The sequence below is a fragment of the Bradyrhizobium sp. WYCCWR15520 genome (assembly GCF_056174665.1).
This window is the reverse complement of the sequence record NZ_JBWBWM010000046.1, coordinates 1-47500: the sequence shown is the minus strand read 5'-3', so window position 1 is coordinate 47500 and position 47500 is coordinate 1. Positions and strand designations below refer to the sequence as shown.

The window sequence follows — 47500 nt, the reverse complement described above, 5'->3', positions numbered from 1 at the left end:
CCCACGTCCACTACGAAATCCTGGTCAACGGCCGCTTCGTCGATCCAATGCGCGTCAAGCTGCCGCGCGGCCGCTCGCTCGAAGGCTCAATGCTGGCGAATTTCGAAAAAGAGCGCGACCGGCTCGACACCCAGATGAACAATCGCGGCAGCTCGGCGCGGGTTTCGGAGGCCACCGGCACCACGCCGCAGACGCGCCAGGTCAGCCGTTGAAGTCAGCCGCTGAGCCTTCGATAACATCTTGAAGATCCGATAGGGATACTCACGCCACGCCGAGTGTCGGATCGAAGGCAGCGGTCACGCGAGCAACCGACAGTGTCATTTGCCAGACCGCTCGCTGCCTCCCGGCGGACCGGCGTCGGTGCAAGCGGGGTGATCTATTTCTCGTCGGATATCGGGAACGCAATTTACAAGGTCGCGAAAAATAGCCGCCGCGGCCTGAGGCTGGCGGAACTCTGTCCGCGGTCTCCGGTTGATGTGCAGGACAAAGCCGCCGGCCCGCCGCGGCCGGTGATGCATGGCCCGAGTGATGGAGGTCGTCATGCAGTTGACGCGTGAGGACGTTGCCAGGGTGGTCGGCGCCGCCGACGATGTGACCATCGCCCAGATCATTGGAACTGGCGCCACCGTGGACGAACTTGCCGAGGCCCAGGCCTGGCTCGCCAATGACGAGCCAATGATGAACGCCGGCAAGCCGCTGGCAACGGGCCGCGTGCGCGAACTCGTCGACATCCTCTCGGAGCTTGATCCAAGTGAGGATGACGACGAACGCGTTGGCAGCAGCCCGGCGCCCGAGCAAGCCTGACCCAACAATCTGGCGGGTGGATGCCTCCCGCATCTAGCGGGATGCATCCTCGCTTTCATGCCTGGCTCAGTTCAGCTTGCGCTTCGGCACCGGCGTCTCGAACTGCGCGATCTCGGCGGTTTGGGCTGCCTTGCCGTTGAAGGTCAACACATTGCCCTCGCTCGAAATCACGACGCGGTCGCCGTCGGCGACATCGCCTGAGAGGATCATCTCGGCCAGCGGGTCCTGCAGGCTGCGCTGGATCACCCGTTTCAGGGGTCTTGCGCCGTAAGCCGGATCCCAGCCCTTGGCGGCCAACCAGTCGCGGGCGGCCTCATCGAGCGTCAGCGTGATCTTGCGATCCTCCAGCAACCTCTGAAGACGAGCGAACTGGATCTCGACGATCCGGCCCATCTCGCTCTTCTGCAGGCGGTGGAACAGGATGATCTCGTCGACGCGGTTGAGGAATTCGGGCCGGAAGTGCACCCGCACCATCCCCATCACCTGCTCGCGCACCGCCGAGGTATCCTCGCCTTCCGGCTGGTTCACCAAAAACTCCGAACCGAGGTTCGAGGTCATGATGATCAGCGTGTTGCGGAAGTCGACGGTACGGCCCTGGCCGTCGGTCAGACGGCCGTCGTCGAGCACCTGCAAGAGCACGTTGAAGACGTCGGGATGCGCCTTCTCGATCTCGTCGAACAGCACCACCTGATAGGGCCGCCGCCGCACTGCTTCGGTGAGCGCGCCGCCCTCGTCATAGCCGACATAGCCGGGAGGCGCGCCGATCAGCCGCGACACCGAGTGCTTTTCCATGTACTCGGACATGTCGAGGCGGACCATCGCGGTCTCGTCGTTGAACAGGTACTCTGCCAGCGCTTTCGTCAGCTCGGTCTTGCCGACACCGGTGGGCCCTAAGAACATGAACGAGCCCATCGGACGGTTCGGGTCCTGCAAGCCCGCGCGCGAACGGCGCACGGCGGTTGCAACCGCGCGCACGGCTTCGGCCTGGCCGACGACGCGCTTGCCGAGCGCGTTCTCCATCTTCAGGAGCTTGTCCTTTTCGCCTTCCAGCATCTTGTCGACGGGAACGCCGGTCCAGCGCGACACCACCTGCGCGATGTGGTTGGCGGTCACCGCCTCCTCCATCATCTCGCCGGCGTCTTCATTGTCCTCGATGGTTTCGAGCCGCTTCTCCAGTTCCGGAATCTTGCCATAGGCAAGCTCGCCCGCGCGCTGGAATTCGCCGCGGCGTTGCGCGTTGGCGAGTTCAATGCGTAAGGCATCAAGCTCACTCTTGATCTTCTGCGCGTCGGAGAGCTTGTTCTTCTCCGCACTCCAGCGCGCCGTCAGCGCCGACGATTTTTCCTCCAGATCCGCCAGTTCCTTTTCCAGCGACTGCAGGCGGCTCTTGGAGCCGATATCGGTTTCCTTCTTCAGCGCCTCCTGCTCGATCTTCAATCGGATGATTTCCCGATCCATCAAATCGAGCTCTTCCGGCTTGGAATCGACCTGCATCTTCAGCCGCGCCGCGGCCTCGTCCATCAGGTCGATCGCCTTGTCGGGCAGGAAACGGTCCGTGATGTAGCGGTTCGAAAGCGTGGTCGCCGCAACAAGCGCAGAGTCGGTGATGCGGACGCCGTGGTGCTGCTCGTATTTGTCCTTCAGGCCGCGCAGGATCGAGATGGTGTCCTCGACCGTGGGCTCGGAGACGAACACCGGCTGAAAGCGCCGTGCCAGCGCCGCGTCCTTTTCGACATGCTTGCGGTATTCGTCGAGCGTAGTGGCGCCGATGCAGTGCAGCTCGCCGCGCGCCAGCGCAGGCTTGAGCAGATTGGACGCGTCCATCGCGCCGTCCGCCTTGCCGGCGCCGACCAGCGTGTGCATCTCGTCGATGAACAGGATGATCGAGCCTTCGGCCGCGGTGACTTCCTGCAGCACGGCCTTCAACCGCTCCTCGAACTCGCCGCGGTACTTGGCGCCCGCGATCAGCGCACCCATGTCGAGCGAGAGCAGCTTCTTGTCCTGCAGGCTCTCCGGCACGTCGCCATTGAGGATACGCAGCGCCAGCCCCTCGACGATCGCGGTCTTGCCGACGCCGGGCTCGCCGATCAGCACGGGATTGTTCTTGGTGCGGCGGGACAGCACCTGGATGGTGCGGCGGATTTCCTCGTCGCGGCCGATTACCGGATCGAGCTTGCCGTCGCGCGCGGCCTGCGTGAGATCGCGGGCATATTTCTTCAGCGCGTCATAGGCGTTTTCCGCCGTCGCGCTGTCGGCGCTGCGGCCCTTGCGCAACGCTTCGATCGCCGCATTGAGGCTTTGCGGCGTGACGCCGCCCTTGTTCAGAATGTTGCCGGCCTCGCCGTTCTTCTCCAGCGTCAAGCCCAGCAGCAACCGCTCGACCGTGACAAAGCTGTCGCCGGCCTTCTCGGCGGCCTTTTCCGCGGCGTCGAAGGCGCGCGCCATGTCGGGGGCAAGGTAGATCTGCCCGGCGCCGCTGCCCGAAACCTTTGGCAGCTTCTTCAGCGCGTCCTCCGTCGCCTTGAGGATGGCGCGGGAGTTCCCGCCGGCGCGATCGATCAGACCCGCGGCCAGCCCCTCGCTATCATCAAGCAGAACTTTGAGAACGTGCAGCGACGAGAACTGCTGGTGCCCGTCGCGCATGGCGAGCGACTGCGCAGACTGGACAAAGCCGCGCGCCCGCTCGGTGTATTTTTCAATATTCATGGTTTTACTTCCCTCGGCCTACCGCCCTCACCCCTGAGGCATGATTGCGGCATCTTCATTGGGGTATCCGCGAACCGCGTTGACATTCCTCAACCGGCCGCGGGTCGTCGCCCGCTTTTCAGGCTTGACGCAAATGTGGGCACGACCGGGCAAAACGGAAGAGCCGCGGCCATAAATTCGGAGTTGTGGCGCGAGCCGGAGAAATCCCTTAATAAGCCGCATGGACGCGACCTCCCCTGCCCGGATCACCGGGATTTTCCGTTACCCCGTCAAAGGCCTGACCCCGGAGCAGCTCAGCCGCGCCGAGCTGAAGCCCGGACAGACCTTGCTGGCCGATCGCCGCTACGCCATCGAGAACGGCCCTTCCGGGTTCGACCCGGCCGAGCCGAAATGGCTGCCGAAGCCGCACTTCCTGATGCTGATGCGGGATGAATGGCTGGCCGGCCTGCACACCCATTTCGACGATGCGAGCCAAGTCCTCTCGATTCGCCAAAATGGCGAGATCGCAGCCCAGGGCAACCTGGCGACGGCCGAGGGCCGGCGAACCATCGAGAATTTTTTCGCGACCGCCTTCGCCGGTCAGATCAAGGGGCCGCCGAAAGTGCTGGAGAGTCCCGGCCACAGCTTTTCGGACGTCGCCCGCAAGGTCGTTTCCATCATCAACCTCGCCAGCGTCCGCGCCATCGAGGATATTGTCGGCGCACCGGTCCATCCGCTTCGCTTCCGCGGCAATCTCTACGTCGACGGCTGGCCGGCCTGGCACGAATTCGACCTGCTCGACCGCACGCTTGCGATTGGCGATGTCAGGCTGAAGGTGGTGAAGCGCATCGTCCGCTGCGCCGCCATCAATGTCGATCCCGATACGGCCCAGCGCGACCTCGCGATTCCGCCGGCGTTGCAGCGCCGGCTCGGCCATGCCGATTGCGGGATCTATGCCGAGGTGATCACCGGCGGCACCATCAGTGCCGGCGATACGATCGCGGCGGAGCAGGTCGAGTTGTTGTGACGTGGATTTGGGCGGCATTGTCCGTCCTGCGATTTCTGTCGTCATTGCGAGCGAAGCGAAGCAATCCATTCGTCCGCATGCGTGGTGACAATGGATTGCTTCGCTGCGCTCGCAATGACGTGGATATGACTTCGCCTTCTCGCGACGCACCGCGCCCGAGGTTTGCATGAACCATCTCCTCCCCTCGACAACGAGGGTGCAGGGAATGCCGGGTGCTGGCTAGCACCCGCGGTCTCGTGTGCAATGTGTGCAGAAGATGCGCACACGAGCATACAGGTACAGCCGAAGCAGTCCGGCATTCCCTGCGCAATGGGTTGACGGCTTATGCCGTGGTCTCCCCGGAGCCGAATTCCTCTGGCCTCCGTCGCTGTCGGATTAGTGGTTATCGAAACCCGGTTGGGTTTCACAAACCTCCGTCAGCTTGGCACCAGCCACGGGTGTCAGGACCACACGGTTTTGCCGTACGCAACCCGTCTTCGCCAAGAGGCTTCGCCGGGCTTGGTACCCGCCCGACGAGCGTTAGCGAAGGCGGAAATCAGCGCCGTCATCTTGCACGCCGTGAGCCGCTCACGAGTTGACCTCGCCCTGCAGCCACCTTGCGCGCCGACACTGCTTGCGTCCACCGCATCCCGTCCCGCGTTCGTGACGACCGCGATACGCCCCTCTTGCCGGGACGAGACGCGCGAAAATTGCCGCTGATTTGGGGTGAAAAGGAAGCGGTATATTTTTGCGCGGACGACTGGACGACCCAAATCAGTTTGAATCTGCTTCAAAAATTAGATTTTACGCGCAACGGGTTTCGGCTCGCAGCGATCCGAAAAGTTCGACAGAGCTATTCCGCGGGCGCGAGGCGTGCGCTCGCGCGGGTTGCGGCGGTCTCGCGCACGCGGATGCGGGCGCGGCGCTTGCGCCACCAGATCACGACGCCGGTCACCGACAGTGCCGCGACCACCAGCCCCATGATCGAGATCAGGATGCGGCCGGGCAATCCAACGATCCGGCCGGAATGCAGCGGGAATTGCGCCTGCACGAAGATATCGGCGGCGGTGCCGACCCACGGCAGTCTCTGGCCGATCGGGCGGCCGTCCTCGCTGTCGTAATAGAGCTGCGCCGGGCCGACGCCGCCGGCGCCATGATCGTCGCCGGGGTGAAAGAAGGCTGCGGCATAGACGCCATGGGCCGGGCCATAATTGATCGAGCCGACGGGCGTGGTCCATCCGCGGCTCTTGCCGTCGGCCGCCGCGCGGGCCGCAATATCCGCAAACGTGACCTTGGGTTCGATCGGGTCGTCGAGATGCCGGTACGGACGCTGCTCGTAGGGCGTCGGGGTGTAGTTCGACACCGTCTTCATCAGCGGCGAAAACACCTCGAAATACAGGTTAAGCGAAAACGCCGTGAAGGCGATGACGAACAGCAGCGCCCATGTCCACAGGCTGAAAGCGCGGTGGATGTCGAAATTGATTCGATAGGCGCTGCCCGAGGTCTTGATCTTCCAGGCCGGCGTCCAGCGCGCCCAGAAGCCGCGGCCGAGTTGGCGCTCTACGGCCGGCGCCCGCTCCGCTTTGGCGCGGCGTCGGGACGGCAGCGTCAGATAGAAACCGACGAAACAGTCGATGGTCCAGATGATCGCGATGACGCCAAGCACGCGCATGCCCCAGCGATCGCTGCCCCAAAACTCCGGAATGTGCATGGTGTAATGCAGCTTGTAGAGGAATGAGACGAAGTTGGCGCGCGTCACCGGCCACACCGCGCCCCAGTAGCGCCGCCCGAGCTCCGCGCCGGTGTTGGGATCGAGGAAGATCTGGTTGTAATCCAGCGTGAAGCGCTTGCCGGTGGCGGGATCGATCCGCGGCAGCACGAAGAACCACAGCGAATGACCCTTCTCCGGCGTCATGAACATGTGGACGACGCGCGCGCGCGGATCGCGCTGCTCGATCAGCTTGACCAACTCGACGGAGGGAATGGCGGGACCGCTGCTGGTTACGTCGAACAGATCCTGGTTCAGTGCATCGTCGATCGCGTGATCCCAGGAGATGATCGCGCCAGTGACGCCTGAAAAGAACAGAAAGCCGGCGGTGAAAAGACCGGCCCAGCGATGCAGCCGCCCGAAGATCGATTTCATGGCTTGCGCCCGTGCTGTTGGTGCCTCAGTGAAACATCATCACCTCCGGTCGATCGACCGGCGGTGATGTAACCGTTGCGCATGTGCCAGCCGACCTACCATCGATAGGTCAGCTTCGCGATCGCCTTGCGGCCTTCGGCATAGAAGCAACTGGTGTAGCCGTAGCAGGCTGCGACATAGCGGGTGTCGGCGACGTTGGTGACGTTCAGCGCCAAGCGATAATTGCCCTTGGTGTAGGCCAGCAGCGCGTCGAACGCGGTCGAGGCCGGCACCTTGAAGGTGTTGGCGTCGTCGCCGAAGGTCGAGCCGACATAACGGACGCCGCCGCCGGCCTGCACGCCAGCGAGCGCGCCGCTCTGCAGTGTATAATCGCTCCACAGCGCGAACCGGTTGAGCGGCACGGTGGTCGGCGCCTTGCCGACGTTGACGGGATCCTGCGTGACCACGGCGTCGATGTAGGAGTAGGCGCCACGGACGTTGAAACCTTCCGTCAGCGTGGCCGTGCCTTCGAGTTCGATGCCGCGCGAGTTCACCTGCCCCCTCTGCTCGGCAGTGTATGTCGGAGGCGCGAAGGTGACGACATTGGACCGCGTCAGATCGAAGGCCGCCAGTGTGATCAATGCATTGATCCCGACCGGCTGATATTTCACGCCGACTTCATACTGGACGCCGGTTTCCGGCTTCAGCAGCTCGCCCGCGGCGTTGGTGTTGAGTACCGGCAGGAATGATTCGGCGTAGCTGAAATATGGCGCGACGCCGTTGTCGAAATTGTACATCACCGCTGCGCGACGGGTGAATGCCGAAGCGTCGGCGGTGGCGGAAGACCGAAGGAGAAAGTCGTTGAGGTCGGTCGTGGCGAAGTCCTGCCGGGCGCCAAGCAGGAACGAGAGCCGGCCGAGCTTGATCTGATCCTGCGCGTAGAAACCAATCTGCGACTGCTTGATGTTCAGGTCGTCAGAAGGGCCGAGGTTGGTCCAGGTGTTGGTGTAGACAGGCGCAAACACGTTGATCTTGCCGGTGCTATACGTTGAAGCTGTGTCCCGGAACGACGTGTTGCGGTAGTCGATGCCGAACAACGTAGTGTGGCTCAGGATGCCGGTAACAAACTTGCCCTGGAGCTGGTTATCGACGGCGAACGAGTTGATGGTTGACGCGCCGCCGGAACCGGCGCGTGACATCAGACCTGCCGCTTCGTCGGCCGCCGAGAGGTAGCCCAGACCGTAGAAGCTCTGCTGTTCGTTGTGCATCCACGCATAACGCAGGTTCTGCCGGAACGTGAGTGCCTCGTTGAGGTCATGCGAAAGCAAGTATCCGGCTGTGGCCAGTTCGGTATCGAACCGGTTGAAATTGGGTTCGCCGCCGAAAAACGTGTTCGGGATAATGCGGCCGTTGTTCGGAAATACCGTGCCGGAGGGCGGAAGGAACTGCAGACCCCAGCCCGCAGTGTCCTTTTGATAATTGGCCAGCAGCGTGATGGTGGTGGCGTCGTTCGGCTTGAACGTCACCGCGGGCGCGATGAAGACGCGGTTGTCCTTGGTGAAATCGACCTGGGTTTCGCCGTCGCGGACGACGCCCGTCAGCCGCCACAATACGGTGCCTTCCTTGTTGGCGGGGCCGCCGACGTCAAACTGCCCCTGGTAGCGATTGAAGCTTCCGCCCGACACCGACACTTCGCCAAACTGGTAGGCCGTGGGCAGCTTGCTGACATAATTGAGAATGCCGCCGGTGCCGCTGCCGCCATACATTACCGAGGATGGACCCTTCAGCACTTCCAGGCGCTCGGCGCCGTAGGGTTCCAGACCGAGGAAGTGCACATAGCGGCTGCTTGGCAGCCGGAGGCCATCGAGATAGAGGCCGGGCATGGTCATGTCGAAACCGCGGATCTGCAACCCGCCGAAGCGGGTATCCGATCCGCCGTTAACGTCCCCGCTGACGCCTGCCGTGTAGCGCAGCGCGGCGCCGACCGATTCCGCACCCTGGTTCTTGATCTGATCGGTGGTGACGACGGAAATCGACTGTGGGGTTTCGATGATCGGCGTGTCGGTCTTGGTCCCTGTTCCGCTGCGGGTCGCGACGAAGCCGCGCACCGGACCATTGGCGCGTTCGCCGGCACCGGGACCCGATGCGGCCGCAGCGGGCACCGCTTGCGGCGAGCGGGCTGCACGAGCTGCGCGCGCGCCGCGCGTGGTCGAAGCGCGGCGGGATGGCTGGGCCGCAACCTGACGAGCGCGTTGCTGCGGCGCGTCCACGGTGACCGGTGGCAGCGCCGACTGCGCCAGTGCGGTTCTGGGCGGTAGGAGAAGGGTTAATCCGCTGACTGCCCCGAGGCAGATCATTCGCATGAGTTGAAGTCGAGTGGCGGAAAGCGAATCGAATCCTGTTGGTGTCACCCTGAAATTGCCCCGAGGTCTGCCGGCTTGGCCGGTATGATTTTTTGATGCCCCGCTCTAACGCAAGCATCTTCGGAGTTCGATGGGTGGTTGCTAGAATCTCTCCAGACTGCCCAGCCGATAGAAATACTTGGAAACAGTTCCACCGCAGCGGATCATGTTGCGAACAGCAGCACGCGTGCAGCGGTCAAGCGATGACACTTCGTGCCAAGCACGGCGCGAGGCCGGGCATTTTGCTGCAGTTTCAGATTCCAAGTGCGACGAGGCCACTACAAACGACAATCAAACTCACGATGATAACGGCAAGGAAACTGGATGAAGCAAGATCTTCGCGCATGACGGCACCTTCAAATATCTCCAGCGGGCGAACCTTGACGCCCCAAAATTTTGAAACACACGACGCTCGCATCGCTGCTCACAAGTCAGGGTGATAATGACGCCTCAATAGCCACCCATGGTTTTGGGTTGAAGACCATTAAACCATCGGTTCGTTTCAGCATGTCTTCGTCGACCTACGAAAACGACTTCGTCGGCGCGGTTCCATCGTTACATGCCGAGCTGCGCATGAAGCATCCTCACGAAACCGAGAGGTCGGCGCGCCAGGACGCGCCTCGACCATCCCTCGCTCAAACGAGACAAAGCCTCCGTGAGGTGGCGCACTTCACATGCAGCGGCCGCGCGCCGGAACTACTTGCGATCGGAGTATGAGAGAAACTGTAGCCGCATGAGCGCAGCGAGATGCGGGCCGCTCTCACATCCACTCGGCCGACGGGCCCTTAGCGGACGTTAAGGTGACTTCGGCCGAAGACCGCCAATGACTCCAAGCAGACAACGCCGGTGTTCTTGCCATATAGTTCAGCACTCAGACGAGCGGGATGTCTGTTCGGAGGATTGAGGTCATGCGCAAAACACCGGGATCGTTACTCCTGGCTATCGCTGCCGTGCTTTTCAGCCCGCAGGTGCGGGCGCAACAGGTTGCGGCCGAAACGCCGCAGTCAATGCTGTCGGCTCAGATTCGTACGCAGGGGTTCACCTGCGACAAAGCGCTCGGCGCCACGAGGGACAGAAAGCGCTCACAGCCGGACCGCGCCGTCTGGGTCCTCAAATGCAGCAACGCGACATACCGCGTCACTCGCGCCCCCGATATGGCGGCGAAGGTCGAACCGCTCCCATGAGCGAATGATCTTCGCTCATGGGCGATGGTGGGCACGGCGCTCGCGCGCCTTTGCCCAGCGTACGGTTTGTCGCAATCCGTCTCAGCTCGTCGGCATGACGTAGGCGTAGATCCGGCCGCGTGAGACCGGGGCTTCGCGGACGCGATTGCCGTTGTTGCCGGAGATCATGATCGGATTGCCCTTGGCGTCGACGCCGGTGATGATGCCGACATGACCGCCGCGGCGGCCGCGCGTCATCACCGCGATGGCGCCGACCTGCGGGCCGGAAACGCGCTGGCCGTATTTCGCGAACGAACTCGCCATGTCGGAGCCGGTGCCGCGATAGCCGGAGTGCTGCAGGACCATGTTCATGAAGCGCGCGCACCACAGGCTGCCGCGCCCGGTCGGGTTGCCGCCGAGATATTTGCGCGCTTCGGCGACGACGTTCGACGAGGTGTAGCCCGAGGCCATCGCGCCGCCGGTGGGCGTCACCGTGGCATTCGAAGCGACGCCTGCATCCGCTGCGACGTTTGCGTTCGCGGCGACGCTCGCATTGGCGTCGGCAAGGCCGCGCGTCTGCATGCGCGCGACGGCGCGATCCCAGCGTGACGTGCGCTCGGCATGTTGGAGCCGGGCGCCACGGCGGCCGGTGCGGACGTTGCGCGATGCGTCAGCGTTGGCGTAACCGAAGCCGCCGGGTGCGACCATCTGAGGGGTGCCCGTGTAGCTCGGGTTGAAATCCGAAAAGCTGCCGGCCTGCGTCTGTGCGACTTGGCGCTCCCAGCGCGACATCCTGAGAGCATGGCGATGGTGGCGATAGGCGTAGTGATGCTTGGCATGATGGCCGGCGTGATAGGCCCGGGCGTGCCGCCCTGCGCCGTGGTGAGGTCTTGCCGAAGCCGGAGTGACAAATACGACGATAGAAGCCGAACACAATGCCAGCGCGATGAAACGAAGCGACCGGCGAAACGCAAACAACTGACGCATACTTAGTCCTCTGTAGAACTCCCACTTCCCCTTTGCGTTCGCCTACGAACGAACGCGGGCGGCGTTTTGCGTTGCGGGATGTGACGAGAGGAAGATTTCATGTGGCGGCGCGGAAACGATTCCGGGGTAATTCCGCGAAGATTCGATGGCGAAAATGGAACGATTCCGCCGCATTGCAGCCCCGAGAATTAATTGCAATTTTGCCTGCTCGTCACGCAACGAAGTTACGAAAAAAAGAGAAAATCGAGAGGAATCAGAAATGCCTTACGCCGTCGCCAGGGACAACGTTCGTCTGCACTATGAAGAGGCCGGAAGCGGGACGCCGATCATCTTCCTGCACGAGTTCGCGGCCGACCACACCAACTGGGAGCCGCAGATGCGCTATTTCTCGCGCGGCCATCGCTGCATCGCCTATTCGGCGCGCGGCTATACGCCTTCCGACGTGCCGCCATCGGCCGACGTCTATACCTACGAGCATTTTTACACCGATGCTCTCGCCGTGCTCGATCACCTCGGCATCGCAAGCGCCCATTTCGTCGGCCTGTCGATGGGCTCCTATTCCTCGCTACAGGTCGGCCTCAACGCGCCGGAGCGCGCACTGTCGATGACGCTCGCTGCGGTCGGCGCAGGATCGGGTTTGGAAAATCTCGACGCGTTCCGCGCGCAATGTGTCGCCAATGCCGAGCAGTATGAGACGATCGGTTCGGTCGAGGTCGCCAAGGTGACGCGGGAGGCGCCGAGCCGGATTCCGTTTCTGCTGAAGGACCCGCGCGGCCACGCCGATTTCTACGCCGCGCTGGCCCGGCACGATGCCAGAGGCTCGGCCAACACCATGCGCAGCTTTCAAGGCAAGCGCCCGTCGATCTACACCATGACGGAGGCGATCCGGCGCGTGCCGACGCCGGCGCTCATTCTCTGCGGTGACGAGGACGACAATTGCATCGGACCGAGCCTGTTTTTAAAGCAGCATCTGCCGGCGGCGGGGCTTTCGTTCTTTCCGAAGTCCGGCCACGTGCTGAATCTGGAAGAGCCGGCGCTGTTTAATGAGATGGTGGAGCGGTTCATCGCGCTGGTGGAGGCCGGCCGATGGCCGGTGCGGGATCCGAGGTCGCTGGTGGCGGCGGTGGTTTAGGTTTAGCCGCAGCGGAGATGCGCCCCCTCTCCCGCTTGCGGGGGAGGGTTGGGGTGGGGGTGCCTCCGCGAGTCACACTGTTCGAGTGGAGAGAGCCGCCCACCATTCGCTTAGTCGACGCACTCGATCCAGTGAGAAAAGGTTGTCCATTCGACGAGCACGTTATGCGGAAGCACCCCCACCCCGGCCCTCCCCCGCAAGCGGGAGAGGGAGTGGACCGCCGCCGCGGCATGCTTTCTCTACTTCGCGCTTCCGCCCCTGCTCAGCAAAAACACGCCCTGCTCGCCGAACATGTTCCAGACCCACCAGGGCAGGTTCAGCGGCACCGGGCGGCCATAGAGATCGAGCGCCACCGCGCGCTCCATCTTGACGTTGATCTCGTCGCACAGCTGGACGAAATCCTTGATGGTGCAGAAATGGATGTTCGGCGTGTCGTACCAGGTGGCGGGGAGATGTTCGGTGCGCGGCATGTGGCCGCCGACGAGCAGTTGCAGCCGCATCTTCCAGAAGCCGAAATTCGGGAACGACACGACCGCGCGCCGGCCGATGCGCAACAGATTCTCCAGCACGGTCTTCGGCTGCCGCGTCGCCTGCAGCGTCTGCGACAGGATCACGTAGTCGAAAGCATCGTCGGGATAATTGACGAGATCGGTATCGGCGTCGCCCTGCACCACGGCCAGCCCCCTGGCGACGCAGCGGTTGACGCCCTCGCGCGACAGCTCGATGCCGCGGCCATCGATGCCGCGGCTCTCCAGCAGTTGCAAGAGTTCGCCGTCGCCGCAGCCGACGTCGAGCACTTTTGAGCCGGCCGAAATCATTTCGGCGACGAGCAGATGATCGGTGCGATGCTTGCCGGTGCGATCGGGAGCGATGCCGCCGAGCGGCAAGGCCTGTTCCTGCAACGCCATGTCAGCCTCCCGTAACGTCAAGGCCGCGCGCCTTGCCCGCGGATTCCAGGAAGGCGCGGGAAATGTCGAAGAACTCGGGCACGTCGAGCAGGAAGGCGTCGTGGCCGCGGTCGGTCTCGATCTCGGCAAACGACACCCGCGCGCTCGATGCGTTCAGCGCATGCACCAGCGCGCGCGATTCCGAGGTCGGGAACAGCCAGTCGGAAGTGAATGACACCACGCAGAAGCGGGTCTTGATGCCGCGAAACGCCTGCGCCAGCACGCCGTTGTGGTCGGCGGCGATATCGAAATAGTCCATCGCCCGCGTCAGATAGAGGTAGCTGTTGGCGTCGAAACGCTCGACAAAGGACGATCCCTGATAACGCAGATAGCTTTCGACCTGGAAATCCGCGTCGAACGAAAACGTCGGCAGCTCGCGGTCCTGCATCCGCCGTCCGAACTTGCGATGCAGCGCCGCGTCGGAGAGATAGGTGATGTGCCCTGCCATCCGCGCCACCGCCAGCCCGCGATGCGGATGGGTGTTGCGTTCGAAATAGCGCCCATGGTGCCAGTCCGGGTCAGCCATCACGGCCTGCCGGCCGAGTTCGTGAAACGCGATGTTCTGCGCCGAATGGCGCGTGCTGCACGCCACCGGCAGCGCCGAAAACACCCGCTCCGGATAGGCGGCGGTCCATTGCAGCACCTGCATGCCGCCCATCGATCCGCCGATCACGCAGAGCAGTGTCTCGATGCCCAGCCGGTCGAGCAGCAAGGCCTGCGCGCGGACCATGTCGGGGATGGTGATGATCGGGAAATCCAGCCCCCAGGCTTTGCCGGTCGCCGGATTGGTCGAGGCCGGACCGGTCGATCCCATGCAGCCGCCGATCACGTTCGAACAGATGATGAAGTACTTGTCGGTATCGAGCGGACGGCCGGGGCCGACCATGATTTCCCACCAGCCGGCCTTGCCGGTCAGGGGATGCACATTGGCGACATGCTGATCCAGCGTCAGCGCGTGGCAGATCAGGATCGCGTTGGAGCGATCGGCGTTCAGCTCGCCATAGGTCTGATACGCGATCTGGAACGGCGCGAGATCAATGCCGCAATCGAGCTTTAGCGGCTGCTCGACGCCGAACTTCGCCACCGTCGAAGTCGGATGATCGGCCTCGTGGGCGCGGTCCTCGCTGTGAATCGACGGACTGGATACCGACTGCAAATTTGTCATCGACGACCAACCTCCTTGCGGAGGCTCCAGACAGAAGTCAGGCCATAAAAAACCCGGCCTGAACGAAAGGTTCGGCCGGGATCAACTCTGTCCCCGGCCTGTTTAGCGAGTTGTTTAACGTGGCTGCAAGCCGGCCGGCTCAAATGACCACGGAATGGAACAAAGCTAGTCCGAAGCAGGTCCCCCGTCAAGGCAGCGCATGGTTAACCCTGCGAGGATCATGGCGGATCTGACGTTTCTCTTTGCTTTCAGCGGCCGTCTTTTCTAATCAATGGCCATGATTGCCGGTGATTTCGGATCGATCCGGCCCTGAAGGTTTCTGAGATGTCCAAAGCTCCCCCGGCTCCGCCCTCGCTGCAGGAATTGCGCAAGGAGATCGACGCGATCGACGAGCAGGTCCATCGCCTGCTGATGGCGCGCGGCGACATTATCGACCGGCTGATCCAGGTGAAGCAGACCCAGGAAGTCGGCTCGGCATTTCGCCCGGCGCGCGAGGCCAGCATGATGCGCGAGCTCGTCCGGCGCCATCGCGGCATCCTGCCGCTCGACACCATCGAAAGTATCTGGCGCGTCATCATCTCGACCTTCACTTACGTCCAGGCGCCGTTCTCGGTGCATGCGGACGTCTCGGTCGGCGAGCCCGCGATGCGGGACTCGGCACGCTTTCACTTCGGCTTCGTGGTGCCCTATGTCGGCCATTTCAGCGCGCAGGCCGCCGTCGAGGCGGTGGCGAAATCGAAGGGCGATCTGGCGCTGGTCTCGGCGGTGTCGAGCCGCACGCCGTGGTGGAATGCGCTGGAAGCCGATGGCGCGCCGAAGATCATCGCCCGGCTGCCGTTCCTCGAACGCGCCGATCATCCGGCGGCGCTGCCCGTGTTCGTGATCTCGCGGGTCGCCGACGACGCCATGGTGACGGAAGTCGAGATGTGGAGCGTCCGCGTCTCGGGGTGGAACGCCGATGTCGCCCGTGCGCTGGCCCCGCTCGCCGAAATCGTCGCCGTGCCCGATACCGCCTTCGACGGCGCGGCGCTTCTGGTCTCGGACGCAGGCACCGGCTTCGAAAAGATCAAAGCCGCCCTGATCCAGGCCGGGGCCTCGGTGCGTTCTTCGGCCCTCGTCGGCAGCCACGCAACACGCTATACGGTGCCCCCGAACGGGTCTGCGAAGCCTTAAACGCTGCCTGCCATTTCCGGAGTTGAAGATGAACCGCCCCGTGCCGAATCCCGGCATTCTCGATATTGCGCCCTACACGCCCGGCAAGACGCCGGTGCCCGAGCCGGGCCGCAAGGTGTTCAAGCTGTCGGCCAACGAGACCCCGTTCGGGCCGTCGCCGAAGGCGATAGCCGTCTACAAGGACGCCGCCGGGCATCTGGAAGACTATCCGGAAGGAACCTCAAAGGTGCTGCGCGAGGCGATCGGTCGCGCCTACGGTCTCGATCCCAGCCGCATCATCTGCGGCGCCGGCTCGGACGAAATCCTCAATCTTCTGGCGCACACCTATCTCAGCCATGGCGATGAGGCGATCTCGACCGCCCACGGCTTCCTGGTCTACCCGATCGCCACGATGGCGAACGGCGCCAAGAACGTGGTGGCGCCGGAGACCAACTTCACCGCCGACGTCGACGCCATTCTTGCGCGCGTGACGCCGAAGACCAAACTGGTCTGGCTCGCCAACCCGAACAACCCGACCGGCACCTATGTACCCTTCGACGAGGTCAAGCGGCTGCGCGCCGGTCTGCCGCCGCATGTGCTGCTGGTGCTCGATGCTGCGTACGCCGACTACGTGTCGCGTAACGACTACGAGCTAGGGCTGGAGCTGGTGGCGACCACCGAAAATACCGTGATGACACACACCTTCTCCAAGATTCACGGGCTCGCGGCTCTGCGGATCGGCTGGATGTTCGGCCCGGCCAACATCGTCGATGCCGTCAACCGGATCCGCGGGCCCTTCAACGTCTCGACGCCGGCGATGCTGGCGGCGGTGGCCGCGATCGAGGACACCGCGCATGTCCAGATGTCGAAGGCCTTTACCGAGCAATGGCGCAACTGGCTGACCGAGGAGATTGGCAAGCTCGGCTTGAAGGTGACGCCCAGCGTCGCGAACTTCGTGCTGATCCATTTCCCGACCGAGAAAGGCAAGACCTCGACTGAAGCGGATGCGTTTCTCACCAAACGCGGCCTGGTGCTGCGCGCGCTGAACAATTACGGCCTCCCGCACGCACTGCGCATGACCATCGGCACCGAGGAGGCCAACCGCCTCGTCGTCGAAGCCTTGCGCGACTTCGTGGCGGTCAAGTGAGCGCGGCGCCGATTTTCCGACGCGTCGCGCTGATCGGCTTCGGCCTGATCGGCGGCTCGATCGCGCGCGCTGTGCGGGCCCAGGGGCTTGCCAGCGAAATCGTCACCACGGCGCGCTCGGAGAAAACCCGCGCGCGGGTCACCGAGCTCGGTATCGTCGATCGCGTGCTGGAGACCAACGCGGAAGCCGTCGGGGACGCCGACCTCGTGATCCTCTGCATTCCCGTCGGCGCCTGCGGCCCGGTGGCGCAGGAGATCGCGCCGTTCCTCAAAGCGGGCGCGATCGTTTCCGACGTCGGCTCGGTCAAGGGCGCCATCGTCCGCGAAATGGCGCCACACCTGCCGGGCAACGTTCATTTCGTGCCGGCGCATCCGGTCGCCGGCACCGAACATTCGGGGCCCGACTCCGGCTTCGCCGAACTCTTCATCAACCGCTGGTGCATTCTAACCCCGCCCGACGGCGCCGATCCCATGGCGATCGAAACGCTGCGCGCGTTCTGGGCCGGCATGGGCGCCAAGGTCGAGATCATGACGCCTGATCATCACGACCTGGTGCTGGCGATCACCAGCCATCTGCCGCATCTGATCGCCTACACCATCGTCGGCACCGCGGACGAGCTGGCGCAGGTGACGTCGTCGGAGGTGATCAAGTTCTCCGCCGGCGGTTTTCGCGATTTCACCCGCATCGCAGCCTCTGACCCGACGATGTGGCGCGACGTGTTCCTGAACAACAAGGAAGCCGTGCTGGAAATGCTCGGCACCTTCAACGAGGACCTGTCGAAACTCACGCGTGCGATTCGCCGCAATGACGGAGAGGCGCTGTTCGAGCACTTCACCCGCACCCGTGCCATCCGCCGCGGCATCGTCGAGATCGGCCAGGATTCGGCGGCGCCCGACTTCGGCCGGCCGCATCCGCCGCTGGAGAAGAAGGGGGAGTGAGGAGACTCCGCTCTCTCATCCATCATTGCAAGCGCAGCGAAGCAATCCATACCTCCGCACGGGGAAAGATCGATTGCTTCGCTACGCTCGCAATAACGTGGAGAGATTCCCGCAAACAATAACGGCGATCAAAACAGCGGCGGCACCTGCCCCACTTTGAACGGCCCGAGAAACACCGCGCCGTCGGCGAAGCGCAGCGGGAAAGCTCGCGCCTTCTTGCCCTCCAGCTCCGTCTCCTTGCCGAGCGCGTTGATGCCGGCGGCGACACCTGCGTTGGCGTTCTGTTTGACGACCTTGCCAAGGCCAGGGATCGCCCGGTCGAGCGCGCCGAATAGATTGTTGAGGTCCTGCGTCTTGACGCCAGGTGCGACGCGATCGAGGGTTGCCTGCGGAACGCCCTCCTCCAGCATCTTTTCGATGCCAAGGGCCGGAATCACCTTCTCGATCCCCGCCACCGTCATCTGCAATTCGCCGTCGATCCGCCCCTGGGCATTGAGATTGAGCGTCCCGGCGGCGACCGAGATCAGATCGCCCTGCTGAATGCGCGACCGCACGATTTCGACATGGCCGCCCGCCGCCTGCAACTCCCTGAACCGCTCGGGCCACGGCTTCGGCGAAAAATCCTTCAACCCGGTGAGCTTGGCCTCGACGCCGGCATCGAACGGCGCAGCCAGCAGCGGGTGCAGCTCCTGCACGCTGCCGCTTGTTATTTGCAACGCGGTTTCGATCACGGGATGATCTTTCGTCGAGCCCTCGACGAAGCGCCCGTGCAACCCAGCTCGGCCGGCGCGAGCGAGCGGCGTCTGCACGGGACCGTTGATGCGATCGATCGAGGGATTGTCGAACACGATGGAGGCGCGTTGTGGAATATCCGGCAACCCGACTATGCTGCTCTGGCCGTTGGTCCAATTCACCTTCATCGACGGCGGCTGGCCGCGATCGGAAAGCGTCGCCGGCGCCTTGAATTCGGCGATCAGCAATTTCGGCTGATAGATCTGCGCGATAACCATGATTTCCCCGAGCCGCGCGGTGAACAGCGCCTGCGCTCCGGCGGTCTGCGAAACCAACGCAACGCTGGCGTCGTCGCAGCGGACTTCAAAGCGGAACGGGAAGCCGGCCACCGAACGCTTGCCGCATGCATAGACCCGTCCCGCCTTTGCCTCCTGCGCGGCCCATGCATCCGCGCGCACGCCGGCTTCGGAAGCGGCATAGAACCAGAACGCGCTCCACGCCGCGGCAACGACAAGGAGCAGTGCAGGCGCGATGAAGAGGCGCCACAGCGGGCGCCGGCGCGGCGCGGGGGTCATGTCAGGCATGCGGCGTCCTTTGGCTAGCGATTGAGGCGAATGTAAGCATCCGCTTCCCACAACAAAAGGCATTGAAATCACTTCGCTTTGCCGGTCGGTTCTGGTAGCGGTGCAAGGGCATGTCCGCGATCACACTCAACGATACGGAATTCTCGACAGGCGACCTCTGGGTGTTCGGTTACGGCTCTCTGATGTGGCGCCCGGGCTTCGACTTCATCGAACGGGTGCCGGCGCGGCTGATCGGGGAACACCGCGCGCTCTGCGTCTATTCCTTCGTCCATCGCGGCACGCCGGAAAAGCCGGGTCTCGTGCTCGGGCTCGACCGCGGCGGCGCCTGTCGCGGCATCGCTTTCCGGGTTGCAGAAAAGCACAGCACCGCGACCATCGCCTATTTGCGCGAACGCGAGCAGGTCACTTCGGTCTATCGCGAGGTGAAACGATCGGTGTGGCTGGAGAACGAGGCGCGCGAGCGCGTCAGCGCGCTGGTCTACGTGGTCGATCGCGGCCACGCGCAATATGCCGGTCGGCTGTCGCTCGCCGAGCAGTTGCGCCACGTGTTGCAGGGGCACGGCCAGTCCGGCGTCAACCGCGACTATGTTCTAGCCACCGTAAAGGCGATCGAGGCGGAAGGTTTCCGCGATTCCCAACTGCACCAGCTCGCGGCGATGCTTCACAACCAGCATCCGTTCCACCCTTCCGCCGAGGGCGCAGAAGACGCAGCCTCGCCCGGGGCGCACGGTTCCGCGACCGGCCATCCCCTGCGCCGTGTCTGAAATTGCTAACCGTTTCGCTTCTTGGTAGAATTTCGCGCTTCCGCTACAACCAGCAATATCCGTGATTCTCTGTCGAACCGTTTGTCAAAGGCCGCCGGAAATGACCGCAAGCCCGAAGAACATCACCTGGACTGCCCTGCTTGGCAGTGCGTTCTATTTGATTTCGATCGGCCCGAGCTTCGCCTATCTGGATCCGGGTTCCGGCAGCATGCTCCTGACCGCCATCCTCGGCGTGCTGGCCGCGACGACCTACACGTTGAAGGGCTACTTCCACAAGGCAACCACCCTGTTCCGCAGGAATCGACCCGAAGCCGGCGATGCTGCGGGGCGGACCAAGGATTGATCGCTTCATCCGTAGCCGGCGATGCGGCTTCGTGAAACGAGACTTTCTGAAACGAGACCTGGAGAGCTCGCTCTCGAACCGATGCAACGACCTGCCGCCGCGACCAATAGAATTCGAAGGACATGACCCCCGAGCACGGCTCATTTCGCGACGCGAGCAATCGAATTTTCTATCACGACGGCGCAGTGTTTCGGAGCCTGAGTGCGGAAGCAACCGCCAACTGGCATCAGCTCCGGCAAACGGAGTTCTTTCAGCGACTCGTGGAAAGCGGCGCGGTCATCGCCACCGAGACGGAAGACCGCCCGGAGATCATGGCGCAGCTCTCCGGCCGATGGGCCGGCGTCGTGCGGCACGAGCGGCTGGCGTTCATCTCGTATCCCTATGAGTGGCCGTTTTGGATGTTGAAGGATGCGGCGCTGCTGCATCTCGACGTGCTCTCGCAAGCGCTGGAGAACGGCTGGACGCTGAAGGACGGCTCCGCCTACAACATGCAGTGGCGCGGGCAGCAGCCTGTCTTCATCGACGTCTCGTCATTCGAGCCTTATCGTGACGGCGACTCCTGGACCGGATATCGCCAGTTCTGCATGATGTTCATCATCCCCCTGCTCCTCAAGGCGCATCGCGACATCCAGATTGCACATTTGCTGCGGAGCAATCTCGAAGGCGTCGATCCCGAGGAGGCGCTTAAATTCATCTCATGGCGCGACATTTGCCGGCGCGGCGTCTTTACCCATCTCTACCTGCATGCACGCCTGCAGGCCCACGCCAAGCGGGCCGAAGCGCGGACGTCGTCCACGAACACCGCGCCGGCAAGATGGCCGGTCCGGCAGACGTGCGAGATGACGCTGCGCATGGTCCAATCGATCAGGCGGATGGTGGCGAAGCTCGACCGCAGCAGCGGCGAGACCGCGTGGTCGGCCTATGAGACGACCCATTCCTACGACGACGCATCGCTTGCCGAGAAGCAGGGCTTCGTCGAACGGCACGTCCGCGGCAAGCGATGGCGGATGGTCTACGATCTCGGCAGCAACACGGGAACGTTCGCGCGGCTGTGCAGCGGCCATGCAGATCACGTCGTCGCCGTCGATGAGGACGAGCTTGCGATCGACACGCTCTACCGCCGCCTGAAGGCGGAACGGCCGGGCAATATCACGCCGCTGGTGATGCCGCTGAACAACGTATCGCCGAACCAGGGCTGGCGGGGCCGGGAAAGGAAATCGTTCGACAGCCGCGGCAAGCCCGACCTGATCCTGTGCCTGGCGCTGATCCATCACATGGTGGTCTCGGCGAATATTCCGATGCAGGACTTTCTACAGTGGATCCGCAACTTCGATGCGGCGGTCGTGCTGGAATTCGTGGGACCTGAGGACGAGATGACGTTGCGCCTGACGAAGAACAAGAAAGAGGCGCATCCCGACTATACGCAGGACCAGTTCGAATCCATCGCCGCATCGATGTTCGACATCGCCGATGCGGCGCCGCTCAAGCAAGGCCGCAGGCAGATCTATCTGCTTCAACCGAAACCGGCACCGGTTCCATCCCCGAGCGCGGCATGAGCGTGACGGCAACCGAAAGCGCTTTCCCGGCGCGTGCGCAAAACGCGTTCCTGCTGCATCTCGCGCTGTCGGCCGTTGCCATCGCGCAGCCGTTCTATTCCGTCACCGGGCGGACCCTGAATTTTTTCGTCGCCTGGAGAATGAGCAGCGTCGAGTTTACGCTCTGCATACTGCTCATCTACATCGTGCCGGCGCTTGTCACCTGGCTATTGGTCCGGCTCGGCAACCGCTTGCACCGGAATCTCGGCAGCGCGCTGTTGTTTCTGGCTCTCTGCTTCTACATCTCGCTGACTTTGCTGATGGCGGCGCGCCAGTTGGTGCACAGCCTGCCGTTCACGGCTCGCAGCGAGATGCCCCTCTGGATATACGCCCTGCTGCTGATCGTATCGGCCAGTCTCGCGGCGCTCGTGTTTACGAAGCCGAAAATTCAGGGATTTGTCAGGTTCTTTGCCGTGACGACGGTCATCTTCCCCGCCGCCGTGCTGCTCCATGCCCATGGCATGGGTGTGATCCGGTTTTCCGAAGTGCCGCCGGCCAAAAAGATCGAAGCCGCCGACCGGCCCAACGTCATCCTGATCGTCTACGACGAACTGCCGCTAACCACGATCCTGGACGCAGACGGCCTGATCGATCGAAACAAATTTCCGAACTTCTACCAATTCGCCCGCGGCGCGACATGGTTTGCCAACGCGCGTTCCGCGTCGGGACATACCGAGGCCGCGGTACCCGCGATTCTCGCCGGCCGAATGCGCCAACACGAAGTGCCGGCGACCTACACAAGCTATCCGGAGAATATTTTTCACCGGCTCGGCCCAAGCTACAACGTTCTCGATCTGCAATTCGCAACTGACCTCAATCCCGCAAGGCCCCCGGGCTGGCAGACGGAAGCACCCGACGGCCAGGACAGGCTGAGCGCGATCGCTCTCGATATGGCGATCATCTTTGGGCACATCGTGGCGCCGCCGCAGTTCGCCGCGCTCCTTCCGCGGATCGACCTGCAACACAATCGCTTCGGCGAGGACAGTGACAGGTCGCCGCGCGGCCTGCGTCATCACGAAAAGTTCGTCACCGCGCTGGCGCGGGCGGAACAGCCACTTCTGGCGGTCTACCACAACATCTATCCGCACAATGGCTGGTCGCACTACCCGTCAGGGCGCTCCTACGGGGAATCTCGATGGGGCGACTACCTGTCGCTCAAGGACCGCAAGGACGCGAAGCTCGGCGACGACAACGTCAGGATCATGCATGACTACAAGGCCCATTTGCTGCAATCGATGCATGCCGACAAGCTGTTGGGAGAGTTGCTGGCCCAGATCAAGGCCAATAGGCAGTACGATCATTCGATCATCGCCGTGGTGGCCGACCACGGGGTCTCTTTGTGGCCGGGCGAGCAGCCTCGCAATCCCAGCGACTTTCGTTTGCCTGACGTCCAGGCCATTCCGCTGATTATCAAGCTGCCCGGGCAAAGCCGCGGCGGAATATCGCTCGATCCGGTGCATACCGTCGACATCTATCCAACCATCCTCGACCAACTCGGCGTCACCATTCCGGAGAGCCTGCAGGGCAGATCGCTCCTCAAGGCTATTCGCGAGGCGGCGGCGGCCGAGACGGCGAAGTCGACGCCGCATCGCGACGACGTCACCCTGAAACGCCGCGTGGAGTGGTTTGGAGCGGGAACATCGATGGCCGACCTGTACGGGTTCGGCAAGTTCAGCGGTTATGTCGGGCGCCATGTCGGCGAATTCCGGTTTAGCCGCGTGCTGAACGCCGCCGTGCATCTGTTCGGCACCCGCTTCAGCCGCGCCAGCCCGCATCTTTCGTTGCGCATCGACGCGCAAATCAACGGCGGCGCGCAGGACGGCCAAACCCGCGACATCCTGGTCGCGCTGGGAGACCGAATCTGCGGTGCCACCCAGACGACGGATCTCGAGGTGAGCGGGCAGGCAAACTCGTTTACGCTCGTCGTCGCCGAGGAGTGCGTAGACCTCGTGAACAAGGGAATCAGGGTCTTCGTCGTCGACTCCGACGGGCAGTTCGCGGAAATTCCCGTCGAAGGCGAGACATCCACGACGGTTGCGACAATCGATCGGACGATCGCAGGTCTGGCCGAACTGATAGGAAGCCTGCAACGCGCGGGAGAAAACGGTCGAGGGCCGCTGGAGCTCGGCGCATTGCGCGAACGCGGTGTAGCTGTGCCCGAGCTGTTTGTGCGGAACGGCCGGCTGGCGACGCGGTGGGGCGATGTCGTGCTGACGCGCGACGGACAGACGTGGGTCGTGGACCTGTACTCCGCACCGAAGGATGCCTGTAAGGCGATCTATCTCGCCGCGAACAATATTCCCGGCGTGGTCCGCATCGCGGCATCGGCCTCTGCGCGGGACGAAACCAGCATTCCGGTAACGGCCGGGCAGGCCGACGTGGCGTGTTCGAATACAGAATCGGACATCATACGGATCATCGCGGCCGAAGCACGTGCGCCCGTCGACCGCGCGCCCTCGCCTGTTCCCATCGATCAACTGCTCGCACAATTCGCCGAATTCATCGGCGATCTGGAAAAAGCTCCCGCCGGTGCGCAGGGACAGATGACCCTGCCGGCGCTGCGTCAGCTAGGCGTTGCCGTTCCGGCTGGGTTCATCAGGAATGGCGAACTGGCATGGCCCTGGGGCGAGGCTGCCCTCAGCCGCAGCGGGCGCGGATGGATCCTCGATCTGCAATCGGCGCCCAGGGAGGTATGCAGGGCGGTTCAACTCGGCGCCAACGGAATTCCGGGGATCAGTCGCATCGCCACGTCATATCAGGCGAAAGACGAGGTGGTGATCCCGATGACCGCCGACCGCGCCGAGGCGGCGTGCGCGAACAGGGAATCGGGCCTCATCCGAATCATCACGACCGACACGTCGATAGCCCGCCTTGCACGGGATAAGCTTGCAGCCGTCTGGAGAGGACTAAAGAGAACGCTCGGCGGGAATTAACTCGCGGGCATTGGCAGGCCGATGCAGCAGGAGCCGCTCAGTTGGCCTGCGCCGTCGCCGGCCGGCGCGGCGCCGGCGCAGGCTGATCGGAGGGGTCGGACATCAGTTCGAGGCCGGCATCGGCCAGCCGTACGCGCACCTCGGCGGCGACGTATTTCACATATTCCGACAGCAACAGACGCAGCGTCGCGCCGCTGGTCCACCACGGCTCGTCGCGCCATCTGTCGCCGATCACCGCGAACGGAATCAGCGTGACATCAGGCATCGCATGCGACAGTTCCAGGATGGCCCGCGGCATATGGTAGTTCGACGTCACCACGATCAGCGACTTGAAGCCGCGCTCGCGGGCCCAGCGCCGCGTCTCCGCGGCATTGCTGCGCGTGTTGACGGCGGAGCGGTCGAGATCGACGCAGCAGCCGAGCAGCGACTGGTTGTCGGGCAGCGAGCGCGAAATGTCGCTGACGGCGTTGGTCGGGTGCACGCCCGAAATCAGCAGCCGCTTGCCGTAGCCACCGGCCAGCAATTCCATCGCGTCCGACACCCGCGACGAGCCGCCGGTGAACACCACGATTCCGTCGGCGTTGCGCGCCGGCTTGATTTCGACGCCGCGCAACTGCGAGAGAAAGGCGACGAAGCCCACTGCCGCGCCGACGAACAGGATCGCCATCGCGCCGACGATGACCGCGCGCAGCAACCCGCGCGGTCGCGCGGCCCTCGGCGTGCTATCGGCGTGCTGCAAATCCATGTAGTCCGACGGTCCTCTTCCCGTTGGTAATTCTAGAACGTTTTCACGCGAAGTGGAGTCCCGCCCCCGGGGACAAGTCCGTGACCTGCTTCATTCGAAACCGTCATCGGCCGCGTCAATCGATATCGTCCAGCGTGGCAAACAGCGTTCGCCGCGAGGCCCAGGCGGTGATGGCGGCAATCGCCACGGCCTGCACCGCGAGCGCCAGATAACCCGAGGGCGGCAGCGAAAATGTCCCCAGCAGCGCGGCGAACTGATCGCCTACGGGGGTACCCGAAAACCAGCTCGCGATCGATTCGGAAAAGCCAAAACCCAGCATCGCGGCGCCGCCGCCGATCACCCCTCCCTCCAGCCCGAGCCTAAGAAAATGCCGCAGGAAGTGGTTGGCGATATAGCGGTCTCCGGCGCCGACGAAGTGCAGCACTTCGACGATCGGGCGGTTCGCCGCCATCGCGCCGCGGGTCGCGAACGAAACCGAGATGATCGTCGCCACAATCACCAGCGCAAGAATTCCGACGCCGGCGAACACCGTCGCTCCGGTCATCGAGCGCATGCGCTCGATCCAGGCACGGTGATCGTCGACACTCGCCGACGGGGCCACCTGCGTCACCGCCCTGCGCAGGCCTGCGAGGTCGAGCGTGGTGCCGGGCTGCACGCGCGCGACGACGACGCGAGGCACCGGCAATTGCTCGATCGACAGCCCGCTGCCGAGCCACGGCTCCAGCAGTTTCGCCGATTCGTCCTTGCTGAACGACTTGACCTGGACGATGCCGGGCTGCGTCCGCATCGCCTCCGCCGCCGCGGTCACGTCGCGCTCAAGATCGCGGCCGGCCGAGGGGCGCACCTGAACGGTGATTTCGCTGGCGACTTCCGACTGCCATTCCGCCGCCGATGCGCTGATCAGAAACACCGTGCCGGTGGTGATGGACGCGAGGAACGTCATGATGGCGACCACTGCGACCAGCGCACGGCCCGAGATCGAAGCCCGCGGCACGATCGGCGACATGTTGCGCGCCTGCGCCGGCACCTGCGGGCGCTCGTTGCCGAGGTCCACCAGCGGTCCATGCTCGTCGCCGACCCTACTCATAAATGTGCAGCCGTCCCTGATGCAGCACCAGCCGCCGCGCCTCATACTGATCCATCAGCGTGATGTCATGGGTCGCGATGATCACCGCGGTGCCCAGCCGGTTCAATTCGATGAACAGCCGCAACAGGCGCCGGCCGAGCGTCGGGTCGACGCTGCCGGTCGGCTCGTCCGCCAGCAGCAATTGCGGCCGCGAGATCACCGCGCGCGCGATCGCGGCGCGTTGCTTCTCACCGCCCGACAGGATCGGCGGCAGCGCATCCATGCGCTCGCCGAGGCCGACCCACCGCAACAGGTCGATCACCTCGCGGCGATAGCTGGATTCGTCGCGGCCCATCACACGGAACGGCAGCGCCACATTCTCATAGGTCGTCATGTGGTCGAGCAGGCGAAAATCCTGCAGAACGATGCCGATCTTCTGGCGCATGTTCGCAACCTGATCCTTGCCGAGCAGCGAGACGTCCTCGCCGAACAGGTTGACGAGGCCGCGCGTCGGCCGCAGCGACAGGAACAACAGCCGCAACAGCGACGTCTTGCCGGCGCCCGAGGGGCCGGTGAGAAACTGGAAGGAATGCGCCGGAATCATGAAGGAGAGGTCGCGCAAAATCTCCGGGCCGAGCCCGTAGCGCAAACCGACATTTTCGAACCGAACCAAGCTCAGCTCCGCTCGATATGGACCGTGCCCGGAGACCCCGGACTTGAACCTGAACCTGGGCCCGAACCTGAACTTCGGGCTCGTAGCCCGCCGGTTTGGGTACTAACCGGACAAAACGGTTTTGCGACCGTTATGGTTTCCGATTCGTTAACAGTCGCTATGTAGCATCCGGGCAAAGACACTGGTGAGATGGGCTCCATGCATATCGTTTGCCCCCATTGTACAACATCTTACGCGATCAATCCGGCCACCCTGGGGGCCGGTGGACGCACCGTCCGTTGCTCCCGTTGCAAGGAAACCTGGCTGGCACGGCCCGAGGACGCGATCGAACTGGCGGAAGCCGCGCCGGAAGCCATGTCAAGCCCGCCGCTAGGTCGGGCGCAATCGAGCCAGGCGGCCGTGGACGATACCGCGGCCGAATGGGAGGCGATGGCGCGCGAGGACGAGGCACAGGATACCCCGGTAGTCGACAGCCCCTCGATTTCGGCCGGCTGGCCGGCCGAGGGCGATGGCGCGCCGCAGGGCGGCGGCAGCGACTGGCCATCGGCGGCCCGGCGCGATGCGGAGGACCATGAGGAAATTCCGGTCACCACGCACCGCGAGCGGCTGGCCCGTCTGTTCCGGCTACCGTCCCCGCCCCGAATTCCGTTCCTGCCGGCCGTCGGCCTGCCGACCGCCTGCGCCGCGATGGGCGCACTGGTCCTGGCACTGATGATCTGGCGCAGCGATGTCGTGCGGCTGCTGCCGCAGACCGCGACGTTCTACAAGATGGTCGGGCTGGAAGTGAACCTGCGCGGGCTGGCCTTCAAGGACGTCAAGGTCAGCAACGAGACCGTGGACGGCAAGCCGGTGCTGGTCATCGAGGGCGTGATCGTGGGCGAGACCAAAAAGCCGGTCGAATTGCCGCGGCTGCGCTTCTCCGTGCGTGACGCGCAGGGCGCCGAGATCTACGCCTGGAACGCGGTGCTGGAGCAGGCGGTACTCAAGCCCGGTGAGCGCACCTATTTCAAGTCGCGGCTGGCCTCGCCGCCGCCCGAAGGCCGCAATATCGACGTACGCTTCTTCAACAGGCGGGATCTGGCCGGCCACGCCTGAACGTAGCCGCCTGTTCCGCTGAGGCGAGAGATCAAGACTTCATGCCACGCGTGCTGATTGCCGACGACGAAGATTCCATGCGCTCGCTGGTGGCGCGCGCCATCGCCATGGACGGCCACGAGACCGTCACCGCCGAGGACGGCGCCGAAGCGCTCGATATCCTGACCCGCGAACAGGGCATGTTCGACCTACTTTTGACCGACATCCAGATGCCGGTCATGGACGGCATCGCGCTGGCGCTGACCGCGGCGCGCGACTTTCCCGACCTGAAGATCCTGTTGATGACCGGCTTTGCCGACCAGCGCGAGCGCGCTTCCGGTCTCAACGCCATCGTGCATGACGTGGTGACGAAGCCGTTTTCGGTGCACGACATCCGCACCGCGGTCGCGGACGCATTGGCGGCGAGGAAGGCGGGATAGGTAGGGCTCGGTCTCTCCACTCGTCATTGCGAGGAGCGTAAGCGACGAAGCAATCCATACCGCACGCGCGGAGCCATGGATTGCTTCGCGGAGCCTGTCATCGGGCGCGCATTCGTGCGACCCGTTGGCTCGCAATGACGGTGGAAGGAGCTGGACCGCTCAATAATCCTTCAGCAGCCGCTCGATGTAGTCGAGTTCGATCTGCGGACGGGACGGATCGCCAAGGCGGCGGCGCAGTTCTTCCAGAATCCGGCGCACCCGCTGCACGTCGATCTCGCCGGGGATCTTCACCGTATAGTCGTCGGTGAATTCGTTGTTGCGCATCGGCCGTCCCAGCGGATCGGTGGAGTTTTGCGCGCCCTGCTGGCGACCCCTGGGGTTGCCGGGGCCGTCGCCCGGCTGATCGCCGTCGCCCTGCTGCATGGCCTCGGCAAGGCTCTGGGCGCCCTTGCGCAACGCATCCAGCGCGCGGCCCTGAGAGTCCACCGCGCCGTCGGCATTGCCCTCGCCGAGCCGGCCGGTAGCATCGCCCATGGCGTTATCGGCCTGATCGAGCCCGTCCTCGCCGTCGCCCTGCTCGCCGCCCTGGCCTTGCTGGCCCTGGCCTTGCTGGCCCTGCCCCTGCTGGTCGCCGCGCTGGCCCTGCTGGCCGCGCTGGCCCGGGCCCATGCCGCGCTTGGCGAGCTCTTCCTGCAATTTCTTCAGCCGGTCGCGCAGGCCCTGCTGGTCCTGCTGCAGGTCGCCCATGCTCTGGTCGCCCTGCTTGCCGCGCATGCGGTCGCGCCTGGAATCCTGGCCCTGCTTGTAGGTCTTGTCGCGCAGTTGCTGCTGCTTGCGGATCATGTCGCCGAGCTCGTTCAGCGCCTGCTCCATGTCGTTGTCGCCGCCCTGGCCGGGCTGCGCCATCTGCAGGTTTTCCAGCATCTGCTGCAGCTGCTCAAGCAATTGCTTGGCGGCCTCCTTGTCGCCGGAACGCGACATCCGCTCCAGCCGGTCGAGCATGCTCTTGAGATCCTGCTGGCTCAGCATCTTGGTGTTGGGATCGAGCGGGCGCGCCAGTTGCTGCGGATTGTTGCGGAACTGCTCGGCGAGCTGGCGCAGGAAATTATCCAGCGCGGCGCGCAGATTGTCCGTGAGCTTCTTGATCTCCTCGTCGGTGGCGCCGCGCTCCAGCGCCTGCTTGAGCGCCTCCTGGGCGGCGCGCAACGCCTTGTCGACATCGGTGATGTTGCCGTCCTCGATGGTCACCGCCAGCGCCCACAGGCTGGCGACGACCTCGCGCAGCGCGTCATCGGTGCGCGCCGCCTCGAGCTGGTGCTTAACACTGAAGAGACCGAGATAATGACCGGATTCGGGCGTGAACAGCTCCGGCGCGATCATCAGCGCGTCGAGCGCGGCATAAACTAGCGCGTTCTGGTTGGCGTCAAGCGCCAGGATGCGGCGCTGCTCGATCAGCGCACGCGCCAGAGGTTTGGTGAACAGCCGCTCCGGCAGCCGCATGTTGTGCGGCTCGCTCTTGCCCTCATTGCCGGCCTCGTCCTTGGCCGTGAGCGTCAGCGTCACATCGGCACCGGCGTATGGGTCTTCGCTGAGATCCTTCACCGTCTGACCGACGCCGTTGCGCGTGCGCGCATTCGGCAGCACCAGCGCAAACTGCGGCGCATCGAACAGCGGCCGCCGCCCGGCATTGCCATCCTTCGCGTCCTTGTCCTTGGCCGCATCATCCTTGACCGCATTATCTTTGGCCGCATCCGGATTGCGGGCGGCAAATTGCGCGCGGGCTTCGGTGACGCCGTAATCGTCCTCCAGCTTGTAGGACATCTGCAGCGAGCCGCGGGCCTGGCGTTCCGGATCCTTGGCCAGTGAAATGCTCGGCGCACGGTCGGGCGTGGCCGCAAAGCGCCACAGCGGCTGGCCGGACGGCGCACGAACATGCGCGCTGCCATCGCCTGTGATCTTGAAATGCCGTTCGTTGGTGCCCTTCGGCGCCTGCTCGCTCGGGGCGACCTCGGTCACACCGCCGCCGACCACGACGTCGATGGTGCCGCCGCTGGAGCGCACCAGGAGCGTGCTGCCTGATGGCACCGGCAACGGGGTTCCGCTATCGGGAGAAGCTGCATCCCGGTTGGCGGCGGACAGAATGACGGGCGGCTTGCCGGTATAGAGCGGCGGGGTCACCCAGGCATCGACCCGGACGTTGGCCGGCGCCAGCACGCCGTTCCAGTCGAACGCGGCGGCTATGCGCAGCGCGCGCTCGTCGCCGGCGGCGACATAGGCGGCCGCCAGCATCACCATGACCAGCGCGCGCAACGCCCAGGGATCGTGGATCGGCAGCCGCGGCGAAGGTAGCCCGGCACGGATCCGCTTGATCGAGGCCAGCGTGCGCTCGCGCTGCTCGCGCCACAGCGCCTGCGCGATCGGATCCTTGGACTGAAGCGTATCGGTCAGCGCGGTCGCCGGGCGGTGGCGGATGCCGGTACCGCGGTCGAGCCGGCTCAAGCCCTCTTCGCGGCTTGGCCAGCGAAACCGCGCGAGCGGGAACAGCGCGGCCAGCGCTGCGAGGGCGAACAGGCCGATGCCGATCGCACGCGCCAGGAACGGCAGCGCCAGCCACAGCCCGGCCCAGGACGCCACCAGAAACAGTCCGACGACGCTCAGAAACCGGGCGAGGCCCGGCCAGGCGCGCTCCCACGCAATCGCATACTGAGCCCGTTGCAGGGCCTGCGTCAGTTGCAGCCGCGCGAGCGCGTCCGGCTCGCGCGCGGATTTGGTGGGGTCGGGGGATGCGCCGCTCAACAATCTCTCCGGGTTGCCGACACGTCAGCCTAGCACAACGGCGGCAATGAGGCACCTGTTCCGGGGGTAACCCACACCCGGAAATACGCATAACACGAAGGCGTGACTGCGGGCGCCCCACCCCCTAACGTGCGCCGAACCGTAAAAATACGAGGAAACGACATGGACCAGAAGACACACGACAAGGGCCTGGAAATTCGTAAAGCCGTGCTCGGCGAGGCCTATGTCAACAACGCCCTGAAGAATGCCGACAGCTTCAACAAGCCGTTTCAGGAACTCGTCACCGAATATTGCTGGGGCGCGGTGTGGGGACGCGACGAACTGCCGCGCAAGACCCGCAGCATGCTCAACCTCGCCATGATCTCGATCCTGAACCGGCCGCACGAATTGAAGGCGCATATCAAGGGCGCGCTGACCAATGGCGTCAGCCGCGACGAGATCCGCGAGATATTCATGCAGGTTTCGATCTATGCCGGCATTCCGGCGGGCGTCGACAGCTTTCGCATCGCGCGCGAAGTGTTCGCTGAATTGGACAAGGCGTAAGAGCGGTCGAATAACAACAAAACCGTTTCAACCGTCATTGCGAGCGAAGCGAAGCAATCCATAGTCCCGCAAGCCGAAGGGTGGATTGCTTCGCTTCGCTCGCAATGACGAATTCGGGGAGACACCATGGAAATCGGATTCATCGGCCTCGGGAAGATGGGCTTCCCGATGGCCCGCCGCCTGATCGAAGCCAAGCACCAACTCACCGTGTTCGATACGCGGAAGGAGGCCGTCGACAAGCTCGTCGCGCTCGGCGCGCAGGCGGCATCATCGCCCAAGGATATTGCCGACCGCTGCGAGACCGTGCTGGCCAGCCTGCCGTCGCTGCAGGCTTCGCTCGAGGTCGCGACCGGCGCGGGCGGCGTGATCGACGGCAAGCGCGTCAAGCGATTTGTCGACCTCTCCACCGTTGGCTCGCAGATGGCAACGAAAATTCACGGGCTGCTGGCCAAGCGAAACATCGTGCAGATCGACAGCCCCGTGAGCGGCGGCGTCGGCGGCGCCGAGAAGGGAACGCTCGCCGTGATGGTCTCCGGCCCGCGCGCCGATTGCGAGACGGTGAAGGGCGCGCTCGACGTGATCGGAAAAGTGTTCTTCATCGGCGAGAAACCGGGCTCGGCACAGACCATGAAGCTCGCCAACAATTTCCTGTCGGCGACCGCCATGGTCGCAACATCAGAAGCCGTGGTGATGGGCGTCAAGGCGGGGCTCGATCCGGCCGTGATGATCGACGTCATCAACGCCGGTTCCGGACTCAACACCGCGAGCCGCGACAAGTTTCCGCGCTCGGTCTTGCCGCGCAGCTTCGATTTTGGCTTCGCCACGGGGCTGATGGTCAAGGACGTACGGCTTGCGCTGGAAGAGATGAAATCGCTGGGGCTGTCGATGGAAGTCGCCGAGGCGGTCGGCCGGCTCTGGGAAGTCATCATCCGCGACGAGGGTGCAGAGTCGGATTTCACCGCGGCGATCAAGCCGATCGAAAAGGCGGCGGGCGTCGTAGTGGGTGGCGCGAAAGCTGGCCCCGCGGCGAGCTAACGAGGACGGCCGGTCCATCTGCTGGCGCGTGCCGGACAGCGGTGCGGTGCGCGGCTGGCGGTCCTTGAGCATTTGCGCAGTTCCAGGTTGGCAAGTCCGGCCGAATGGCGTTACGTTCCGAATCTGCTTGGGTAGAAGTTGGCGTTGACCCCGTCGACCAGTTGGGACGCGCATGACGTCTCGTTGCGTAAATCCGACGTGCAAGCAAAAGCGGCTGCGGCCTGCATATCTTGCCGTTATGGGTCTGGCCGTACTGATCGCGGCGCGGAACGATGCCTCCGCCAGAAGCGGACAGAGCGAACGACCGATCGAGTCGGTTCAGTCGCGCAGCGCCGGCGAGCCGACCATGGCCATCGTTTCGCTCCGCACCCAGCGGATCACCGTCTACGATTCCAAGGGATGGATCCTGCGGGCGCCGGTATCGAGCGGCACCAAGGGACGCGAGACGCCCGCAGGCATCTTCAGCGTCATCCAGAAGGTCGAGGAGCATTATTCGAACCTGTATGACGACGCCTTCATGCCGCACATGCAACGCATCACCTGGTCGGGCATCGCACTCCATGGCGGCGTCCTGCCGGGGCGTCCGGCGTCCCATGGCTGTATCCGGCTGCCCTTCAACTTCGCCGAACACCTGTTCGGCGAGACTATGATGGGCATGCGGGTGATCGTGGCGCCAACCGATGTGGCGCCAATTGAACTCGCCCATCCGCTTCTGTTCCAACCCAAGCCGGATGCCGCCGCCTTGGCCGCCGCCCGCACCGCAGAGGCGCAAGAGGCCACGAGGAAAGCAGCCGAGGCACGAACGGCCGCCGCGATGGCCTTGCGTGAGGCCACGCAGGCCAGAGCACCGGTTCGCACGGCGGAAAATCTGAGGCGCATCGCCGAGGCGCAATTGGCAGCCGTCGAAACTAGACTCGGCTCTGGCATCTCGGCGGAGGCAAAGGAGCAGGCTGAGGACGCCAAGGCGCAGGCCGTTGCCAAAATCGCTGAACTGCAGCTGCAATGGGACGTCGCCAACGTAAATCTGCAACTGAGGCTCGATGCCGTCACGTCCGCGCGTGAAGCCGCCGCGGCGGCGGAGAGCGCGCGCGTCACGGCCGCCGAGGCGGCGCGCCAGGTCGCACACGAACTCCAGCCGATATCGGTGGCGATCAGCCGCAAGACCCAGCGGCTTTATGTCCGTCAGGCATTCAAGCCCATCCTTGAAAGTCCGGTCACGATCGCAGACCCGGATCGCCCAATCGGCACGCATGTCTTTACCGCCATCGAGCGCGCGACCGACGATGCTAAGTTGCGATGGAACGTCGTCTCATTGCGCGGGGGACCTGCGCCGAGTGGCACTGTTGAGGTAGGCAGCCGGGCGCACGGAAGTAGTGCTCGCGGCGTTGAGCCGGAGCAGCCGAATCCGGATAGCGCAAAGGCCGCGCTCGACCGCATCGCCATTCCGCAGGACGTACTGGATCGCATCGGCAGCATTACGCCGCGATCTTCCCTGATCGTCACGGACGAGGCGCTGAGTTCGGAAACCGGCAAGGGAACGGAATTCGTGGTGCTGTTGAGCGGCGAGCCGCAAGGCGGCATCAAGAAGCGGCGTCGCAGCCCGGGAAACGACTTCCGCTATGCATACCCTCGCAGCTTTCAAATGTGGCGCTCGCCTTTCGGTTTTCCTACCTGGTGAGTCACTCCTCGCAAGCTAGTCCGCTTGACTGCTCAAGTCGGGAACTATTCGCCCGAAACTCAGCGACGGCCGAGCGTTGCGGCCTCATCACCCCCGCGAACCGCCTTCGCCAATGCGGCTTCGTTGGACCGCACGAACAGGAAGCGGGACGCTACTGGTATTTCCGCGTCAGCGCTGCCATCTCGGCCGATCAAGACTAATCCCGCTCCGCCGTTGGCCACCGCCAAAATGACAGGGTCGCCCTTCCACGTTTTGATCGGGTCCATTGCGACGAGAAATTCACCCATCGGCTGGTCGAAATATTGCAGCCTCAGCTGCGGAGCGACCTCTGCCGCCGCAAGTCCGAAACCCAATTGTCGAGCGCGCGCATAAACGTCCGCCAGCCGCACAGTATCGGTCTGAAAGCCGAGTTCGGCGGCCGACACCGCAAATAGCTCCACGTTTGTTTTCGTCGTGCCGACGTTAAAGGCCGGTCGAGCGAGAATTTCCTCGGCCAGTCCGCCGATGCCGCAGCCTGCCGCGTCCAACGCGCTAAGCAGGGCAAAGGAATTTGCAAACGTTCCGACTGTAATCGTCCTCCACACTGGAACCGTGAAGGCCGATTTGACTGGAGCCGGCGGCGTATTGGAGGGAGCTACTTTGAGCGTCAAGCGGTTCTGCAGAACGGCTCGCGCCGTGCATTGAGCACTGGCTTCGCTCGCGAGCATGACGATGCATGCGGTGGAGAGCATCGCAATCAAAGCACCGCCACTTCGTCTCCGCATCATATGATGCAGTATGGCGCGATAACCGCTTTCCTTGCCAGCAGTTCGGTCCATAGCGACCTACTTGCGAATGGAATTGCGTGGCAATGCAATCCGGCAATTGCTTCAGTACGATCCGCCCGCTGGTTCACAGCAGGCAAGCCTGCCATTCAAAATTGGCGTCCGGTCTCACGACAACCCGCATTTTCGAACGACCGGGTTGAGAGCGGCGCGGTGCTTTCAAAGCCACCGCAGAACCGTCGCGATATCGGATCAAAGGATACTGCGGTGGCGCTCGGCGGTATGTGAATTGGCTTACATCGCTCAAAACGTTTCCGTGAGGAGAAGCGGACCGGGGCACCGGGATGTTCGATTTCCGCCAATGACCGATAGTGTTGCAAAAATCTTTTTGCGGAATGCGACTCAAATTCTTGGAGCCATAGGCGCGACGATCGAATAATAACGTGGGGGACCACGCTGTCGGGCACCAAACTCACAGGCGATTCCGACAACGGGGCTGAGTGCCCCTTGAGCCATGTTGTCGCTTCTTGATGATGCTTTCTGCGCTTGTTACTGTTGGGCAGCCTGCACAGGTGTCCCAGCCGAAGACTCCCATTGGTTGGCTGTCCGCTGCAACAAGCCGGGAACGAGACGCTCCGTAAATCCTGCGATCAGGCCGGCTGCCGCCGCTGCCTCCCAGTACATGTTCGCGATATGCTTACCGATTCCTTCACCTAAAATTGTTCTTGCGAATACAAGGATGACAATCCCCGCAACAACCCCAATGCCGATGCGAAGACCGGCCATCCAATAGTTCATATTTGATTGATGGCAGGGCTTGAATTTGAATTCTTGCAAGCGGGTTGCAACTGACAGCATTGCTCCGGTAGCGCCGAACATTCCTCCAACAATATAGGACTTGAGGCCGACAATATGTGGTCGAACCGCTTGCCAAGCCGTCCAATGCAATTGGATTGGCTCCCACAAGATGCAGAGTGCGACGACCGTTACTACGACCCAACACCATAAGCACACTCTTAGGTATCGTATCATGTTGTCATTTGTGACCCGCTCGACAGCCATGCTCAGCGTTTTTTCCGCGAGCTTTTTCGCGTCACCGAGCTCGGCATGATTTTTCTTTTCCATGAGCAGCATGACCGCCTGAGCCATGTTGTGGTGATATATCGAGGCAGGGGGACGACGAAGGCCAAAGGTCCACCCCGAACTCATCTGAGCGGTAAGATAGCGAAGCTCGCACAACTCAGGGCTAATCTGAGTGAAGCGGCGCCGTTGATCGTCCTCTTCCTCTGGGCAGTCTGAGAAGTGCACGTGTATTCCCCGGTGGGAGCGATACACGGCGTAATCCGTTGCGAGCCACAAAATCTCTGCGATTACGTTGCCCAACTTGTCTTTGGCTCCCACGGCAAGTTCGCAAAGAAGAAAAGGTTTTGTGCAGGGCTTAGGCTCGCTTTGGCCTTGTACTCTCGACGTTGCTGAGATGTCGTCCATTCCAGCCTCCCGAGCAAATTCGCTGACAGCATTCGCGGCCGGTCAGCTGGAAAATACACGTGCGGATCGCCAGCGAGTGTGAAGGTGATCACACTTCAATGGCTGGCCCAAAGATGCTGTTTGTCCACGTTGGCCCGCTAAGCACGCGGTCCGGATACGGAATAATCAAATTGCCGACCGACGCCGCCCTTGAAGCCTATACGAGGCCGTATCTTCTGCGATCAGGTTTTCCCTGCAAACGGCCCAACTGAATGGTCTTGCAGCCGCCTGCTACTCGGGTGTGACATAAAGCGAACCTAGCCAAATCGTCTCATCAATGTCAGTTTGTGGCCCATAGCGTCGAACCCTGACGTTCACTCTGGCGTCGGCTGTTTGGGGCAGACCGGACGTGGTTGCAGGCGTACTGAATCGACGCTCATGACCCCAAGCGCACGGGCTGCGCATCGAACGATGGCATCGACTGGGTGGTGCTTGCGCTCTGTGTCGATGGCGCGCTCAGGCCAGCCTATGGCGCAACTCGGACCGCCGCGTGTCAATAAAGATGCACGGGGAGCGGAACGCCAGCCGGACCGGCCAGCAGGCCCCAGGTCTCGTCGCCAGCGAGCTCGAACTCCCGGTTCTGCGCCGCGCCGCTCGCGACCTTGAGGGAGACCTTGTACTTGCCCGGCCGCAGATTGATTTCCTGGCTGTCGGGCGATCTGCCTCCGGTTGCGGTGTCGTCCGCCAACTTGCGTCGCGCCGCCAGCCTGATGATCTGCTCGTTGATGGTGATGACGGCCTCTTCATTCGTGGTGTTGCCGAGCAACAGCCTCACCTGCCCTGGCATCGGCTTGATCCCGGCATTCGTGGCGGCAGGCTTGCGCAGCGACAGGTCGACGATCGTCCTGTCGTCCTGATGGGTGAGCCGGAGCAGCGCCGGCCCATCTGATGTCGTGAAGGCGATCACGGCGTCGCCCGGCTCGACGACCGCGCCGCCATTCTCCGTCCAGCCGCGCTTGCTCAGCTCGACGCGATAGAAGCGGAGCGTGCCTGCGAGATCGAGCGGCGTCTCGACGTGAAATGCCTTGATGAACGTTGAATCCTTCGCCGTCGTGAGGAGCCAGGGCTTGGGCCGCGGCAGACCAGTGACGGGATCATCGTCCGCGGCCTGTGCGGGCGCCGCGTCCGAGACGCCGCAGAGCAGGCGCCTGGCGACGTAATTCCTGGGGCAATGGGCAACGGCCCATGACGTTACGCCGACATAGGTTGGCTGGAACGTGTCACGCGAGCCCGACGGGGTGCTGCTTGTCGGGTTCGAGGGGGTGGTGAATATCGGGTTCGATTTGCCGGTCGTTGTCGATGACCAGTGGTAGGTGCAATTGATCAATTTTGAAAAACCGGTCTCGCAAGAATGCTGGGGATCCAAGGCCTTTGCGAGCGCGCCCGTCAGCACGACGACCGTCGCGAAGGCCGCCGCGACGGTCAGGCTGGCGATGAGCAAAACACCTTTCGTGCGACGATTCATCGCCGGATTCCAATCTCCATGAGAGCCCTGGGATCAGGTGCTCATCATGGGCTTAGTGGCGTTGGCCATGTAAAACGTTCATCGCTCTTTTATCGTTTGTTTCCTCTACCGATTCTCGGTGCGCGTGCGCTGGCGTGGCGGCGAGAGCCCCCTGAGCCGATGGCGCTATCAGGTCAGCTTCTGGCCCGGCGGACCGGTGGGAGGGAATTGACCCAAGTCATTTGGCCCAAGTCAGCTTCTGGGCGCTCCACCGACGGGGTACCGGCTCTGGCTGATAAACCCGAAGCGGACTGCGCCCGGCGTACCGCGTCTCACCACCGGCCCGGTTGCATCGGATAGCCCGGTTGCATCGGATAGTCTTGTTGCGCCGGATAGCCCCGTTGCGCCGGATAATAGGATTGCCCCCCGCGCTGACGCGAATTGCTGGTTTGGGGTGGGGAATTCCAGGGCTGAAAAAAGAAGCCACCGCCTTCGCCGCCCCAGGTGCTGCTGTCCGCGATGTCGACGGCGGGCGAAGGCCGGCGCGTAATGAAGCCGCCCTGGGGCTGGTCGCTCAGCACTGCGACGAACTCGGTGCGATAGTTGGTCTCGCGGCTCAGCGGCTCGTCCGAGACGACGATCGAGGACCGTGGCAATGCGGTCGGCGCGATGCGATCGAGCACGTCCTGCGGGATGGTAATGCGATCGAGCGCGCTCCTGGCGTCGTCCCCGCTGTCGATCGTGACCGCGCTCCAGCGCAGGCCCGCGTCGTTGCGCGCCATCGCCGTGAACACATGCGTGCCGATCCTCCGTCCGGGGTCGCGGATTACGACCGGAACCTCTATGGACGTATCGAACACCTCGCCGCCCCCGTCCGGCGCCGGCTTGTGCGTGTTGCGCCGCACGTACAGCTTCTGCGTCGCGCGGCTGATGTAGATCGACACGGGCTCGAGCGCGAGCTTCGCCTCGCTCGCCGCTTTGACGGCTTCGGCCTTCCGGGTCTCGGCCGCTTTGGCGGCAGTCTTGACGGCGGCGGCGTCGGGCTTCGAACTCGCATCAGCCTTGGCCGTGTCGAGCTGCTTTGCTGCTTCCTTGGCCTTGAGGGCGGCCTTCTGCTTGCGGTCCTCGGCCTGCGCCCTGGCCTGGTCGGTCTTTGCGGCGGCGAGCATCTTGTCGGCGAATGCGAGCTCGGCTTCCGCGTTCCTCTTGAGCCCTTCCAGTTTGCGCAGCGATGCCGCGAGGGCTGCACTCTCGCGCGCCGCTGTCGCGGCGGCCTTCTTCGCCTCGTCGGCCGTCTTGACGGCCTCTGCGGCCTCGCGGGCCAGCGTCTCGGCACGCGACGGAGCAGCCGCGACGGCGTCGGCTTTCGGCATCAACAGCGCCGGATGGGAAATCTCGACCGGAGCCGCGTCGTTCGGCGAGATGATCACCCGCATCCCGATCCGCGTCCTGTCGAACAGCTTCTCCGCAAAGCCAAAAGGCATGCGAATGCAGCCGTGTGAGGCGGCATACCCGGGCAACGGCCCGCCGTGAAGCGCGATACCGTTCCAGGTGATGCGCTGCATGTTCGGCATCTCGGCATCGTCGTAAAGAGATGAGCGGTGGTCCTTGTTCTTCTCGAGGATGGCGAAGATACCGGCTGGCGTCTCGCGTCCAGTGGTGCCGGTCGACACCGGTGCGCGCGCGATCCAGCCGTCGGCGTCGTAGAAAGTGACCTGCTGGGTCTTGATCGACACGATTGCCATGATCGGCTCGCCTGCATCGCGCGGCGCCGTTGCCTCGACAGGCGGCGCGGGGCGCGCCCTTTGCGCCACGGCGGAGGCGGGCAGCGTCGCAAGCAGGGCCATCGCCGCGAGCCCCCAACGCCGCATCGTCAAGGTGGACTGCGCCATCGCCAATCGACTTGCCATGCCATGCCCCGGTTGAAATGCCTGTTCGCGCTACTGTCGCATAAAGTGTCAGATCGTGATTCTTGAATCTACCAACCGCCGCCGGCACCACTCACGCCGCCAATCGTCGCAGGGAACTATCGGTGCGCCCCCGGGGGAAATCTTTGCCGAGCAGGAAGAAAGGCGGCTCACGACTGGAATTGCCACAAACCTGACATGAGGATAGGGAGCATTTGCGTCGGTTATTGGGAATGAAACGGACGCGCGCCAAAGACAAAAACAGACATCCGGCAGGCATCGCGTCGTGTTCCGTACTGACCCGGAATGGACATCACCGTCCCTCTTCCGGCATTGCGGCATCTGATGCTATGATGCCTTCAGGGGAGCGAGCATGAAGCGCCGCGAGTTCATTTGTGATCTCGGCAGTATCGCTTGGGGATTTTGGCCCGGCCGCCGCACGGTCATCGCGGCAATGGCTGCAGTGGTGCTGCTGCCGATCGACGCCGGCAACGCCGGCTGGCTGTCGGATCTCTTCAAAGGCTCTCCAAAGCAAGGCAAATCGTCAAGACAAGCCAAGCCGGCGAAGCACGTCGCTTCGCCCAAGTCGGCCGCTTTGGCGAAGCGTACAGCCTCGTCAAAGCGCCACACTGTAAAGCTTGCCGCGCTGGGTCCGGTCCAATTGCCCGCTGCCGCTTTGAAACCGGTCACGACGCGTTGCGAACCCGCAAAGTTCCGGATCGTGCTGGATGTGGGACATACCGCCGAATCGGAAGGCGCGATCAGCGCTCGCAACGTCTCCGAATTTGTCTTCAACCTGCGCCTTGCGAAGCAGATCGAGCAGAAGTTGAAGGCCGAAGGCTTTGCCGAGACCAGATTGCTTCTGACCGAGGGCAAGGCCAGGCGCAGCCTCTTCAAACGCGTCGCCACCGCCAACGATCTGCGCGCAGACCTCCTCCTGTCGATCCACCATGACTCCGTGCCCAACAAATTCCTCGAGGATTGGGAATTCGAGGGAAAGAAGAGCCGTTTCAGCGACCGCTTTAGCGGATACTCCGTCTTCGTCTCGCGCAACAACCCGGATTTCAAGACAAGCCTCACGTTCGCCGAACTGATCGGCAAGGAAATGAAGGCTCAGGGCCTTGAGTACGCCAGGCAATATTCCCAGCCGATCATGGGCCGGCACCAGCGTCCGCTACTGAACCGGGAAACCGGCGTGTATCGCTACGATGAGTTAATCGTGCTGAGAAAGACCAGGATGGCTGCCGCTCTGCTGGAAGCAGGCTCGATCATCAACCGGGACGAGGAACTCATGATGAGTTCGCCTGAACGCCGGGACATCATCAGCAGCGGCGTCACGGCGGCGGTGAAGGAATTCTGTGATCCTCGATGGGGTATCCTGGGTCCGCTCTGATGGCGCGGTGGCGGCCTTGCATTTCCTTCCTGCCTGCCGCCTTCAACTCTTTGACTGCTTCTTGATCTCGTCGAACTTGGAAAGCGCTCGTTCAAATTTTTCGTTGAAGAGCCACATCGCATCCAGAATCTCGCGGAAGGTTGCAGATGTCTTGGCCCTGTCGGCTTGTCCAAAGGTGAACATGCTGTTGTTCCGCAGAAATCCCATGATCCTAGGGTCGGAAATCCGGTAGTCGACCAGGTTGCGTGAGCCGAGTGCCGACTTGGTCGGGCTGGGAATGATCTGGATGAGTTCAAACAGCTTCATCTGATCGATCGGGTCCGGCAGCGTTTTCACGATCGCCGGTACTTGCGGAAAAATATCCGCGTGCGCGTTCATGAGGGCATCCCGTACGGCGGTCCAGTGGTTGTACCGATGATCCAGATTGCCGGCCCGCGCCTCTTCCTTGTCGTCGCGCGCGTTGAGTGCGGGATCAAAGGCGGCTATCGACTTCTTTATCGCTGCCCATTTCCTTTGCCCGTTTTGATCTTCTGATACGCCTGATTGCAGACTGCCCTTGTATTTGTTCGAGCGCGCATTCCCGATGTTCTGATTGCCGTTTGTCTCGGCGAAGAAGAGCCCCAGGCTGATGCGGCCTGCAGCTTCGGCGTTGGCCGCATCAAGGCCCCTGGCTCGCGCAATGGCAGTGCCCAGATCGACAACGTCCTTGAATGGCGTATCCGAGCTTTGCGCGTTGGCGGGCGGCGCTTGCATGATGTCGAAGAGCTTCCTGTACTCATCGAGCAGCGGTTCATTGTCGGCGCTGAAATACGCCGGAGGGATTCCGTATTTGTTGGGCCCGCCTATCCTGGACGGAAGCGCGTCGGTGAGGTCCTTGTAGGCGCTCATCATGTTGTTGCGTGCAAGGTAAAGCGCCTGTCCCGGCAAGTTGGGCAACGGCTGGTTCGAATTGATCTGCGCGCGCCGCTGGCGCAGGATCTGCTCAAATTGGCTGCGTGAATTGTTGTATGTGTTGAGCGCATCCGACTGCTTTTTCGTAAGTGCGGCCGGCTCACCCATGGCAGGCGATATGAAGCCGAGATCGCAGATGGCAGCCGGCGGCGTGAAGGAGAGTCCGAGAGCAAGAGCCGCCGCGGGCGCCGCAGCAAGGTGCTTTATCCCCATGGCGATTTCCGATGCCCAAGTTTCATCGATACGACTCATTGTTCGTAAGCAGCGAACGCGCAGCTTGGCGACAAGTGCGTAGGATGTGTGGAGCGAAGCGATACCGATCGATTACAGATCGCGAAGATGATGGGTATCGCTTCGCTCCACCCATCCTACAAGCTCACAGCCAGGGTGCCGGCTTGTCCATCGCGATCAATTCGTCGACCTCGATGCGCGGGCGGACCACGGCGTACTGGTCGTCCTTGACCAGGACTTCCGGCACCAGGGCACGCGTGTTGTAGAAGCCGGACTGCACCGCGCCGTAGGCGCCGGCGGTCATGATCGCCAGCAGATCGCCGGCCTTCGGCTCGGGCATGTTACGATCGAGCGCGAGGTAGTCGCCGGTTTCGCAGACCGGCCCGACTACGTCGGCCGTGATCGTTCGCGCGCCCTTCCCCGCCTCGCGAACGGGAAGGATGTCGTGATGGGCTTCGTATAGCGTCGGGCGGATCAGATCGTTCATCGCGGCGTCAATGATGACGAAATTCTTGGCCTCGCCCGGCTTCACATAGATCACGCGTGAGACGAGGATGCCGGCATTGCCGACGATCATGCGCCCCGGCTCGAACATCAGCGTGCAGCCGAGGTTGTGCGTCACCCGCTTGACCATCGCGGCATAGGCGGATGGCAAGGGCGGGGCTTCGCGGTCGGCGTGATAGGGAATGCCGAGCCCGCCGCCGAAATCGATATGCTCGATCTTGTGGCCGTCGGCGCGCAGCGTCTGCACGAAATCGGACAGAATCCGGAATGCGGTTTCCATCTTGCTCAAGTCGGTGATCTGGCTGCCGATATGCATGTCGGTGCCGGTCACCTCGATCCCGGGCAGCTTCGCCGCGCGGGTATAGACCTCGCGGGCGCGTTCGATCGGAATGCCGAACTTGTTCTCGGACTTGCCGGTGGCGATCTTGGCGTGGGTGCCGGCATCGACGTCAGGATTGACCCGCAAGGAAATCCGCGCGGTCTTTCCGGCTTCGACCGCGAGCCTCGACAGCAATTCCAGTTCGGGCTCGGATTCGACGTTGATGCAGAGAATGTCGGCAGCGAGCGCTGCGCGCAACTCGGCCTCGGTCTTGCCGACGCCGGAAAACAGAATCTTGTTCGGCGGAATCCCCGCCGCCAGCGCCCGCTTCAATTCGCCGCCGGAGACGACGTCGGCGCCAGCGCCGAGCTTGGCCAGCGTGCGCAGCACCGACTGGTTGGAATTCGCCTTCATGGCGTAGCAGACCAGCGTCTTCTCGCCTGCAAAAGCCTCGGTAAAGACGCGGTAATGGCGCTCCAGCGTCGCCGTCGAATAGCAATAGAACGGCGTGCCGACGGTTTCAGCCAGTTCGGACAGGTTGACGGCCTCGGCGTGCAGCACGCCGTTGCGATAGTCAAAATGGTTCATGGCGTGCTCAGTCCAGCAGCGGATCGAGAACGAATTTCTTCTTGCCGCCCTTGGGGGCGCTGGGGCCGGCGTCGGTTCCGTAGGTCGAATTGAACACGCCGGGCTGCGCCGCGCGCTCGGCCTCGGTATCGGACGTCGCCTGTGCCTGCGGCGCCGCCGCGGTCGGCGGCAGGTCGAGCCCGCCCTTGCGTCCGCAGCCTCCGAGCGCGAGCGCGGTCACGCTCAACAGGATGATGGCCCATCCCGACGATGACGGGCGGTAGTTACTGATCACGACGAAATCCCCAATGCGCGCCGCACCATACAAAGATTGCCATGGTCTGGCGAGTGCCGATCGGCCACTGACAACCATGAAATTGCAGCGAAATTTTCTCTTCAAGCCTATTTTCGCTCTTTTTCTAGCCGTTTCAGCCAGGCTTTGGCCTGCGAAACCACGTTCTTCGGCGCGGTGCCGCCATAACTGGTCCGGCTCTTCACGGATGCCTCCACCGACAGCACGCGCAGGGCATCGGCGGTAATCTTCGGCTCGACCTCCTGCATCGCCTGCAGCGGCAGTTCGTGCAGCGCCACGCCCTGCGTGGACGCCAGGCCGACGATTCGTCCGGTGACATGATGGGCGTCGCGGAACGGCATTTTGAGCGTCCGCACCAGCCAGTCCGCGAGATCGGTGGCGGTGGCATAGCCCTCACCGGCGGCAGCCTTCATCCTATTCTCGTCGGGCACGAGGTCGAGGACCATGCCGGTCATCGCGCGAATCGCCAGCGAGAGCGCGGAAAACGCCTCCATCGCGCCCTGCTTGTCCTCCTGCATGTCCTTTTGATAGGCGAGCGGCAGGCCCTTCATCACGATCAGGAGAGCGTTGAGCGCGCCGATCACCCGGCCGGTCTTGGCGCGCACCAGTTCGGCGGCATCCGGATTGCGCTTCTGCGGCATGATCGAGGAGCCGGTGGTGAACTTGTCGGAGAGCCGCACCAGGCCGACCAGCGGCGAGGTCCAGATCACGATCTCCTCGGCAAAGCGTGACATGTGCACGGCGGCGATCGACGCTGCAGAGAGCGTTTCGAGCACGAAATCGCGATCCGAGACCGCGTCGAGCGAATTGGCCATGGGACGATCGAAGCCGAGCGCTTTTGCGGTCGCGGCGCGATCGATCGGGAACGAGGTTCCCGCCAGCGCAGCAGCGCCGAGCGGTGATTCGTTCAGCCGCCTGCGCGCATCGGCAAAGCGGCCGCGGTCGCGCGCAGCCATCTCGACATAGGCCAGCAGATGATGCCCGAAGGTCACGGGCTGGGCGGTCTGCAAATGGGTGAAGCCCGGCATTACGGTCGCGGCATGTTCCAGCGCGCGGGACGCCAGCGCGTGCTGGAAGGCGGCCAGCGCCGCGTCGGTCTCATCGATCGTGTCGCGGACATAGAGACGGAAATCGGTCGCGACCTGGTCGTTGCGCGAGCGCGCGGTGTGCAGCCGGCCCGCGGCGGGCCCGATCAGTTCGGACAGCCGGCTCTCGACATTCATATGGATGTCTTCGAGCGCACGCTTGAAGTCGAAGCCGCCCTTGGCGATTTCTGACAAAATCGTGTCTAGACCCTTGCCGATATTTTTCGCATCTCCTGCGGTGATAATGCCTTGCGCGGCCAGCATGGCGGCATGGGCCTTGGACGCGGCGATGTCCTGGGCATAGAGGTGACGGTCGACGTCGATCGAGACGTTGATTTCCTCCATGATCGCATCGGGACGCTCGGTGAACCGGCCGCCCCACATCTTGTTGCTCATGACTTCCCGTGCCTTGCCATTTATATCGTCGAGCGTTCGGCGAAACGCCGGGCCGGTTTCGGCCGTAACTCGACCGTAATGCCGATCGTATTCTTGGGCCCTGCATAGCCGTAACTGATACAGGATGACAAACGATATGCCCGAAATGCCCCCGCCCCGCCCGGCAAAGGCGCGCCGGATTCCGATCGCCATCGGCGCGGTAGTGGCTGCGGGCGTGGTCGGAATCGGCCTGTTTTACGGGCTCGGCGGCGTCAAGCGCGGCGGCGATCCCACCTGCACGGGGGCGGTCGAACTGGCCCGCAAGATCGCGCCGCTGGCGCATGGTGAGGTAGCCGCGCTGACCATGGCGACGACCCCGCTGCGGCTTCCCGACCTCGCCTTCGACGACGCCGAGGGCAAGCCGAGGAAGCTGTCGGAATGGCGCGGCAAGACCGTGCTGGTGAACCTGTGGGCCACCTGGTGCGTGCCTTGCCGCAAGGAAATGCCGGCGCTGGAGAGCCTGCAGACCGCGCTCGGCGGCAAGGATTTCGAGGTGGTCGCCATCAACATCGACACCCGCGACCCCGAGAAGCCGAAAAATTTCCTGAAAGAGGCCAATCTGACCCGGCTCGGCTATTTCGCCGACCAGAAAGCCAAGGTTTTTCAGGATCTTAAGAATATAGGCAAGGCGCTGGGCATGCCGACGTCAGTGCTGATGGACGCCCAGGGCTGCGAAATCGCAACCCTAGCCGGCCCCGCCGAATGGGCCAGCGAGGATGCCATCAAGCTGATCAAGGCTGCGATGCAGCCAATGAAGGCGGGGTCTTAGTCGTCAACTCTCATTGTGGAGGCGCGAAGCGCCGTCGCCGGACGATGCTTTGCATCGCCAGGAGAACCACGCGGCCCTGCTGGTGTCATTCAGCCTTCGATGCCGGTTACGCGGCTCCTCAGGATGAGGCCAGACAGGGTTTTGGAATTCAGGCCGTAACATTGAGGTTGCCGCCGACGCCGGGGGCGAGATTGGCCGTCGAGGGGATGCCGAGCAGCGTATGGACCGCCGCTTTCTCCGCATCCGCGTTCTGCTTGATGATCGAGGTCTGGATCTGCTGCTGCGTACCCGCCGCCTGCATGCTGAGCATGCTCGAAACCATAGCCATCATATCCATAACGCAGCACTCCAGGAACGTGAGGGCACCCTACCCCGGCACCGGTTAACGAATTCTGGAGATCGAAGAAAAGTTGGCAGGCGCGCGAATGTACGCCTCGTAACACGCGCCGCGTGTCGTGAAGCGAGGCGTGCCCGTCATTTCCAGCGATATATTTGGAGGCGTGGTGGGCACGCTGCGCTTTGCCCACCCTTCTGTAACGGGCCTCGATTAGTCAATCCCTTTGCGTTGTCCGCCCGCCGGGGTCTTGCTTCTGTACGGGGTCGGCGCAGGGCCGCCACCTGATGGGGTTGGAAGAGGATA

39 protein-coding genes and 1 riboswitch (1 of these 40 cut by a window edge) are annotated in these 47500 nt (G+C 63.3%); of the genes, 19 read left to right on the top strand and 20 right to left on the bottom strand.

Annotated features, from left to right (window positions below; translation table 11 throughout):
* Window positions 1-212, top strand: partial view of a M23 family metallopeptidase gene (locus AC0QUY_RS35720; protein WP_161849977.1) — the 3' portion only. It extends 1858 nt beyond the left edge of the window; the window shows 212 of its 2070 coding nt (coding positions 1859-2070); its start codon lies off the left edge, out of view; the stop codon is at window positions 210-212.
* A 328-nt stretch (window positions 213-540) separates the two neighbouring features.
* Window positions 541-804: a hypothetical protein gene (locus AC0QUY_RS35715; protein ID WP_475390707.1), complete on the top strand. Its 264-nt coding sequence runs from the start codon at window positions 541-543 to the stop codon at window positions 802-804.
* A gap of 66 nt (window positions 805-870) precedes the next feature.
* Here the strand turns inward: AC0QUY_RS35715 and clpB are convergent, their stop codons facing one another.
* The gene (gene clpB / locus AC0QUY_RS35710) at window positions 871-3510 is read right to left on the bottom strand and encodes an ATP-dependent chaperone ClpB (protein WP_161849979.1); all 2640 of its coding nucleotides are present in this window, start codon (window positions 3508-3510) and stop codon (window positions 871-873) included.
* A 220-nt stretch (window positions 3511-3730) separates the two neighbouring features.
* On the opposite strand from clpB, the gene AC0QUY_RS35705 reads away from it, so the two are divergent.
* Window positions 3731-4516, top strand: coding sequence for an MOSC domain-containing protein (locus AC0QUY_RS35705; protein ID WP_475390705.1), 786 nt, complete (start codon window positions 3731-3733; stop codon window positions 4514-4516).
* Between the two features lie 832 nt (window positions 4517-5348).
* On the opposite strand, the gene fsrB is transcribed toward AC0QUY_RS35705, so the two are convergent.
* Together fsrB and AC0QUY_RS35695 are read right to left on the bottom strand one after the other, a co-directional pair.
* Complete coding sequence (fsrB, locus tag AC0QUY_RS35700) at window positions 5349-6638, bottom strand: siderophore utilization protein FsrB (protein ID WP_475390703.1); 1290 nt, start codon at window positions 6636-6638, stop codon at window positions 5349-5351.
* 95 nt (window positions 6639-6733) lie between these two features.
* On the bottom strand, window positions 6734-8974 hold the full coding sequence (locus AC0QUY_RS35695) for a TonB-dependent siderophore receptor (RefSeq protein ID WP_475390708.1): 2241 nt from the start codon (window positions 8972-8974) through the stop codon (window positions 6734-6736).
* Window positions 8975-9927: 953 nt separating this feature from the next.
* On the opposite strand from AC0QUY_RS35695, the gene AC0QUY_RS35690 reads away from it, so the two are divergent.
* On the top strand, window positions 9928-10203 hold the full coding sequence (locus tag AC0QUY_RS35690) for a hypothetical protein (protein WP_475390701.1): 276 nt from the start codon (window positions 9928-9930) through the stop codon (window positions 10201-10203).
* A gap of 81 nt (window positions 10204-10284) precedes the next feature.
* On the opposite strand, the gene AC0QUY_RS35685 is transcribed toward AC0QUY_RS35690, so the two are convergent.
* The gene (locus AC0QUY_RS35685) at window positions 10285-11169 is read right to left on the bottom strand and encodes a TIGR02594 family protein (protein WP_475390700.1); all 885 of its coding nucleotides are present in this window, start codon (window positions 11167-11169) and stop codon (window positions 10285-10287) included.
* 259 nt (window positions 11170-11428) lie between these two features.
* Here AC0QUY_RS35685 and AC0QUY_RS35680 point away from each other — a divergent pair, with 259 nt between their 5' ends.
* Window positions 11429-12301 (top strand): alpha/beta fold hydrolase, encoded by an 873-nt coding sequence (locus AC0QUY_RS35680; RefSeq protein ID WP_161850014.1) that lies wholly within the window; start codon window positions 11429-11431, stop codon window positions 12299-12301.
* A gap of 239 nt (window positions 12302-12540) precedes the next feature.
* Here AC0QUY_RS35680 and metW read toward each other — a convergent pair whose 3' ends face one another.
* Together metW and metX are read right to left on the bottom strand one after the other, a co-directional pair.
* A complete protein-coding gene (metW, locus tag AC0QUY_RS35675) occupies window positions 12541-13209 on the bottom strand; it encodes a methionine biosynthesis protein MetW (RefSeq protein WP_161850015.1) in 669 nt (222 codons plus the stop codon).
* Window position 13210: 1 nt separating this feature from the next.
* Window positions 13211-14413, bottom strand: coding sequence for a homoserine O-acetyltransferase MetX (metX, locus tag AC0QUY_RS35670; protein ID WP_475390699.1), 1203 nt, complete (start codon window positions 14411-14413; stop codon window positions 13211-13213).
* Window positions 14414-14494: 81 nt separating this feature from the next.
* A riboswitch (SAM riboswitch) is annotated at window positions 14495-14574 on the bottom strand.
* Window positions 14575-14737: 163 nt separating this feature from the next.
* On the opposite strand from metX, the gene AC0QUY_RS35665 reads away from it, so the two are divergent.
* Genes AC0QUY_RS35665 through AC0QUY_RS35655 form a run of 3 tightly spaced genes read left to right on the top strand, consistent with a single transcriptional unit; the run spans window position 14738 to window position 17650 of the window.
* A complete protein-coding gene (locus AC0QUY_RS35665) occupies window positions 14738-15586 on the top strand; it encodes a chorismate mutase (RefSeq protein WP_161850017.1) in 849 nt (282 codons plus the stop codon).
* Window positions 15587-15614: 28 nt separating this feature from the next.
* Window positions 15615-16712 (top strand): histidinol-phosphate transaminase, encoded by a 1098-nt coding sequence (gene hisC, locus AC0QUY_RS35660; protein ID WP_475390697.1) that lies wholly within the window; start codon window positions 15615-15617, stop codon window positions 16710-16712.
* Complete coding sequence (locus AC0QUY_RS35655) at window positions 16709-17650, top strand: prephenate/arogenate dehydrogenase family protein (RefSeq protein WP_475390693.1); 942 nt, start codon at window positions 16709-16711, stop codon at window positions 17648-17650. Before hisC ends, AC0QUY_RS35655 begins: the two co-directional genes overlap by 4 nt.
* A 128-nt stretch (window positions 17651-17778) precedes the next feature.
* Here the strand turns inward: AC0QUY_RS35655 and AC0QUY_RS35650 are convergent, their stop codons facing one another.
* On the bottom strand, window positions 17779-18966 hold the full coding sequence (locus tag AC0QUY_RS35650) for a DUF2125 domain-containing protein (protein ID WP_475390690.1): 1188 nt from the start codon (window positions 18964-18966) through the stop codon (window positions 17779-17781).
* A gap of 110 nt (window positions 18967-19076) precedes the next feature.
* Between AC0QUY_RS35650 and AC0QUY_RS35645 the strand changes: the two genes are divergently transcribed.
* The 4 genes from AC0QUY_RS35645 (at window position 19077) to AC0QUY_RS35630 (ending at window position 24601) form a co-directional block, all read left to right on the top strand.
* Window positions 19077-19730, top strand: coding sequence for a gamma-glutamylcyclotransferase (locus AC0QUY_RS35645; protein WP_475390689.1), 654 nt, complete (start codon window positions 19077-19079; stop codon window positions 19728-19730).
* Window positions 19731-19830: 100 nt separating this feature from the next.
* Window positions 19831-20073 carry a hypothetical protein gene (locus tag AC0QUY_RS35640; protein WP_161850022.1) on the top strand — a complete coding sequence of 81 codons (243 nt, stop codon included), beginning with the start codon at window positions 19831-19833 and terminating at the stop codon, window positions 20071-20073.
* A gap of 122 nt (window positions 20074-20195) precedes the next feature.
* Window positions 20196-21629: a class I SAM-dependent methyltransferase gene (locus AC0QUY_RS35635; RefSeq protein ID WP_475390687.1), complete on the top strand. Its 1434-nt coding sequence runs from the start codon at window positions 20196-20198 to the stop codon at window positions 21627-21629.
* Complete coding sequence (locus AC0QUY_RS35630) at window positions 21626-24601, top strand: sulfatase-like hydrolase/transferase (protein WP_475390686.1); 2976 nt, start codon at window positions 21626-21628, stop codon at window positions 24599-24601. The genes AC0QUY_RS35635 and AC0QUY_RS35630 overlap by 4 nt, the downstream gene beginning before the upstream one ends.
* A 37-nt stretch (window positions 24602-24638) precedes the next feature.
* Here AC0QUY_RS35630 and AC0QUY_RS35625 read toward each other — a convergent pair whose 3' ends face one another.
* The 3 genes from AC0QUY_RS35625 to ftsE all read right to left on the bottom strand — a co-directional run bounded on the left by AC0QUY_RS35625 (window position 24639) and on the right by ftsE (window position 27085).
* Window positions 24639-25346 (bottom strand): YdcF family protein, encoded by a 708-nt coding sequence (locus AC0QUY_RS35625; protein WP_475390684.1) that lies wholly within the window; start codon window positions 25344-25346, stop codon window positions 24639-24641.
* Between the two features lie 115 nt (window positions 25347-25461).
* Window positions 25462-26433, bottom strand: a complete 972-nt coding sequence (locus AC0QUY_RS35620; RefSeq protein ID WP_161850025.1) for a cell division protein FtsX — start codon at window positions 26431-26433, stop codon at window positions 25462-25464.
* Entirely contained in the window at window positions 26426-27085 is a 660-nt protein-coding gene (ftsE, locus tag AC0QUY_RS35615) for a cell division ATP-binding protein FtsE (protein WP_065751967.1), read from the bottom strand. The genes AC0QUY_RS35620 and ftsE overlap by 8 nt, the downstream gene beginning before the upstream one ends.
* Window positions 27086-27283: 198 nt before the next feature.
* Here ftsE and AC0QUY_RS35610 point away from each other — a divergent pair, with 198 nt between their 5' ends.
* The gene (locus AC0QUY_RS35610; RefSeq protein ID WP_475390682.1) at window positions 27284-28180 is read left to right on the top strand and encodes an MJ0042-type zinc finger domain-containing protein; all 897 of its coding nucleotides are present in this window, start codon (window positions 27284-27286) and stop codon (window positions 28178-28180) included.
* Between the two features lie 41 nt (window positions 28181-28221).
* Window positions 28222-28599, top strand: a complete 378-nt coding sequence (locus tag AC0QUY_RS35605) for a response regulator (RefSeq protein WP_161850027.1) — start codon at window positions 28222-28224, stop codon at window positions 28597-28599.
* A gap of 159 nt (window positions 28600-28758) precedes the next feature.
* On the opposite strand, the gene AC0QUY_RS35600 is transcribed toward AC0QUY_RS35605, so the two are convergent.
* The gene (locus AC0QUY_RS35600; protein ID WP_475390680.1) at window positions 28759-31395 is read right to left on the bottom strand and encodes a TIGR02302 family protein; all 2637 of its coding nucleotides are present in this window, start codon (window positions 31393-31395) and stop codon (window positions 28759-28761) included.
* A gap of 162 nt (window positions 31396-31557) precedes the next feature.
* On the opposite strand from AC0QUY_RS35600, the gene AC0QUY_RS35595 reads away from it, so the two are divergent.
* The 3 genes from AC0QUY_RS35595 (at window position 31558) to AC0QUY_RS35585 (ending at window position 34651) form a co-directional block, all read left to right on the top strand.
* Window positions 31558-31938, top strand: coding sequence for a carboxymuconolactone decarboxylase family protein (locus tag AC0QUY_RS35595; protein WP_161850029.1), 381 nt, complete (start codon window positions 31558-31560; stop codon window positions 31936-31938).
* A 126-nt stretch (window positions 31939-32064) separates the two neighbouring features.
* Window positions 32065-32973, top strand: a complete 909-nt coding sequence (locus AC0QUY_RS35590; RefSeq protein ID WP_475390678.1) for an NAD(P)-dependent oxidoreductase — start codon at window positions 32065-32067, stop codon at window positions 32971-32973.
* 172 nt (window positions 32974-33145) lie between these two features.
* Window positions 33146-34651 carry a L,D-transpeptidase family protein gene (locus AC0QUY_RS35585; RefSeq protein WP_475390676.1) on the top strand — a complete coding sequence of 502 codons (1506 nt, stop codon included), beginning with the start codon at window positions 33146-33148 and terminating at the stop codon, window positions 34649-34651.
* Between the two features lie 59 nt (window positions 34652-34710).
* Here the strand turns inward: AC0QUY_RS35585 and AC0QUY_RS35580 are convergent, their stop codons facing one another.
* The 4 genes from AC0QUY_RS35580 to AC0QUY_RS35565 form a co-directional block, all read right to left on the bottom strand.
* A complete protein-coding gene (locus tag AC0QUY_RS35580; RefSeq protein ID WP_475390675.1) occupies window positions 34711-35469 on the bottom strand; it encodes a hypothetical protein in 759 nt (252 codons plus the stop codon).
* A 495-nt stretch (window positions 35470-35964) separates the two neighbouring features.
* Window positions 35965-36903 carry a hypothetical protein gene (locus tag AC0QUY_RS35575; protein WP_475390673.1) on the bottom strand — a complete coding sequence of 313 codons (939 nt, stop codon included), beginning with the start codon at window positions 36901-36903 and terminating at the stop codon, window positions 35965-35967.
* Window positions 36904-37435: 532 nt separating this feature from the next.
* The gene (locus AC0QUY_RS35570; RefSeq protein ID WP_475390671.1) at window positions 37436-38407 is read right to left on the bottom strand and encodes a hypothetical protein; all 972 of its coding nucleotides are present in this window, start codon (window positions 38405-38407) and stop codon (window positions 37436-37438) included.
* A 311-nt stretch (window positions 38408-38718) separates the two neighbouring features.
* Window positions 38719-40296, bottom strand: coding sequence for a L,D-transpeptidase family protein (locus AC0QUY_RS35565; protein ID WP_475390669.1), 1578 nt, complete (start codon window positions 40294-40296; stop codon window positions 38719-38721).
* A gap of 370 nt (window positions 40297-40666) precedes the next feature.
* Here AC0QUY_RS35565 and AC0QUY_RS35560 point away from each other — a divergent pair, with 370 nt between their 5' ends.
* Window positions 40667-41686 carry an N-acetylmuramoyl-L-alanine amidase family protein gene (locus AC0QUY_RS35560; protein ID WP_475390667.1) on the top strand — a complete coding sequence of 340 codons (1020 nt, stop codon included), beginning with the start codon at window positions 40667-40669 and terminating at the stop codon, window positions 41684-41686.
* 42 nt (window positions 41687-41728) lie between these two features.
* Here the strand turns inward: AC0QUY_RS35560 and AC0QUY_RS35555 are convergent, their stop codons facing one another.
* The 4 genes from AC0QUY_RS35555 to argH form a co-directional block, all read right to left on the bottom strand.
* Window positions 41729-42889: a hypothetical protein gene (locus tag AC0QUY_RS35555; protein WP_475390664.1), complete on the bottom strand. Its 1161-nt coding sequence runs from the start codon at window positions 42887-42889 to the stop codon at window positions 41729-41731.
* 124 nt (window positions 42890-43013) lie between these two features.
* Window positions 43014-44279 (bottom strand): diaminopimelate decarboxylase, encoded by a 1266-nt coding sequence (gene lysA / locus AC0QUY_RS35550; RefSeq protein ID WP_475390662.1) that lies wholly within the window; start codon window positions 44277-44279, stop codon window positions 43014-43016.
* A 7-nt stretch (window positions 44280-44286) separates the two neighbouring features.
* Window positions 44287-44553 (bottom strand): LPS translocon maturation chaperone LptM, encoded by a 267-nt coding sequence (gene lptM, locus AC0QUY_RS35545; RefSeq protein WP_161850036.1) that lies wholly within the window; start codon window positions 44551-44553, stop codon window positions 44287-44289.
* 107 nt (window positions 44554-44660) lie between these two features.
* Window positions 44661-46052, bottom strand: coding sequence for an argininosuccinate lyase (gene argH, locus AC0QUY_RS35540; protein ID WP_161850037.1), 1392 nt, complete (start codon window positions 46050-46052; stop codon window positions 44661-44663).
* A 136-nt stretch (window positions 46053-46188) separates the two neighbouring features.
* Here argH and tlpA point away from each other — a divergent pair, with 136 nt between their 5' ends.
* A complete protein-coding gene (tlpA, locus tag AC0QUY_RS35535; RefSeq protein ID WP_475390660.1) occupies window positions 46189-46860 on the top strand; it encodes a thiol:disulfide interchange protein TlpA in 672 nt (223 codons plus the stop codon).
* A 148-nt stretch (window positions 46861-47008) separates the two neighbouring features.
* On the opposite strand, the gene AC0QUY_RS35530 is transcribed toward tlpA, so the two are convergent.
* A complete protein-coding gene (locus AC0QUY_RS35530; protein ID WP_475390658.1) occupies window positions 47009-47197 on the bottom strand; it encodes a putative motility protein in 189 nt (62 codons plus the stop codon).
* Window positions 47198-47500 lie beyond the last annotated feature (303 nt).

What these genes read in the sequence shown, in the direction of transcription:
- metW (WP_161850015.1), bottom strand. Translation starts at nt 13,209, where the DNA reads ATGGCGTTGCAGGAACAGGCCTTGCCGCTCGGCGGCATCGCTCCCGAT.
- AC0QUY_RS35565 (WP_475390669.1), bottom strand. Translation starts at nt 40,296, where the DNA reads ATGGCAAGTCGATTGGCGATGGCGCAGTCCACCTTGACGATGCGGCGT.
- AC0QUY_RS35585 (WP_475390676.1), top strand. Translation starts at nt 33,146, where the DNA reads ATGACGTCTCGTTGCGTAAATCCGACGTGCAAGCAAAAGCGGCTGCGG.
- argH (WP_161850037.1), bottom strand. Translation starts at nt 46,052, where the DNA reads ATGAGCAACAAGATGTGGGGCGGCCGGTTCACCGAGCGTCCCGATGCG.
- AC0QUY_RS35595 (WP_161850029.1), top strand. Translation starts at nt 31,558, where the DNA reads ATGGACCAGAAGACACACGACAAGGGCCTGGAAATTCGTAAAGCCGTG.
- lysA (WP_475390662.1), bottom strand. Translation starts at nt 44,279, where the DNA reads ATGAACCATTTTGACTATCGCAACGGCGTGCTGCACGCCGAGGCCGTC.
- AC0QUY_RS35580 (WP_475390675.1), bottom strand. Translation starts at nt 35,469, where the DNA reads ATGGACCGAACTGCTGGCAAGGAAAGCGGTTATCGCGCCATACTGCAT.
- AC0QUY_RS35575 (WP_475390673.1), bottom strand. Translation starts at nt 36,903, where the DNA reads ATGGACGACATCTCAGCAACGTCGAGAGTACAAGGCCAAAGCGAGCCT.
- AC0QUY_RS35650 (WP_475390690.1), bottom strand. Translation starts at nt 18,966, where the DNA reads ATGCCTGACATGACCCCCGCGCCGCGCCGGCGCCCGCTGTGGCGCCTC.
- AC0QUY_RS35635 (WP_475390687.1), top strand. Translation starts at nt 20,196, where the DNA reads ATGACCCCCGAGCACGGCTCATTTCGCGACGCGAGCAATCGAATTTTC.
- AC0QUY_RS35665 (WP_161850017.1), top strand. Translation starts at nt 14,738, where the DNA reads ATGTCCAAAGCTCCCCCGGCTCCGCCCTCGCTGCAGGAATTGCGCAAG.
- clpB (WP_161849979.1), bottom strand. Translation starts at nt 3,510, where the DNA reads ATGAATATTGAAAAATACACCGAGCGGGCGCGCGGCTTTGTCCAGTCT.
- AC0QUY_RS35530 (WP_475390658.1), bottom strand. Translation starts at nt 47,197, where the DNA reads ATGGATATGATGGCTATGGTTTCGAGCATGCTCAGCATGCAGGCGGCG.
- AC0QUY_RS35620 (WP_161850025.1), bottom strand. Translation starts at nt 26,433, where the DNA reads ATGAGTAGGGTCGGCGACGAGCATGGACCGCTGGTGGACCTCGGCAAC.
- fsrB (WP_475390703.1), bottom strand. Translation starts at nt 6,638, where the DNA reads ATGAAATCGATCTTCGGGCGGCTGCATCGCTGGGCCGGTCTTTTCACC.
- AC0QUY_RS35590 (WP_475390678.1), top strand. Translation starts at nt 32,065, where the DNA reads ATGGAAATCGGATTCATCGGCCTCGGGAAGATGGGCTTCCCGATGGCC.
- metX (WP_475390699.1), bottom strand. Translation starts at nt 14,413, where the DNA reads ATGACAAATTTGCAGTCGGTATCCAGTCCGTCGATTCACAGCGAGGAC.
- AC0QUY_RS35640 (WP_161850022.1), top strand. Translation starts at nt 19,831, where the DNA reads ATGACCGCAAGCCCGAAGAACATCACCTGGACTGCCCTGCTTGGCAGT.
- AC0QUY_RS35610 (WP_475390682.1), top strand. Translation starts at nt 27,284, where the DNA reads ATGCATATCGTTTGCCCCCATTGTACAACATCTTACGCGATCAATCCG.
- AC0QUY_RS35625 (WP_475390684.1), bottom strand. Translation starts at nt 25,346, where the DNA reads ATGGATTTGCAGCACGCCGATAGCACGCCGAGGGCCGCGCGACCGCGC.
- AC0QUY_RS35715 (WP_475390707.1), top strand. Translation starts at nt 541, where the DNA reads ATGCAGTTGACGCGTGAGGACGTTGCCAGGGTGGTCGGCGCCGCCGAC.
- AC0QUY_RS35695 (WP_475390708.1), bottom strand. Translation starts at nt 8,974, where the DNA reads ATGATCTGCCTCGGGGCAGTCAGCGGATTAACCCTTCTCCTACCGCCC.
- AC0QUY_RS35630 (WP_475390686.1), top strand. Translation starts at nt 21,626, where the DNA reads ATGAGCGTGACGGCAACCGAAAGCGCTTTCCCGGCGCGTGCGCAAAAC.
- AC0QUY_RS35690 (WP_475390701.1), top strand. Translation starts at nt 9,928, where the DNA reads ATGCGCAAAACACCGGGATCGTTACTCCTGGCTATCGCTGCCGTGCTT.
- AC0QUY_RS35560 (WP_475390667.1), top strand. Translation starts at nt 40,667, where the DNA reads ATGAAGCGCCGCGAGTTCATTTGTGATCTCGGCAGTATCGCTTGGGGA.
- hisC (WP_475390697.1), top strand. Translation starts at nt 15,615, where the DNA reads ATGAACCGCCCCGTGCCGAATCCCGGCATTCTCGATATTGCGCCCTAC.
- AC0QUY_RS35605 (WP_161850027.1), top strand. Translation starts at nt 28,222, where the DNA reads ATGCCACGCGTGCTGATTGCCGACGACGAAGATTCCATGCGCTCGCTG.
- AC0QUY_RS35645 (WP_475390689.1), top strand. Translation starts at nt 19,077, where the DNA reads ATGTCCGCGATCACACTCAACGATACGGAATTCTCGACAGGCGACCTC.
- AC0QUY_RS35570 (WP_475390671.1), bottom strand. Translation starts at nt 38,407, where the DNA reads ATGAATCGTCGCACGAAAGGTGTTTTGCTCATCGCCAGCCTGACCGTC.
- AC0QUY_RS35555 (WP_475390664.1), bottom strand. Translation starts at nt 42,889, where the DNA reads ATGAGTCGTATCGATGAAACTTGGGCATCGGAAATCGCCATGGGGATA.
- AC0QUY_RS35680 (WP_161850014.1), top strand. Translation starts at nt 11,429, where the DNA reads ATGCCTTACGCCGTCGCCAGGGACAACGTTCGTCTGCACTATGAAGAG.
- AC0QUY_RS35705 (WP_475390705.1), top strand. Translation starts at nt 3,731, where the DNA reads ATGGACGCGACCTCCCCTGCCCGGATCACCGGGATTTTCCGTTACCCC.
- tlpA (WP_475390660.1), top strand. Translation starts at nt 46,189, where the DNA reads ATGCCCGAAATGCCCCCGCCCCGCCCGGCAAAGGCGCGCCGGATTCCG.
- AC0QUY_RS35685 (WP_475390700.1), bottom strand. Translation starts at nt 11,169, where the DNA reads ATGCGTCAGTTGTTTGCGTTTCGCCGGTCGCTTCGTTTCATCGCGCTG.